General features: G+C 56.2%; 54 protein-coding genes, 5 tRNA genes and 1 riboswitch (1 of these 60 running past the window's edge). Of the genes, 36 read left to right on the top strand and 23 right to left on the bottom strand.

From position 1 onward, the window contains the following. Both MUN80_RS01355 and wrbA read right to left on the bottom strand, forming a co-directional pair. Positions 1-1393, bottom strand: partial view of a TonB-dependent receptor domain-containing protein gene (locus MUN80_RS01355; protein WP_244718615.1) — the 5' portion only. The gene continues 1193 nt to the left of window position 1, outside the view; the window shows 1393 of its 2586 coding nt (coding positions 1-1393); the start codon lies at positions 1391-1393; the stop codon falls past the left edge of the window. A 447-nt stretch (positions 1394-1840) separates the two neighbouring features. Then, the gene (wrbA, locus tag MUN80_RS01350) at positions 1841-2455 is read right to left on the bottom strand and encodes an NAD(P)H:quinone oxidoreductase (RefSeq protein WP_244718613.1); all 615 of its coding nucleotides are present in this window, start codon (positions 2453-2455) and stop codon (positions 1841-1843) included. A 350-nt stretch (positions 2456-2805) separates the two neighbouring features. Here wrbA and MUN80_RS01345 point away from each other — a divergent pair, with 350 nt between their 5' ends. The 4 genes from MUN80_RS01345 (at position 2806) to uvrB (ending at position 7675) form a co-directional block, all read left to right on the top strand. After that, positions 2806-3483 carry an RNA polymerase sigma factor gene (locus MUN80_RS01345; RefSeq protein ID WP_244718611.1) on the top strand — a complete coding sequence of 226 codons (678 nt, stop codon included), beginning with the start codon at positions 2806-2808 and terminating at the stop codon, positions 3481-3483. Further along, a complete protein-coding gene (locus MUN80_RS01340) occupies positions 3464-5080 on the top strand; it encodes a hypothetical protein (protein ID WP_244718608.1) in 1617 nt (538 codons plus the stop codon). The genes MUN80_RS01345 and MUN80_RS01340 overlap by 20 nt, the downstream gene beginning before the upstream one ends. A 39-nt stretch (positions 5081-5119) precedes the next feature. Then, complete coding sequence (locus tag MUN80_RS01335) at positions 5120-5512, top strand: DUF6970 domain-containing protein (protein WP_244718605.1); 393 nt, start codon at positions 5120-5122, stop codon at positions 5510-5512. A gap of 129 nt (positions 5513-5641) precedes the next feature. Next, positions 5642-7675, top strand: coding sequence for an excinuclease ABC subunit UvrB (gene uvrB, locus MUN80_RS01330; RefSeq protein ID WP_244718603.1), 2034 nt, complete (start codon positions 5642-5644; stop codon positions 7673-7675). Between the two features lie 147 nt (positions 7676-7822). Here uvrB and MUN80_RS01325 read toward each other — a convergent pair whose 3' ends face one another. The 3 genes from MUN80_RS01325 to MUN80_RS01315 form a co-directional block, all read right to left on the bottom strand. Further along, positions 7823-8368 carry an inorganic diphosphatase gene (locus MUN80_RS01325; RefSeq protein ID WP_244718600.1) on the bottom strand — a complete coding sequence of 182 codons (546 nt, stop codon included), beginning with the start codon at positions 8366-8368 and terminating at the stop codon, positions 7823-7825. 192 nt (positions 8369-8560) lie between these two features. Continuing rightward, on the bottom strand, positions 8561-9064 hold the full coding sequence (locus MUN80_RS01320; protein ID WP_244718597.1) for a cupin domain-containing protein: 504 nt from the start codon (positions 9062-9064) through the stop codon (positions 8561-8563). A 100-nt stretch (positions 9065-9164) separates the two neighbouring features. Then, positions 9165-10220, bottom strand: a complete 1056-nt coding sequence (locus tag MUN80_RS01315; RefSeq protein ID WP_244718594.1) for a LacI family DNA-binding transcriptional regulator — start codon at positions 10218-10220, stop codon at positions 9165-9167. Positions 10221-10450: 230 nt separating this feature from the next. Here MUN80_RS01315 and MUN80_RS01310 point away from each other — a divergent pair, with 230 nt between their 5' ends. Continuing rightward, a complete protein-coding gene (locus tag MUN80_RS01310) occupies positions 10451-11488 on the top strand; it encodes a LacI family DNA-binding transcriptional regulator (protein WP_262922032.1) in 1038 nt (345 codons plus the stop codon). Between the two features lie 39 nt (positions 11489-11527). Here MUN80_RS01310 and MUN80_RS01305 read toward each other — a convergent pair whose 3' ends face one another. Then, positions 11528-11965, bottom strand: coding sequence for a winged helix-turn-helix transcriptional regulator (locus MUN80_RS01305; RefSeq protein ID WP_244718588.1), 438 nt, complete (start codon positions 11963-11965; stop codon positions 11528-11530). 79 nt (positions 11966-12044) lie between these two features. Here MUN80_RS01305 and MUN80_RS01300 point away from each other — a divergent pair, with 79 nt between their 5' ends. The 4 genes from MUN80_RS01300 (at position 12045) to MUN80_RS01285 (ending at position 15520) form a co-directional block, all read left to right on the top strand. After that, positions 12045-12890 (top strand): SDR family oxidoreductase, encoded by an 846-nt coding sequence (locus MUN80_RS01300; RefSeq protein WP_244718585.1) that lies wholly within the window; start codon positions 12045-12047, stop codon positions 12888-12890. A gap of 210 nt (positions 12891-13100) precedes the next feature. After that, positions 13101-14222, top strand: a complete 1122-nt coding sequence (locus tag MUN80_RS01295; protein ID WP_244718582.1) for a WD40 repeat domain-containing protein — start codon at positions 13101-13103, stop codon at positions 14220-14222. Between the two features lie 76 nt (positions 14223-14298). Next, entirely contained in the window at positions 14299-14877 is a 579-nt protein-coding gene (locus MUN80_RS01290; RefSeq protein WP_244718580.1) for a hypothetical protein, read from the top strand. A 139-nt stretch (positions 14878-15016) separates the two neighbouring features. Continuing rightward, positions 15017-15520, top strand: coding sequence for a hypothetical protein (locus MUN80_RS01285; protein WP_244718577.1), 504 nt, complete (start codon positions 15017-15019; stop codon positions 15518-15520). 40 nt (positions 15521-15560) lie between these two features. Here MUN80_RS01285 and MUN80_RS01280 read toward each other — a convergent pair whose 3' ends face one another. From MUN80_RS01280 to MUN80_RS01260, 5 genes are all read right to left on the bottom strand, one after another. Beyond that, entirely contained in the window at positions 15561-16292 is a 732-nt protein-coding gene (locus MUN80_RS01280; RefSeq protein WP_244718574.1) for a hypothetical protein, read from the bottom strand. A gap of 12 nt (positions 16293-16304) precedes the next feature. Then, positions 16305-17099 (bottom strand): hypothetical protein, encoded by a 795-nt coding sequence (locus MUN80_RS01275; RefSeq protein WP_244718571.1) that lies wholly within the window; start codon positions 17097-17099, stop codon positions 16305-16307. A gap of 160 nt (positions 17100-17259) precedes the next feature. Next, a complete protein-coding gene (locus MUN80_RS01270) occupies positions 17260-17787 on the bottom strand; it encodes an SMI1/KNR4 family protein (RefSeq protein ID WP_244718569.1) in 528 nt (175 codons plus the stop codon). 120 nt (positions 17788-17907) lie between these two features. Beyond that, the gene (locus MUN80_RS01265; protein WP_244718566.1) at positions 17908-18693 is read right to left on the bottom strand and encodes a hypothetical protein; all 786 of its coding nucleotides are present in this window, start codon (positions 18691-18693) and stop codon (positions 17908-17910) included. Positions 18694-18722: 29 nt separating this feature from the next. Further along, positions 18723-19517, bottom strand: coding sequence for a hypothetical protein (locus tag MUN80_RS01260; protein WP_244718564.1), 795 nt, complete (start codon positions 19515-19517; stop codon positions 18723-18725). 610 nt (positions 19518-20127) lie between these two features. On the opposite strand from MUN80_RS01260, the gene MUN80_RS01255 reads away from it, so the two are divergent. The 4 genes from MUN80_RS01255 to MUN80_RS01240 all read left to right on the top strand — a co-directional run bounded on the left by MUN80_RS01255 (position 20128) and on the right by MUN80_RS01240 (position 23623). Continuing rightward, complete coding sequence (locus tag MUN80_RS01255) at positions 20128-20721, top strand: BLUF domain-containing protein (RefSeq protein WP_244718561.1); 594 nt, start codon at positions 20128-20130, stop codon at positions 20719-20721. Positions 20722-20761: 40 nt separating this feature from the next. Further along, on the top strand, positions 20762-21337 hold the full coding sequence (locus tag MUN80_RS01250; RefSeq protein WP_262922031.1) for a toprim domain-containing protein: 576 nt from the start codon (positions 20762-20764) through the stop codon (positions 21335-21337). A gap of 63 nt (positions 21338-21400) precedes the next feature. Continuing rightward, the gene (locus tag MUN80_RS01245; protein WP_244718558.1) at positions 21401-21997 is read left to right on the top strand and encodes a hypothetical protein; all 597 of its coding nucleotides are present in this window, start codon (positions 21401-21403) and stop codon (positions 21995-21997) included. Between the two features lie 279 nt (positions 21998-22276). Further along, positions 22277-23623 carry a hypothetical protein gene (locus MUN80_RS01240; RefSeq protein WP_244718555.1) on the top strand — a complete coding sequence of 449 codons (1347 nt, stop codon included), beginning with the start codon at positions 22277-22279 and terminating at the stop codon, positions 23621-23623. A 5-nt stretch (positions 23624-23628) separates the two neighbouring features. On the opposite strand, the gene MUN80_RS01235 is transcribed toward MUN80_RS01240, so the two are convergent. After that, complete coding sequence (locus MUN80_RS01235; protein ID WP_244718553.1) at positions 23629-26670, bottom strand: Eco57I restriction-modification methylase domain-containing protein; 3042 nt, start codon at positions 26668-26670, stop codon at positions 23629-23631. 491 nt (positions 26671-27161) lie between these two features. Beyond that, a tRNA-Gly gene (locus MUN80_RS01230) sits at positions 27162-27234 on the bottom strand. A 198-nt stretch (positions 27235-27432) separates the two neighbouring features. Here MUN80_RS01230 and MUN80_RS01225 point away from each other — a divergent pair. The 4 genes from MUN80_RS01225 to MUN80_RS01210 all read left to right on the top strand — a co-directional run bounded on the left by MUN80_RS01225 (position 27433) and on the right by MUN80_RS01210 (position 30069). Then, positions 27433-28065: an NAD(P)-dependent oxidoreductase gene (locus MUN80_RS01225; RefSeq protein WP_244718550.1), complete on the top strand. Its 633-nt coding sequence runs from the start codon at positions 27433-27435 to the stop codon at positions 28063-28065. Positions 28066-28091: 26 nt separating this feature from the next. After that, positions 28092-28331 (top strand): hypothetical protein, encoded by a 240-nt coding sequence (locus MUN80_RS01220; protein ID WP_244718547.1) that lies wholly within the window; start codon positions 28092-28094, stop codon positions 28329-28331. Positions 28332-28358: 27 nt separating this feature from the next. After that, positions 28359-28895 carry a GNAT family N-acetyltransferase gene (locus MUN80_RS01215; RefSeq protein ID WP_244718544.1) on the top strand — a complete coding sequence of 179 codons (537 nt, stop codon included), beginning with the start codon at positions 28359-28361 and terminating at the stop codon, positions 28893-28895. A 106-nt stretch (positions 28896-29001) separates the two neighbouring features. After that, positions 29002-30069 carry a hypothetical protein gene (locus tag MUN80_RS01210; protein WP_244718541.1) on the top strand — a complete coding sequence of 356 codons (1068 nt, stop codon included), beginning with the start codon at positions 29002-29004 and terminating at the stop codon, positions 30067-30069. Between the two features lie 4 nt (positions 30070-30073). On the opposite strand, the gene MUN80_RS01205 is transcribed toward MUN80_RS01210, so the two are convergent. Together MUN80_RS01205 and MUN80_RS01200 are read right to left on the bottom strand one after the other, a co-directional pair. Continuing rightward, complete coding sequence (locus MUN80_RS01205) at positions 30074-32368, bottom strand: B12-binding domain-containing radical SAM protein (RefSeq protein WP_244724818.1); 2295 nt, start codon at positions 32366-32368, stop codon at positions 30074-30076. 160 nt (positions 32369-32528) lie between these two features. Then, positions 32529-33101: a helix-turn-helix domain-containing protein gene (locus MUN80_RS01200; RefSeq protein ID WP_244718539.1), complete on the bottom strand. Its 573-nt coding sequence runs from the start codon at positions 33099-33101 to the stop codon at positions 32529-32531. Positions 33102-33696: 595 nt separating this feature from the next. On the opposite strand from MUN80_RS01200, the gene MUN80_RS01195 reads away from it, so the two are divergent. Next, positions 33697-33960, top strand: a complete 264-nt coding sequence (locus MUN80_RS01195) for a hypothetical protein (protein WP_244718536.1) — start codon at positions 33697-33699, stop codon at positions 33958-33960. A 97-nt stretch (positions 33961-34057) separates the two neighbouring features. On the opposite strand, the gene MUN80_RS01190 is transcribed toward MUN80_RS01195, so the two are convergent. Both MUN80_RS01190 and MUN80_RS01185 read right to left on the bottom strand, forming a co-directional pair. Further along, the gene (locus tag MUN80_RS01190; RefSeq protein ID WP_244718533.1) at positions 34058-35158 is read right to left on the bottom strand and encodes a YncE family protein; all 1101 of its coding nucleotides are present in this window, start codon (positions 35156-35158) and stop codon (positions 34058-34060) included. A 43-nt stretch (positions 35159-35201) separates the two neighbouring features. After that, positions 35202-37100: a TonB-dependent receptor gene (locus MUN80_RS01185; RefSeq protein ID WP_244718531.1), complete on the bottom strand. Its 1899-nt coding sequence runs from the start codon at positions 37098-37100 to the stop codon at positions 35202-35204. Between the two features lie 220 nt (positions 37101-37320). Then, positions 37321-37538, bottom strand: a riboswitch (cobalamin riboswitch). Between the two features lie 80 nt (positions 37539-37618). Here MUN80_RS01185 and MUN80_RS01180 point away from each other — a divergent pair. Further along, entirely contained in the window at positions 37619-38221 is a 603-nt protein-coding gene (locus MUN80_RS01180; protein ID WP_244718529.1) for a DNA-3-methyladenine glycosylase, read from the top strand. 213 nt (positions 38222-38434) lie between these two features. Here MUN80_RS01180 and MUN80_RS01175 read toward each other — a convergent pair whose 3' ends face one another. Both MUN80_RS01175 and MUN80_RS01170 read right to left on the bottom strand, forming a co-directional pair. Then, positions 38435-39628 carry a class I SAM-dependent methyltransferase gene (locus MUN80_RS01175; protein ID WP_244718527.1) on the bottom strand — a complete coding sequence of 398 codons (1194 nt, stop codon included), beginning with the start codon at positions 39626-39628 and terminating at the stop codon, positions 38435-38437. Positions 39629-39661: 33 nt separating this feature from the next. Further along, positions 39662-40267: a hypothetical protein gene (locus MUN80_RS01170; protein WP_244718525.1), complete on the bottom strand. Its 606-nt coding sequence runs from the start codon at positions 40265-40267 to the stop codon at positions 39662-39664. Between the two features lie 185 nt (positions 40268-40452). On the opposite strand from MUN80_RS01170, the gene MUN80_RS01165 reads away from it, so the two are divergent. Both MUN80_RS01165 and ahcY read left to right on the top strand, forming a co-directional pair. Continuing rightward, entirely contained in the window at positions 40453-41199 is a 747-nt protein-coding gene (locus MUN80_RS01165; protein WP_244718523.1) for a DUF4397 domain-containing protein, read from the top strand. A 125-nt stretch (positions 41200-41324) separates the two neighbouring features. Beyond that, positions 41325-42644: an adenosylhomocysteinase gene (gene ahcY / locus MUN80_RS01160; protein ID WP_244718521.1), complete on the top strand. Its 1320-nt coding sequence runs from the start codon at positions 41325-41327 to the stop codon at positions 42642-42644. A 73-nt stretch (positions 42645-42717) separates the two neighbouring features. Here ahcY and MUN80_RS01155 read toward each other — a convergent pair whose 3' ends face one another. Next, entirely contained in the window at positions 42718-43224 is a 507-nt protein-coding gene (locus MUN80_RS01155; protein ID WP_244718519.1) for a hypothetical protein, read from the bottom strand. Between the two features lie 118 nt (positions 43225-43342). On the opposite strand from MUN80_RS01155, the gene MUN80_RS01150 reads away from it, so the two are divergent. The 7 genes from MUN80_RS01150 (at position 43343) to nadD (ending at position 48665) form a co-directional block, all read left to right on the top strand. Beyond that, positions 43343-44116 (top strand): glycosyltransferase family 2 protein, encoded by a 774-nt coding sequence (locus MUN80_RS01150; protein WP_244718517.1) that lies wholly within the window; start codon positions 43343-43345, stop codon positions 44114-44116. Continuing rightward, the gene (locus MUN80_RS01145) at positions 44113-45153 is read left to right on the top strand and encodes a glycosyltransferase family 9 protein (protein WP_244718515.1); all 1041 of its coding nucleotides are present in this window, start codon (positions 44113-44115) and stop codon (positions 45151-45153) included. The genes MUN80_RS01150 and MUN80_RS01145 overlap by 4 nt, the downstream gene beginning before the upstream one ends. 24 nt (positions 45154-45177) lie before the next feature. Beyond that, positions 45178-46461, top strand: coding sequence for an O-antigen ligase family protein (locus MUN80_RS01140; RefSeq protein ID WP_244718512.1), 1284 nt, complete (start codon positions 45178-45180; stop codon positions 46459-46461). 78 nt (positions 46462-46539) lie between these two features. Then, a complete protein-coding gene (locus MUN80_RS01135) occupies positions 46540-47178 on the top strand; it encodes a sigma-70 family RNA polymerase sigma factor (protein ID WP_226181936.1) in 639 nt (212 codons plus the stop codon). Between the two features lie 21 nt (positions 47179-47199). Next, the gene (locus tag MUN80_RS01130; protein ID WP_244718509.1) at positions 47200-47490 is read left to right on the top strand and encodes a hypothetical protein; all 291 of its coding nucleotides are present in this window, start codon (positions 47200-47202) and stop codon (positions 47488-47490) included. Between the two features lie 9 nt (positions 47491-47499). After that, positions 47500-48084: a guanylate kinase gene (gene gmk, locus MUN80_RS01125; RefSeq protein ID WP_244718506.1), complete on the top strand. Its 585-nt coding sequence runs from the start codon at positions 47500-47502 to the stop codon at positions 48082-48084. After that, complete coding sequence (nadD, locus tag MUN80_RS01120) at positions 48081-48665, top strand: nicotinate (nicotinamide) nucleotide adenylyltransferase (protein ID WP_244718479.1); 585 nt, start codon at positions 48081-48083, stop codon at positions 48663-48665. Before gmk ends, nadD begins: the two co-directional genes overlap by 4 nt. A gap of 68 nt (positions 48666-48733) precedes the next feature. On the opposite strand, the gene frr is transcribed toward nadD, so the two are convergent. The 3 genes from frr to MUN80_RS01105 all read right to left on the bottom strand — a co-directional run bounded on the left by frr (position 48734) and on the right by MUN80_RS01105 (position 50793). Beyond that, a complete protein-coding gene (frr, locus tag MUN80_RS01115) occupies positions 48734-49297 on the bottom strand; it encodes a ribosome recycling factor (protein WP_244718477.1) in 564 nt (187 codons plus the stop codon). A gap of 98 nt (positions 49298-49395) precedes the next feature. Next, positions 49396-50181, bottom strand: coding sequence for a UMP kinase (gene pyrH, locus MUN80_RS01110; protein ID WP_244718475.1), 786 nt, complete (start codon positions 50179-50181; stop codon positions 49396-49398). 108 nt (positions 50182-50289) lie between these two features. After that, positions 50290-50793 carry an acyl-CoA carboxylase biotin carboxyl carrier protein subunit gene (locus MUN80_RS01105; RefSeq protein WP_244718472.1) on the bottom strand — a complete coding sequence of 168 codons (504 nt, stop codon included), beginning with the start codon at positions 50791-50793 and terminating at the stop codon, positions 50290-50292. Between the two features lie 347 nt (positions 50794-51140). On the opposite strand from MUN80_RS01105, the gene MUN80_RS01100 reads away from it, so the two are divergent. The 8 genes from MUN80_RS01100 to nusG all read left to right on the top strand — a co-directional run bounded on the left by MUN80_RS01100 (position 51141) and on the right by nusG (position 56438). Continuing rightward, a complete protein-coding gene (locus tag MUN80_RS01100) occupies positions 51141-53483 on the top strand; it encodes a M1 family aminopeptidase (protein ID WP_244718469.1) in 2343 nt (780 codons plus the stop codon). A 251-nt stretch (positions 53484-53734) separates the two neighbouring features. Then, positions 53735-53814: transfer RNA gene (locus MUN80_RS01095), tRNA-Tyr, on the top strand. A 71-nt stretch (positions 53815-53885) separates the two neighbouring features. Beyond that, positions 53886-53958 (top strand) — tRNA-Gly (locus MUN80_RS01090). 30 nt (positions 53959-53988) lie between these two features. Beyond that, positions 53989-54060, top strand: a tRNA-Thr gene (locus MUN80_RS01085). A 169-nt stretch (positions 54061-54229) separates the two neighbouring features. After that, positions 54230-55417: an elongation factor Tu gene (tuf, locus tag MUN80_RS01080; RefSeq protein WP_100337265.1), complete on the top strand. Its 1188-nt coding sequence runs from the start codon at positions 54230-54232 to the stop codon at positions 55415-55417. 127 nt (positions 55418-55544) lie between these two features. Next, positions 55545-55615, top strand: a tRNA-Trp gene (locus MUN80_RS01075). 52 nt (positions 55616-55667) lie between these two features. Next, positions 55668-55862: a preprotein translocase subunit SecE gene (gene secE, locus MUN80_RS01070; RefSeq protein WP_100337266.1), complete on the top strand. Its 195-nt coding sequence runs from the start codon at positions 55668-55670 to the stop codon at positions 55860-55862. Between the two features lie 15 nt (positions 55863-55877). Beyond that, on the top strand, positions 55878-56438 hold the full coding sequence (gene nusG / locus MUN80_RS01065; protein ID WP_100337267.1) for a transcription termination/antitermination protein NusG: 561 nt from the start codon (positions 55878-55880) through the stop codon (positions 56436-56438). The last annotated feature ends 85 nt before the right edge of the window (positions 56439-56523 follow it).

The following is a 56523-nucleotide window of genomic DNA, read 5'->3' as shown; positions in this document are numbered from 1 at the left end:
TGGTTTCCAGGTTGCGGGCCAGATTGTCGCTTTCCTCGCGGTACTGCAGCTCCCCCGACTCGTCGCGGCCGGCGTACTGGTCGAGGCCGTAGTTTTGCGTGTTGCGGTTGCGGGTGTGCTGGGCCAGCACGCTCCATTCGCGGCGCTTCTGCTCGAAGGTGCGGGTGTAAGAGCCACTCAAATCGTAGCTCTGGGTGCGGAATTGCCGGTCGGTGCTACGCGTAAACTGGTTGGCGGCCAGGGCCGGAAACAGCACGTTGTTGAATTGCTGGTAGTCGCCGGAGTTGCGGAACATGCTGCCCTGCAAGCCCAGCGTGAGGTTATGGTACTGCGCCGGGTCGTAGTCGAGGCCCAGCCGGCCGAAGCCGCCGCCGCCGAGCGTGTTGCCGTCGCCATCCTGCTGCAAAGCCAGCGTCTCGGTACCATCCGGGTTTTTCAACGAGCGGGTCAGGTCGTTGCGGTTGGGGCTGTAGAAGCCAAAGCCGCTTACCGAGCTGTTGATGCCCACCTTACCCTTACGGTAGTTGAGCGAGGCATTGCCGTTGGAGCTACGCGTGCCGGCGGCCAACCCTACGCTGCCGTTGGAGCCCTGCATGCTGTTTTTCTTCAGGATGATGTTGATAATACCCCCCGTGCCTTCGGCGTCGTACTTGGCCGAGGGCGTGGTAATCACCTCCACACTCTTGATCTGGTCAGCCGGAATCTGCTTCATGGCATCCGCTACCGACGAGGCCACGATGCCCGAGGGCTTGTTGTTGATGAGCACGCGCACGTTGCTGGTACCGCGCAGCTCCACGTTACCGTCGGGGTCCACGTTTACCAGCGGCACTTTGCGCAGCACGTCGGCCGCGGTGCCACCCGAGTTGGTAATGTCCTTTTCGGCGTTGTAGACAATCCGGTCGGGCTTGGTTTCCACCACGTCCCGCTCGCCGGTCACGGTTACTTCGCCCAGCTTCTGCGCGGCTGAGGTCAACTGCAGCGTATTCAGCTCGGTGGTGCCGTCGGTAATAGTCACGTCTTCAGTGCGGGTTACGTAGCCCACAAAGCTGATTTGCACCCGGTACTGTCCTGGGGCCAGACTCTTAAGGGCAAACCGGCCTTTGTCGTCGCACACGGTCCCATCAATGGGTTGGCTGCCAGTGGCGGGCAATAAGGCCACGGTGGCAAATTCCACCGGCTTCTTGGTGGTAGCGTCCAGCACGGTGCCCGTCAGACGGCCCGTACCGCGGGGCGCCGCCGGAACGGCCAGCGGCTTGGGGGCAGTAGTAGCCGGTGCGCCGGGCACTGGGGGCTGCGCGGGACGGGCAGCCGGAGTACCGGCCGGGGGAGTTGTTTGGGCCCAGGCCGGGGCTGTGAGCAAACTAGTGACCAGAATGGGTAGATAACGTTTCATATACTGCAAGAAGAAGAATGCCAGGAAAGCGGTGCTCGTAGGCCGCTTGTAAAAGGGTAGTCGTAAAGTTCAGCTTCGTCTCAGGGTCGGACTATGCCGCCAAAAGTTGCACCGTAGCCGCCGGTAACCATTCAGTCGACTGGCCTATGAATCGTCCGGAAGGACAACGCATTACAGATTCTAGAAAAAAGCTGCTGGCTTTCCTGCGGATCAGGGAAGGTGGTGCAAACCTAACTCTGGGTTAGTCAATCGTTTCAACTTTCATTACCAACTCCCTGAAAAGCGTGCTCAACTGTTGTTTTAGATCAATGAATCGTACTTCTGCCCCGGCAATAGAGTGGCCGCTGTGGGGCCGGTAGTGCATAAAAAAAGCAGCCACTCCGGAGAGTGGCTGCCGATGGTTGCAGGTCAGTGTGCAGAGAATTAAGCGTCTAATATAGTATTCCCTTAGGAACGAGCTAGTTTCTGCGCAATTTCCGAGGTGTGCCGACCCTGAAAACGGGCTCCTTCCAACTCGTTGGCGCTCGGCTGCCGCTCCCCCTGGCCGCCGGCCACCGTGCTGGCGCCGTAGGGCGTGCCGCCGGTTACTTCCTCGTGGCCCATCTGGCCCTGCCAGGCGTAGGGCAAACCCACAATCACAAAGCCGTGGTGCAGCAGCTCGGTATGGAAGGCCCGGATGGTCGTTTCCTGGCCACCGTGCTGAGTGGCCGTACTCACGAACACCGACCCGACTTTACCCACCAGTGCTCCTTTGGCCCACAAGCCGCCGGTGCTGTCCATGAAGGCTTGCATCTGGCCGCACAGGTTGCCGTAGCGCGTAGGCGTGCCAAAGACGATGTTGTCGTACTCGGTCAGCTCGGTAGGCGTGGCTACCGGAATGTGCTCGAAGGCTTTCTGGGCCTGGGTAGCGCCAATCTGGTCGAGCAGGGCCTGGGGCAGGGTTTCAGGCACGCGCTTTATAACCACTTCATTGCCGGCTACCTCGCGGGCGCCTTCAGCTATGGCTTCCGCCATTTTGTAGATGTGGCCATAGGTGGAATAAAACAGAACAAGGGTCTTCATGGGGTTGGGTTGTGGTAGAACGATGCAGGGGGCTACGGCGGAATTCGGTTGAGGTTGCCATAGTTGAGCTTTTCGCCGCAAAAAAAGACCGGTAACAGAAGTTGGTGACTATCTTTAGCTGAAAATTAAGCAGTTGGTTTACAGGTGTTTTTGATCAGTATTAGGTTTTTTATACGCAACGTGCAACCGCTGCACCCTGGTCTGGCTCATCCTACTACACGACACTAGGTAGTTTTTCCTTCCCGATTCTATCCGCTTCCTATGGTACTATTGGCTACTTACAATTTCCGGTCGCAGCAGTTGCTGCAGAAGCCGGCGCATAACGTGGGCCAGGTGGGCCGCTGCTGCTGATGGGTGCCTTGTCTTCCGCTCTGAGCTCGATGGGTGGGCTGCGGAGCCTGCTGCCCGATGGGCAATCTGCTTCCAAGCCAGCCGCGTCGGCTCCGGTGCGCCACCTTACCCCGCCTTCCGCCATGACCGAGGCCGAGATAATTGACGGGTGCCTGGCTGGCAGCCGGGCTATGCAGAAGCAACTCTACGACCGGTTTGCCGGCAAGATGATGGCCGTGTGCCTGCGCTATGCCCAAACCACGTTTGAGGCCGAGGATGTGCTGCAGGAAGGCTTTATAACCGTATTCAACAACCTGCGTAACTTCCGCCGCGAGTGCCCGCTGGAGTTCTGGATTCGCCGCATTATGGTGAATGCCGCCCTGCGCCAGCACCGCCGCAACGCCCCGCTGGTGGCCGTCAGCGAAGGAGAATATCCGGAAGAGTTGGCTGGGGAGGAATTTACGCTCTCCAACTACGCTTTCGAAGAAATGCTGGCCATGGTCCAGGAACTGGCGCCGCGCTACCGCATGGTGTTCAACCTGTTTGCCATCGAAGGCTACGGCCACAAGGAAATCGGGGAGCTGATGGGCATTTCCGAGGGCACCAGCAAATCACAGTACGCCCGGGCCCGGGCGATTTTGAAGACCAAATTAGAGCGCCTCGAAGCGCATCGTTCCAATGGTACCTACCGCAAATAACCATACGCCCACCCCGGAACCCACCGGCGACTTGGAGCAGCTGTTTCGGCAGAAGCTGGGCGAAGCTGAGGTAGCGCCCCGCATGAACCTGTGGGAACAAATTGACCACGAATTGCTGGTGCAGCAGAACGAAACCTTCCGTCGCCGCCTAGTGTGGCACCGGTGGGTAGCAGCGGCCTGTATTCTGCTGTTTCTGGGTGCCGGCAGCTGGCTGACTATGCGCCAGTCGGACCGGGCTACGCTGGCGGGCGCCGTAGCCTCCGCCCCGGCTGCTTCAGCCAAACAACATGCTGCAAATACGGCAGCTGATGCTCCGGCTGGCACTGCTAACCCCACGTCAGACCTGTATTTAGGAGAAGCTGCGGCAGCTAGCCTTGCCGCCATGATTGCTGGGCCCACGGAAGCGGACATGGCCTCGGGTGGCTCCTTGCAAACCCTGCAGCCTGGCGCCACCGCAACGGCTGCCCCTACGGCGCGTGGTGCTGACCGCAGCGCCAATGTTCTGCGGGGTTCTGGTGCTGTTTCGGGCGCTTACGGCTCGGCATCTTCGCTGTCCTACGACGGGGTTGCTACTACTACGGCCGGCTCATTCTATGACCGGATAGTGGCAGCGGCACGCCCAGTGGGGGCTGGCGGTGCAACCTGGCTGACGGCGTTGAATAGTCAAAAGGTTGCTTTGGCAGGCCTGACCGGTAACAGCCGTCCCGATACGCTGAAGCCAGCCCTGCCCAGTGCGCCTACTATGATGGCCGCCCAACTGCCCGCTGCTTTACAAGAAGAAACCAAACCGGAGGCTGCCGCCCGCCCCAAGCGTTGGCGTCTGATGGGGGGCTACGCCGCTTCGGCCTACAACCCGAACATGAGCTTTGCTGCTACGCCAGCCGCCGTGACCTATGCTAATAGTGTAAATGGTTCGGTAGCAGCGGCCCGTACTGCTAGTACGTATGAGCAGGCGGCCCATGAGTATCGGCAATACCTGCGGCCCGGCTTTGCCCAGCGTGTGGCCCTGACGGCGAGTTACGCCGCTTCGAAACACCTAACGGTAAGCGCCGGGCTGGCCGTAGCTGAGCAGCGTGCTACCTCCCAGACCTCCTACTACTTCCTCGACGGCAAAATGCCCGTTGTAGAAGCTCGCGCGGCCAGCCGGCCCTCGACGAATGACTTCCTGACGCCGCCTCAGCCGGTAAAGGTGCGCACGGCCCAGTATCGGTACCGTACGGCAGGTATTCCGGTGAGCGTACGCTACGGCTCGGCCAAGCCCGGCTGGTCACTTTATGCTAAAGTGGGAGCCGCCGTCAATGTGCTCTTCAACACGCGTTCTGAGCTGGAAGGCGTGCCCGAAGCCACCACTTCCTACACACTCAAGTCAGTTAACTCGCCCTACCGCAAAGTTCAGGGCTCGGTCAACACGGGCGGCGGGGTGCGCTACCAGCCCGGCGCAGCAAGCTGGAGCGTCGCCGTAGGGCCTACGGCCGAAGCCGGCCTCTCAACGCTCAATACCGATGCGGTGCGCAGCAACTATCAGGCTCGACCCTACGCTGTGGGCCTGGAGGCTAGCGTGGAGTTTGGTAGCAAGGCGGCTGTGGTAGTACGCTAACAAAAAACTGCTTTATCTCACCTCATTCTACCTTATGCAATGAAGTCTTTACTGTTTTTACTTAGTGTCTGGGGCTGCCTGGGTATGGTTCAGTGCCAGAAGGAAACCGTGGCACCCGAGTCCCAAGCCACTACTGATACGGCCGCAAGCTGCGTGGATGCCCGGGCCCAGCCACTAATTGATGCATTACTCCAGTCCCCCAAAGGCAACCCGGCCGGCGAAGTATGGCGCTACACCTGGGAGGGCCGGACTGTGTTCCTGGTAAAGCCAACCCATCCCGATGGCTACACGAAAGTGTATGACCTCAACGACAACCAGCTACGCTACGTCGGGGCACCCAGCGGCGGCATTAGCGGCAAGGGCGACGGGAAGTGTGCCAATTTCACTGCTCAGGCCACTGCCGGTTGCCAGCTTTGGCGCGACACCCGCTAAGAATCCGTAGCCTAGTTTTCCAGAAAAACCTGTTCAATTTATCTGAACAGGTTTTTTCGTTTCCGAAGAAACCTACCTTGCGGCAATGGAGTTATCCTAGGCTGTCTTAGCTGTCACCTTTCTGCCTGAATGGACTACCAACTAACCTCCGAATTCAAACCCACCGGCGACCAGCCCAAAGCCATTGCCCAGCTCGTCTCGGGTGTGGAAAGCGGGGAGCCAGCCCAGGTGCTGCTTGGCGCCACGGGTACCGGCAAAACCTTCACGGTGGCCAACGTAGTGGCCCAGACGGGCAAGCCCACGCTGGTGCTGTGCCACAACAAAACCCTGGCGGCCCAGCTCTACGGCGAGTTCAAGTCGTTTTTCCCGAACAACGCCGTTGAGTACTACATCAGCTACTACGACTACTACCAGCCCGAGGCCTATATTGCCAGCACCGACGTCTTTATTGAAAAGGACCTGGCCATTAACGAGGAAATCGAGAAGCTGCGGCTGCACTGCACCTCCACGCTGCTCAGCGGCCGGCGCGACGTCATCGTGGTGGCGTCGGTGTCGTGTATCTACGGCATCGGCAACCCCGAGGAGTTCAGCAAAAACGTTATTTACCTGGCTCCGGGCTTGAAATACTCGCGCAACAACCTGCTCTATCAGTTCGTGCAGATTCTGTACTCGCGCACCGAGGTGGAGTTTTCGCGCGGCACCTTCCGGGTGAAGGGCGACACGGTGGATGTGTTTCCGGCCTACGCCGACTATGCCTACCGCATCTACTTTTTCGGTGATGAAATCGAGGCCATCCAGAAGATTGACCCGGTAAGTGGCAAAAAGCTCAGCGACGAGCAAAGCGTGACCTTGTACCCGGCCAACCTTTTCGTGACTGGCAAAGACACGCTCAACCAGGCCATCAAGGAAATCCAGTTCGACATGGTGCAGCAGCACTCCTACTTCGAGAAGGAGGGGCGCGACTCGGAAGCCAAGCGCATCATGGAGCGCACGGAGTTTGACCTGGAAATGATTCGGGAGCTGGGTTACTGCTCGGGCATCGAGAACTATTCCCGCTACTTCGACGGCCGGGAGCCGGGTTCCCGGCCCTTCTGCCTGCTCGACTATTTCCCCGACGACTACCTGCTGGTTATCGACGAAAGCCACGCCACTATTCCGCAGGTGCGGGCCATGTGGGGCGGCGACCGGAGCCGCAAGACGGCCCTGGTAGAGTACGGCTTCCGGTTGCCCTCAGCCATGGACAACCGCCCGCTGACGTTCAACGAGTTTGAAAGCATGTACCGGCAGGCCATCTACGTGTCGGCTACCCCCTCGGACTACGAGCTGACTCAGGCCAACGGCGTGGTAGTAGAGCAGATTATCCGACCCACTGGCCTGCTCGACCCCGAAATCGACGTGCGGCCCAGCGTTAATCAGATTGACGATTTGCTGGATGAAGTCGACAACCGCGTGAAAATGGGCGACCGGGTGCTGGTGACCACGCTCACCAAACGCATGGCCGAGGAGCTGCAAAAATATATGGAGCGCCTGGGCATCAAGTCGCAGTACGTACACTCCGACGTGAAAAGCCTTGACCGGGTGGAAATCCTGCGGCAGCTGCGCCTGGGCGTTATTGATGTGCTTATCGGCGTCAACCTCTTGCGCGAAGGTCTGGACCTGCCCGAAGTAAGTTTGGTAGCTATTCTGGACGCCGATAAGGAAGGCTTCCTGCGCGACCAGCGCAGCCTGATCCAGACTATGGGCCGGGCCGCCCGAAACGACAAGGGCAAGGTGATTATGTACGCCGACCGGATGACGGGTTCCATGCAGCGCGCCATCGACGAGACGAACCGCCGTCGGGCCGTGCAGATGGCTTACAACGAAGAACACGGCATTACGCCGCGGACGGTGAAAAAGTCGCACGACGAAATCATGGGACAGACTTCGCTGTCGGACAAGCGCCGCATCGAGCCGGCCGCTTACGTGGGTCCGGAAACGGATACGATGACCCTGGCCGCCGAGCCGGTTATTGCCATGATGACTAAGCCCGACCTGGAAAAGCTCATCAAGCAAACCGAAAAGCAGATGGAAGCCGCCGCCAAGGACCTCGACTTCCTACAGGCCGCCAAGTTCCGCGACGAGCTGGCCCAATTGCGGCAGATGCTGAAAACCAAGCGGGACTAGCTGCCCTTGTAGCTTACCCACAACCGGCCCCGGTAGTCTCTTGTAGACTGCTGGGGCCGGTTTGTTATAGCATTATGGTGGAAAACGACTGAACTGTTACAGGGCTGCCTGTGTCCGCGGCCCTCCAGCGCACCTGTTTTCTCGACCTTACTGCTCCGACGATTTGCCGAATTCTTTCTGGGCTTTTTCCACCAGCGTATGGGCCCGCTTAGCCCCGGCCCGGCGCACGGGCTGAAATCCGCGTCCGGCCGCTTCATTGTACGACTTAAAGAAATGCTCGATTTCGTGCAGCAGCTGGGGCGTCAGATCGGTGATTTCCCGAATGTGCTGATGCTGGCGGCTGCTGGCCGATACGGCTAGCAGCCGGTCGTTGCGCTCGGTGTGGCCGTCTTCGGTCTGGTCGGCTTCGATGGCACCGATGAGGCGGGCTTCGAGCAAGCAGCCGGCAAACCCGGGAGCATCCATGAGCACCAGCACGTCGAGCGGGTCACCATCGGCGCCCAGGGTGGAGGGAACGAAGCCGAAGTCGTAGGGGAAGCTGCTGCCCTCGGGAAGTGTGCCCTTGAGTTTGAAAAGCTGCGTTTCCGGGTCGTAGGCAAACTTATTGCGGCTGCCCTTGGGCGTTTCGATAACCACGTGCAGGTGGCCCGAAGGCTGGTGCCAGGCGGGCAGGGAAAACAGGGAAGTATTCATCGGCGGCAGATTAGCAGGAGTGCTTAATACTGCCGCCAGTTTAGGAAGTTGTTAGAGCCGAGCTTACCTGAACAGCACCACCCGCACCGTACTGCTAAGGCCAACAAAGCCTGCTTTCGGACTCCGTTAAAGCCAAACCAGCCTTCGAACCGGAGTTCAAAGGCTGGTTGAAGGTGTCAAAAGCCGCTGCGCTTACCGGCCAAAGTCGTCTTGCACGCGCACAATGTCGTTTTCGTCGGAGGGCTGCTGGGCGTCGGTGTGCTGCCAGATTTCGGCTATCATGCCCCAGTCGTCGAGGCCTACCAGGCGGTGCCGCTCGCCCTGGCGCAGCGTGATGGTCTGGCCCGGGCTGTAGGTCTGCAACTCGCCCTCTTCGTCGGTGGGGCTGGTAATGACGCCCACCGTGCCGCGCACCACCTTCCAGATTTCGGCCCGGCGGTGGTGGTATTGCCAGGACAGCCGCTGGTGCGGGGCTACGAGCAGGATTTTAGGACTGAGCTTGCCCGAAATCCGCAGTTGATCCACGGGTAAACCCTCGAAGTAGGTATCGGCAAACTGCTGGGCCTGGTCTTCATCGAGCACGAAAAAACCGCCCCAGGGCCGCGTCTGGTCCTGCTGCGTGATACCAAAGCCCTGGGTGTGGAGTTGCTGCTGGGTTTGCTCGAAAAGCTGTTGCTTGGACAAGTCGGTACGCATAGGCGGAAAAGGAGGAGGGTGGAGGGGGAAGAGGTCAGGTCTGAAAAATACGAGCATCCGGGCGAACCTCCCAACTCAACGACGAAAGAAAAAAAGCCGGTTAGCGCGCCTCCATCGGCTCCTGGGAGCGGTGCAGCGACGAGTCGCGGATGATGAGCTCGGGCTTGAGGATCAGGTGGGGCGGCTCGTAAGCAGGGCCGCGCTTGAGCAGCTGCAGAAACAGGCGCACCGCCGTTTCGCCCATCTGCTCGGCCCGCTGGTCGACTACCGTCATCTGGGGCTGGGTCATGGTCGTAAATGGCTCGTTGCTGAAGCAAGCCAGGGCAATATCCTGGGGCACGCGCAGCTGCTTTTCGCGCAGCACCTCCAGCGCGCCCACCGACGGAATGGCGTAGGCGGCAAAAATTCCGTCGAGGGGCGGCTCCAGGGCCAGCAGGTGCTGCATGCCCAGGCGGCCGGCCTCGTGGGTCAGGGCCGGCAAAGAGTACACCCAGTCTTCCTCGAAGGACAGGCCGTGGTCGGCCAGAGCGGCCTTGTAGCCCAGAAACCGGTTACGGCTGGTGTTCAGGTGTTGCGGGCCAGCCAGGTGCACGATGCGGCGGCAGCCCTGCTCAATGAGGTGGCGCACCGATTGGTAAGCACCCTGAAAATCGTCGAGGATGACGGCCATGCTGCGTGGCAAGTCGGGTACCCGGTCGAAGAACACCAGGGGCGTACCCTGCTGCCGCACCTGCTCCAGGTGCTGGGTTTCCTGGTAAGTAGTAGCCGATACCGACATCAGAATGCCTTCCACCTGGGAGGCCAGGAGGGCTTCGATGTTGCGCTGCTCCCGCTTCAGGTCTTCGTTGCTTTGGCAGAGCAGCACGTTGAAGCCTTCCCGGGTAGCTACTTTCTCGATGCCGTTCATAACGGCCGGAAAGAAATAGCCCTTGATGTGGGGTACGATGACGCCCAGGGTTTTGCTGTGGCCCCGGCGCAGGGCGGCGGCTAGCTGGTTGGGGCGGTAGTTGAGCTCCTGGGCCGCCTGTCGCACCCGTTCCTTGGTCGTCTCGCTGATGTCGTGGTGGTTGGCCAGGGCCCGCGAAATGGTGGAGGCCGAAACGCCCAGATGCTGGGCCAGGTCCCGTAGAGAGGTCTGCTGTTTTTTGGTGGCCATGGGTTCTAACGGAAAAAAAGATGAAGGGATCCGGATAGTTCTTAGGGCCGGGCGGGTTGGCCTGGGCACCAAAATAGTCCCGCGACACCGTATTTACAGCATCTATTTTCGAGCGGCCCCGTTAAGACCCGCCCCGGCTACCCCGGCCGGGTTCCGGCCCCGAGTAGTTAATATGGTCGAGCTAAACAGGTTTGTTCTACTTTTGCGGCTACGTACCCAGAAAATGCCCCATGGACAGCAAGGTGAAAAAAAGGACATTGATCAACGATGTGGCCAGCCACTTGCAGGTTTCCATTGCTACCGTGTCTTTAGTGCTCAACGGCAAAGCCAAGCAAAGCCGTATCAGCGACGCCGTAGCCCAGCGGGTATTGGCCTACGTCGAGGAGGTGGGGTATAAGCCCAATCAGCTGGCCAAAAGCCTGCGCACAGGCAAAACTCACGTCATCGGGCTGGTTGTGGAAGATATTTCCAACTCTTTTTTTGCCACCGTGGCTTGGCTGATTGAGAAGCAGGCCTTCGAGCGGGGCTACCGCATCATTTACTGCAGCACCGACAATGACCCGGCCAAGACCAAGGAGCTGATTTCCATGTTCCGGGAGCGCCACGTCGACGGCTTCATCATCGTGCCCTCTGAAGGCATTGAAAAGGAAGTCAGCGCCATTCTGCGCGAGCAAACGCCGACCGTGCTCTTCGACCGTCACCTGCCGGATTTATCTACCAACTACGTCGTCGTCGATGGGGCCCAGGGAACCTACGCGGCCACCCAACATCTGCTGGAGCAGGGTTGCCGCCGCGTGGCCTTCGTCACCATCGACTCCACCCAGACCCAGATGGAGGAGCGGCTGCGTGGTTATACCCAGGCCCTGCAGGAACACAATCTGCCCGCCCAGGTAAAGCGCGTAGTCGTGACGAAGGAAACCGAGAAAGTCGTGGCCGACATCCACGACTTTATTCGGGATATGCCCGAGTGCGACGCTATAATCTTTGCCACCAACTACCTGACCATCTATGGTCTGGAGGCCATTGCCCAATTGCAGCGCCGGATTCCGGCCGATCTGGCCGTCATTTCCTACGATGACCACGACCTGTTTCGGCTCTATACCCCGGCCATTACCGCCATTGCCCAACCGGTGGAGAGCATAGCCAAAAACGTCATCGACATCCTGTTGGAAGAGCTCCAGCCGTCGGCCGAGCCAGCCATTGGGCTAAGCCAGCAGGTGCTGCCCACCCAGCTGATTATCCGCCAGTCATCCATTCGCCCGGCTTAGCTTAGTCAGTAATTGTTGGCCTGCGGGCAAACAAGCAGGCTACTGGAGGTCGGCTGGAACCGCCTGTGTCGCGGCTTCGGCTTTATTCCAGTGCTGCAAAACGTCGGGGAAACTCACTTCTATCCAATCGGCTAGGGCACGCACTTTCTGGGCTGCCTGCTGGCCCAGGGGCGTCAGGCTGTACTCTACGTGGGGCGGCACCACGTCGTAGGCCACACGTTTCACCAGCCCGTCGGCTTCCAGCCACTGCAGCGTTTGAGCCAGCATCCGTTCACTCACCCCATCAATCTGGCGCCGCAGCTCACTGAAACGGCGGGTTTCGCCATCTAGTACCATCAGGGCCAACACGCCCCAGCGGCTGGTAATGTGCTTGAGCACCGTGCGAGACGGGCAGCCCGCCGACAGCAAGTCGCCCCGCTGTAACTTATCGGTGAGGGTGAGGACGGGGGCGGCTGGTGGTTGACTAACTTTTTTCATACTTACCTTTCTGTGCGTACTTACTTTGCGTAAGTATACCACCTACTTTTGTTTCGTTCATTATTTAATCGACGAAACCATGAAAATTGCCATCACCGGTGCCACGGGTCAGCTGGGCCGTCTCATCATCGAAAAACTCCAAACTCAGGTAGGCGCCGACCAGATTGTGGCCCTGGTTCGTAATCCGGCCAAAGCCGCTGACCTGGGCGTGGAAGTTCGGGAAGCCGATTACAACCAACCCGCCACCCTCGACGCGGCCCTGGCCGGCATCGATACGCTCCTGCTGATTTCTTCGAGCGAAGTAGGGCAGCGCGTCACACAGCACCGCAACGTCATTGCGGCAGCCAAGCAGGCCGGTGTGAGCCGCGTGGTGTACACCAGCGTGTTGCACGCCGATACGTCGGCGCTTAGCCTGGCCCAAGAGCACCGGGCTACGGAAGCCGACCTGAAAGCCTCGGGCCTGACCTTCACGATTCTGCGCAATGGCTGGTACACGGAAAACTATACCGGCTCGGTGCATGGGGCCGTAGCTGGCGGGGCCTTTATTGGCAGTGCCCGGGAAGGCCGGATTTCTTCCGCCACCCGCGCCGATTTTGCCGATGCCGCCGTGGCCGTGCTGACTGGCCCTGGGCATGATAACAAAACCTACGAGCTGGCCGGCGACGAATCGTACACGCTGGCTGAGCTGGCCGCCGAGATTTCGAGTCAGACTGGCAAAGACATTCCCTACCGCGACTTGCCGGTAGGCGACTACGCTGCTGCCCTGACCAGCTTTGGCGTGCCCGAAGGCTTTGCCCACGGTATTGCTGGCTGGGATGCCAATGCTGCCGAAGGGGCCCTGTTCGACGACAGCCGCCAGCTTTCCCAGCTCATTGGCCGCCCCACGACGCCGCTGGCAACGGCGGTAGCGGCCGCGCTTCAGTAGGCGCCTCTGGCCCGGTTCCTACGGCCCCTCTACCAGCGCCCTGTTTGTGCGTCGGTGGAGGGGCCGTGGTGTGTGGATGCTTCAGAAGTTGGCACTGGCTATGCCAATATGGGCAGGGCGTTTACCGTGATTCTGTTAGATTTGGCTTGATTCCGCAGCAGTATCTGCCCCGCTCCATAGCTCCCTGCCTATACCTACCGCCTGCCGCGTATGATGCATCACCTCTGGAACCAGCAGACGAATACTACCTGCACCCTGACGGTGGCCGATACCCGGGTCGTAATGGAAACCGGGAAACCAGGTCGGAGCCGGCGCACGGAAAAGCAGTTTGCCACGGCCCCGGAGGCGGCTGCTTACGCGGAACGGCAGGAGTGGACCCGGCTCAAACAGGGTTTCGTGGGGCACAATCCCGCCGCTGCGCCCGGGCAGCCGCTGCTACACAGCTATATCGGGGGTGGCTATACGGGCAGCTTGGCCCTAGCCGACACGCCGGCGGGTAGGTTTGTTTACCAGCACGGCTGGTTTCGCGCCCCCGCCGACCAGCAGGATTTCCTGGTCCACCTCGACGATGCCGGGCAGCAGCAGGCCACTATTCCGCTCCCTGTTATTCTGGCCTGGGACATGCATTACCAACCTGCCTGGCACGCGCTGGTACTCAACCTCGACCATTCGATTGTAACCTATGACTTGGCCCGTAAGCAGTTTGAGCCGTTGAGTGCCCGCGGCCGGTCACCGAGCAGCTTCGTGGCTACGGCGGCGGGCCGCACAGCCTATGCGGCCAACCAGGAGTTGGTCGTGCTGGAGGCTGACCGGCGGCCTTTGTTTCGGCTGCCGTTTACCACGCAGCTAGACCGTGGCTCGGTGCTGTTTGCGGCGGCCCTGGCCCACAGCGGAGAGCTGCTGGCCCTGCACACCGAGCCGGGGAAAATCCAGGTCCGCAGTGCTACCGACGGAGCCTTACGCCACACGTTTACTGGCGACTTCGGCCGGGTGCGGCAACTGGCCTTCGCCGCCAACGACCAGCTGCTGTTGCTGCTTGAGGCCCATAGCAAAGCATTGCGCTGTTTCGACCTGCAAGGGGGCCGAGAGGTGGAGTCGCCGCTGCATGGGGGCGAGGAGTGGCCCAGCATTCTGGCCTGCTGCCTCAACGCCGACCAATCGTACCTGGCCCTGCTGCGAGGTACGTGGGTGGAGCTCTACGACGCAACCACTTGGCAGTGTCGGCAGCGGTTTCGCCTCGCGCACTGCGTCAAGTCTGCCAAGCTTCGCTTTATGCGCGGCGGCCTGGGAGTTCGTACCGACTACGGCTGCTTCAGTCTTTACCGCGTGTAAGTAGAACCGATTCGTACTAGCCCGCCTTTCGCGGCGGTTTTCAAGCAATAATCCACTTTAATTTATTACCTGCGCTGTGCTCTTATTTCTGCCCCGACCAACAAGCCGATTCTTAGGTATAGCTCTGACTCTGGCCGGCTGCACCGGCCAACCCGATACCAGTACTCCGCCTCCTGCGGCCCCGAAAGCTGCCGCCGCTGCGCCGTCCGGCCCGGCGCAGCCAGCCACCACTACGTATGCCGGAGAGTACCGCTGGGGAGCAGCGGCGGCCGAGGAGGCGGGCGGCATCCTGACGGTGTACCCCGAGTCGGATTCGACCGTGCTCTTCCAGCTTGATGCCAACGACGGGGCCCCGGCCTACCACCTGATCAATGTGCTGGGCCGGGCCACGCTGCGGGGCAAGACCGCCTATTATTCGGCCAAAGCACCGGAGGATGAGCACGGCTGCCGACTGCGCATTGCCTTCACGCCGGCCGGTGCCACAGTGGCCAGTGTGCCCGGTTACACCCAGGACTGTCTGTTTGGCGGCAATCTGACGGCCGATGGTACCTACCGGCGCGTTAGTCAGCGGGTACCGGCTTACGTCATCAGTGGCGAGGGCGACACGCTGTACTTCGCCCACCTTCCTCCCGACCAGCTGCAGTACAACCAATAACCGAGCGGCCGGCAAGTAGGGCAGAGCAGCGTCGAGGCTGAAACAGCATTGGGGCCAACCCTTGAATAAACTCCGGCCGGCCCAGAGGGAAAAGCCAGTAAATCGTAGCGGCCGGTGCTGGGTTGCTTCTTTGAGTAATATGTTCCGACGGATACTTTTTTTCACGCTCACCAGCTGGGTGCTGGCTGTGGCCGGCTATTACGTACTGCGGGTCCTGCTGCCGAACGGCCACGTGTTTGGGGCCTGGTACCTAATGCTGCTCTACCACGAAGCACATCCGCTGGCCTACATTACCCTGTGTTGCGCTTGCTTTGGCCCCCTGGCGGCATTAACGCTGAACTCCTGGGCGCGGCGCGGAGGGTGGGGCCGGGCGGGAATAGTCGCCCTGCTGGCGTTGGCGACCGTAGCCGTGGCCTCGCCGCTGGGTGGTATGCTCTGGTACTGGCACGACATGCGGGCCGGCTACTTTCCCCCCGACTGGCTGCCTACGCTGCTGCTACACGGCTGCCGCGACGGGCTGGCCCTGGGCTGGCTGATTGTCGCCTTGTCAATACCCTATAACGTGCTCGGGCTGCTGGTCTGCTACGGCTTGCTGGCGGCCGGGGCGCGGCGGTTTACGGGTGTTCAACCTTCCAGCCAGTAGGGCCAGGGCACGAATGGGGCAAAGTAGGAGCAGCCAGCAACTAATCGTCGTCGGCGGAGCGGTGGAGCTGGCGGAAGCTGAAGCGCAGGGTTGCCAGCCGGGTGGTGTCGGGCTGGTCGGCTACGTGCGGAATGCGCCGCTGCGGGCGGCTACTGGGGTAATCGGGATAAACTACCGAGGGCTGGGGAACCCGGGCGCGGTAGAGAAAAGCTCGTACGTACAACACCGAGTCACTGACTTTGGCCACGCTTACCGGCTGAAACGGGTAGTCCATGAGGTAGCTGTTGCGGTCATAGGCCACGCCCGTGTTGCGCCGGCGCCGGTACTCGGTTAGAATAAGGCGAACGGTGTAGGTCGAGAACAGTTTGAGCGGCGTGCCGTCTGCGCCCTCGGCCAGGGAGTCGGCTCTGTTAGGCTGCGGGGTAAGGTCCCAGAAGTAGCCGGTTTGGTTGTCGAAGCCCAGCTCGGTGTGCAGGTGCCGGAACGTGAGGGTGTCGAGGTGAGTGCGGCGCAGGGTCGAAGCGGACACGAAGCGCACTCGCACCAGCGCCAGGCTGCGGTAAGTGGTGTCGAGCTGAAAGGTGCTATCCTCGTAGGCCTCGTAGGGCGCGTAGTAGCTCTCCAGCGTATCCTGCCGGTCAGTGGGGCGGTAGCCCGTGGGCACTGCATCGAGCAAAGGGCCGGTGGGCAGGGGCTTTTCGGCTGGCTGGTCGTTGTGGCAGGCCGTTAGCAGCAGGCCAGTGGCCGACAGCAGAAGTGGGCAGATACGCATAAGGCAGCGGGCTTAGTGGGCCACAGGTAGCGTCAGCTCGGCATAGGTTACCGGCGCGTCTTCGGCAATGATGCCTTCTGCATCGGGGTGGCGCAGTTGCAGCACTACTTGGTTGGACGAGGACCAGCGGGCTTCGGCGGGTTCCCAGGTTGTCGGCTCCCGCTGCCAGAGCTGGTGTGGGCCGTCGGCTCCAATTTGCACCAGACCCAAGGCGTTGGCCTGGTCGCCGCCGCTCAGGCCGGGGCTGGTCAGCAGCACCAGCTTGCCATCGGGCGAGGCTACCGGGTCGCCGATGAGCTCCACGGAGCGCCCGGTGCGCTGGTCGACCAGCACTGTGCCCGATGCCTCCCAGTACCAGGCCCGTACCACCCATTGGTGCGCCGCGGGCAGGCTGCCCCAGTACTGGTAGCGTACTGCCTCTCCATTTTGCAACGTAAACTCCGCCTCGGGCGTCGAGGAAAGCTTGACGACCTTGCCCTGCGCGGGCTGAAGCAGCAAGTCAAGGCCCTGCCGGCGTACCTGGCCCTGCGTGGTTTCCAGGTGCTCGGCCGTAGAGTCGTTGAGCATTTCGGGTAGCTTGCTGGTGGGCAACTGGGCAAAGGTGGCAGTTGAAACCGGATGGAGCTGTACGAGCTGGCCCCCAGGCAGGTGCAGTGTGTCGGTGGGGCCAGCCTTAGCGGATGGGGGCGGCGTGCTTGGTGCCGGAGTTGGGACAGTCGGTGACGTAGCTTGCTCGGTGGCAGGCGTATCCGGGCGGCAGGCAGTAACGAGCAAAACCAGCGTGGCAAAGCGGAAAGAGGCAGTCATGGGTTGCTTAATAAGGAGGGTGGGCATGTGGCCTGTGGCAGCCGAGCCACCCCACACGGATAGTTATATTTTGGCCTTCTTCTAAGTGCCGGTTCGGTAGCTAGCAGCGCAACGCCGGGCAGCAGCCCTAGCTGACCAGCACGTGCAAATCACCTGAAGGCTATTGCTCGAAGGTGGATTCTTCGGCCAGGCCGCGAATGAACGTTTCGAAGTCGGGCGCCAGGTACGTAACCCGGTAGTCACTTTCCTGATCAACGTGGACCACGGCCGGCTCCCCCTCGGGCCCGCAGGCGCGGTAATCGAGCATAATCAGGTCGTGGCCGGCCGAAGGACAGTCGCAGACTACCACCCCGATGGCCGGGTAGCCCCATTCCTCCAGCATAAACTGGCTGCCCAGGCTGCCGCACAGCGCGTACGGCTTCTCGTAGCCGATGCCACTGATACTGGTAATGGCCACATGGTCGTCGGCCCAGCTGGTCGCCTCGGTGGTCGGGAAGCAGGTCTTGTGCGGAATGCCGCCGTTGCGGGTGCGCATCAGCGCCACGTAGAAAGCCGGCAGCCGGTAGCCCAGGTCGGTTTCTACCCGGACAATCAGCTCGTCGGTGGGTGGAGCCTCCGTATGTTTCTTGGTAGCATAGTCACTGTCTGCCCAGAAATTCCGGGCATCGAAATCGATCGGTAGCAGCATGGGTTGAAGTATAGAAGGGGTCCGGTAACTATGGGCCAACCGGGTAGGTAGGCAAACTTGGGTAGCAAGATAAAAAGGAGGCTGTCAGCCGCTTTGGGTAGCAACTCGCCAGCATCCTGTTCAGAGCACAAACTCCGCATCTACTACTCTTACCACGTGAGGGCCGCGGCGGGGATAGTGGGTGGGGTAGGAGCCCCGATGGCCGCGGTGCGCGTCGTAGTCCACCATAAGTAATTCCACGGCGTTGGCCAGCGCGTCTACGTTGGTGTAGCGCAGCGGCGCACCGCCCACGCCCTGCCGGCCGTTGCCGAAAAACAACATCAGGTTTACCTGGGTAGCTACTTCCTGGTCGAGGTAATGCAGCACATCCAGTCCAAATGCGGGGCATAGCGCGTCCAGCTCCTTGAGGAAGTCTTCCTGATGCCCAAGCAGCAGGTGGCAGTCGAGGCGCAGGGACGCGGTTTCGGCCTGGTGCTTTTTGGGCCCCGAGCTGACAGCCGCGAAGATGCCGCCGTAGCGGTAAGGCGGCGTGTCGTCGGCGGGCCGGTCCAGGCGTAGCAGGGGCACGTCAGCGGGGAGCGGCTCCGCAGTACGGGTAGCTTCGTGCTGGTGCAGAACAGTTTCTAATTGGGTGGCTACGAAAAAGGCGTAGTCGGGTAGGGCCCAGCCGCCCAGCGTGAGGCGTAGCAGGGAGCCGTGCGCCTGGGCCAGCAGCTCCATCTGCGGATACCGGGCGGCCACGGCTTGCACGGCGGTCAGCAGGCTAGCTGGGTTGGCTGCCCGTACAGTAGTCGTCAGCTCGGCCGGGCCCCCGGCCATGCCGCCGGTACCGGGCTGATACGTGAAAAAGTCGTAGTGGTAGAGGCCTTCGGGAAAGCCATAATACCAGTAAACACCCAGGAGCATAGAGTCGGAAATAAGCAGGCCAGTAGTGACTAGTCTTTCGGGTCCGGCACCGTTACCTCGACGTAGGTAGGCGGCGGGCCTTCTTCCTCCTGGCTGGGCGGGGTGCGTTCCTGTTCCAGTACCACCGTGCGGGGGCCGCTCCAACGGGCCCGGGTGGCTCCCCAGTGCAGAGTTTGGCGGGTCCAGAGTAGGCGTGGGGGCCCGTCGCCGAGCTGGAACAGCTGAATCCCGGTGGCGCTTTCGTCGCTGCCGTCGTTGGTCTGGTCGCTTTTCACCCCGATAAGGTAGCGCCCATCCGGCGACACGGTCGGCTCACCTACTACCTCGGTGCGCTGGCCGGTACGCTGGTCAATGAGCGTGGTTACCTGGCGGTTTTCCTCCTGTGTTGCCACTACCCACTGGTGGGCCGTAGGCAGCTCCGCCCAATACGAGTGTACGGCCCGCCCCGTAGGGTCATCCGGGCCTCCTGGGCCCGACAACACCGTGTGCAAGCGCACCTCGGGGCCCTGCTCCGGCCGGAAAATCAGGTCGTCGTTTTCCCGGCGCACCCGCCCGCTTTCGGCCGTTAGGGTGCTATCGAGGTAGCGGCCCAGCGGGTCCGGTAAGCGGGCAAAGTAGTCGGCTGTCACGGGCGTGACGTGGAGCACCGAGCCGTCGGCCGTGTGCAGCGTGTCCTGGGCAGTTGCCTGGTCGGCGTCGGCGGAGCGAAACGGGCCGGCGGGCAGGTTGTCGTGGTTGCGGGCCACCGGCGCGGAGGCCGGAGCGTCGGGGCGGCAGGCGGCTACGCTAAGGCTAAAGCCGGCCAGCCAAAATAGTTGCTTCATACAAGAAAACGAATTCCAATAGATAAAGACAAGCTTCTTCGCGCAGAGGGTAAGTTTGGCGTTTTAAGGGGCCCCAAAGGCCACTCAGCATTCTAATGTAGTATTTAGCCTTTGAGCAGGGTTAGCCCCGCTTTCTTGGCATACGTTTACCCGTTAGGTTAGTATGGGATTATGTAAGCGCTAAGAGAAGCCAAGCATGATGCGCAAGGCCGTACGCAGCCTTGGGGCCAGCCGCGCACCGGTCCAAGAAGGGTTTTCGACCAGTCGAGCCGGTAAATTTGCTCCCCTATTTCTCCTCCGCTGGGAAACAGCCGAACCAGCAATTCGGCCTCTAGTAGCGTCGCTTCTGCTTCGGGTGGAGAAAACATATAGGGATAAGAAGCAGAAGGTGCGTAATTCCGAAAGATACGGGGAAACAGATGTACGATTGACGGCCAGTTCTCCGCACAATCAGGCGCCAACTTAGGCTCTGCTCCTAAACAGCTCAGACGTGCAAAATCCTGACTAGGAAGGAAGTAGTTTTACCCCAACTACTGCGTGAAGAATACACATGGTTTACCCCCTGTATTTCCCTCAACTCAGCAGCGTATTACTAGCGTACAAGCCGGGAATGAAATATTCCGTCCTTTACACAGAAGCCCAGCGCCAGCGCGCCGTTGCGTGGGCCGTGGCCCTCACTGCTAATACTCCGTTGACTCCTCGCCGGTATGAGAAGCAGTTGCTGTACCAGTACCAGCGCGGCATGCTTACGCTACAGGAAGTCCTGCACCGATTGGATACGAGCATTTACCAAATCCTGTACCGTAGCCAAACCGTGCAGCCGCTGACACATGAGGGGCTACAAGAGATTCTGTACTACTCCCAGCAGTATAACGCCGAGCACCAGATTACCGGCTTGCTGCTGTACAGCGAGGGACGCTTCGTGCAAGTGCTGGAAGGGCCGGAAGCCGAGGTGCGAACCCTCTACGCGCGGATTCAGGCCGATACGCGCCACCGGCAGGTAGTTACCGTCGGGGAAGGACCAATGCCGGACCGCCGGTTTGGCGAGTGGACGATGGGGTTCGGACAGGTTGCCGCTTCAGATATTGCCCTGGTCCTAGAGGCCGAGCCCGATAGCCAGCCCGTGCCGGACGTAAATGAGCAGCATCTGCAAACCTTGCTACGCGCCTTCGGCATGGCCGCGTCAAGCATTGCCTATATATAAGCCTTAGTGTAGGGCTCAAAAACAAATAAGCCACCCAGACGTGCGTCTAAGGCTACTGGATGAGCGCGGGCAAGTTCGGGGTGGGCAAGTGGTGTTGTATGATGAAAGCGGGCACACGGTCAAAAGCCCCCAGCGTTGTACGACGTGGGTGCATACTGCCCTGGCTCACCGTTGTCATAAGAAAGGCCAAACCACACCGGACTGGTTGCCAAACTATAAACAACACGGACAGAAAAGTCCGTGTCTGTTTGGGTTGCCTCAACTTGATACAGCCCCCGCCGGGCAGCTCGTCGCTTTAGTAGAAAGCGCCAAAACGGCTATGCTTTGCGCTCCCTACTGGCCTGAGTTTATTTGGCTGGCAACCATGGGACAGTCTTATCTGACTGCTGAGCGCCTGGCTCCGGTGAAGGGTCGCCGGTTAACATTGTTTCCTGACGCGGGCAGTCTCGATAATTGGCAGCAACGGGCCGAAAAGTTACGAGCACAGGGTTTTGATGTGAAAGTATCAGCCGAACTAGAAAAGTTGGTTAACCCTGATGAGAAAAAAGCCTGTCTTGACCTTGCGGATATTTTGCTGGCTGAATGGCCGGGCTACCCCCCTAGCTGGGATACCTGATAATGTTAGTTACACAGGCCGCAGTGAATGTTCCCTACTTATTTCGGTTTCCTAAAATCCACTATGCCTCGCCTCCGAACTTATCCACCTACAACCGACTTCACTCAGAAGATTCACCTAGCCGACTTGCGCCGCTGGGGCTACCTACAGCCGGGTAATTATGCTTTTACCCTGACATTTTACAACCCCTATACAGGCGCAGAAAATGCTAAGATTGCTTGTGAATTATCTGTGTATGAGGCAGCGGGCTGGTTACGGTTATGCTACTCTGCTTATGGAATCCCCTATAATTATGTAATAGAGCTTGAGGCTGTTGCGTCTAACTTAGGACGGGGGGCTTATTTTCTTTTTAAATGCCCACTATCAGGGCGGCGAGCAAAGACACTGTACAGCTGCTGTGGCTCCCCCTACTTTGCTCACCGAGTTGCACTGGGGGTGAAATACGAAACGCAATACGTTGCAGGGCCTTTTGGTGCAGTTGTACCTTTCTACAAAAGAAGCATTAGCTTACAAAAAGCTTTTAAAAAGCCTTACCGAAAAGAATGGTATGCTGGTAAGCTGACTCGCTGGTACCTAGCCGCACTCAGGACGTTAGATAGAAATGAAGAATCAGCTCCTGGCTTGCTGGCTGCTATTCGTTCCCGTGTGACTGCCAATTGAAACACCCTGATTCCTCGATCAAGTGATGGAGACTTTTATCGTTATTATAAGTAGGACCTAATATAGTGTTGTAATACTCATTACCGAATGAAAACTAATGCGAGATATAAGCATATAAAAAAATCTATATAAAATATTGTAATATATCAATAAAATTTTGTTATAATCTATTGTTGTTAATTTGGTTAGCGAATTAAGCGCATATTGCTAGCTAAACTTTCAACTGAACAAGCCTCTATGTTATATAAATGTGCCGTTTGCTTTGAGTCCTATTTGCAAATGCCTAAAAACTCAATGTGCGAAAGTTGTGGTGCTCTGGTTGAAGTTGCCGTAACAGATCCAGGATCTAGTGATATAACAGCAGCTTGGCAAGCACAATCGAAACGACTTAAAGAAGTTCAGATAAGAGGAGGTAGTTTAGAAAAAGAGATAAAGGAGATATTAGGTTGGGATTCAGGCAGAGTAGTTTACCATTCACACCATGGTTATGATGTGCAGATGGATAGCATATATCCCAGTAAAGAAGCACCTGAAGTAATCGTATCAGTTACATATACTGATCCAGATACAAAAGGGCACAGTAACGAGAATAAGCTGCAACTAAAAGTAGGAGAGCTTGCACTTATCAAGTACGCATATCCTCAATGCAGAGTAGTACTTGTGATAGGAGGTAGTAAGGATTCTTGGCTACCGTATGTACTAGAAGCATTCAAATACTTTTTTGATGATATCATTTTTGTTTGGGAACCATCAGGAGTATTTGAGCTGAATATTCTCAAGATCAATCCAGACTCAGTTGCCCTGAAACATAAAAGCTTTTGGGAGCAATTATCATTAGAGTGGCATGCAATCGAGCTTAAGGGTGAAGATTTCAATCCTCCAACCGGTCTCTTAAGATATAAAATTGCTGATAAGATTAAGGGGCAAAATCCACCAGTAGATCACCCTGATTTAGTAAACAGTAGAATTGCAGCCCTATGCCTTAATCGTTCAAAGAGAAAAGGAGGGGCAGAGTGGAATAACTTTAGGAAAAGAAATTGGAATGCTTTAGAACAATCAAGAAGTTATTTTAATCCTTTAGAGTCTTTAGTTGAAATATCGTTGACCGATGCTAAGCTGAGTTTTGAAGGGGGAATAGCTCATGATATTTCGGTTCCATCCTTTTTACACCAATTAGGTATGGAAAACACACTTATGTCGGAAGATTTTGTTCTGTTTTCAGAAAAATTTAAATGTCCTGTCTACATCCAATGTAAAGCATCTGGGGGAGGGCGTGATCAACACGGTAAAAACATTCAGAACCGAGCGAAAGAGCAGGTCTCTAGGGGTATACTATACCGTTCCACTTTAGTGGGAAGTGTTTTTACTTTAAATCCTAAATATTATATATGGATTTCTGTTTTAGATGGAAACTGGGGTGTTACAAAAAGAACTCCTAGGAAATACATACATATGCTCCAGTTTGCCGGATATGACCATTTCTTTGGGTCTGAGGAACTGGTGGATTCCGATTATGAGCCATTACCATCCGATACTAACCCATTGACTCGTTTCTTGATTGATGAACTTGATTGTAGAAAAAAAGAAGAGACAGACTTAAGTATTGCCCTAAGCCTGTCTCTGTAAAAAAATTATTTTTTAAAAATTACGATTGATTCACGCACGGCAATCTTTCCATATTTTTTCATCTGTTGAGGACTATTGCCTTTTAAGCGAGTTATGAAGATGTCTTCAATTATGAAGCCATGCTTTTCTGCAAGTAAAGCGAGTATATGATCAATTGGTACTACTATTCCGCCCCAGCGAGTATTCCCTACAACAAAGGCCGCTTTTCCACCTTTTCTCAATACTCTCATGACTTCGGCTAATGAGTCGTCTAAGTCCTGAAAGTATCCGCATATCATGTGCGGGATCTTAGGATTGTTTCCTTCTTCAAGACTAATACTCGAAATGATTTTATCTACTTCTGGTATATGGGTGGCAAGCTTAAAATTTAACTCGCTGTCAGTGTGTGATCTAAACGATGATTTAACTAGCTTGGTGTATTCTTTTTTGTCTTTAATTATTCCTAAGATATCTAGTTCTGCTTTTTGCTGAGCTATATAATTGTTTCTATTAAGGTACGGTGGGCTAGTAATCACGAAGTCGACTGAGGAATCTTCGAGGCTAGTATGCAATGCTGATTCATTAAGTATAGTGGCAATTCCTGCTGGGTTGCCGCCAGTAGAAAAAACATCGTTTGCGATTTCAACGAGTTTGTTGCTAAATACAGTGTAAATATTAGCACTATCCTTGATGACTGATATGTTGAGCTTTTGTAGTCCAACGCTATTTACGTTATCTAAGAAACGATAATGGGAGCCATGCTTTCTTATCTTACTAACATCCTCCATTATAGATAATAGCCCAATGGCAAAAAACTCTTTCAGCTCCTCATCATTCTCATCTTTAATCATGCTGGAGATAATATTCAGCTGCTTAAGTATCTCTGGGGCATAAGCTTTTTGGAAATAATCTTCAAAAATTCTATCATAAACTTCATTTTCTGCAGTATTGCTAATAGTAGTTTCAATATTTTTAATCGAAAGTTTGAGTTTCTCTGAATTCCATTTACGGGATTTCGCCTTTGCAACCAAACACATAAGAGGTGATATTTCAACCCCTATAGAGTTGATGCCGTTATATGCACATGTTGTAACAGTCGTGCCACATCCATTGAAAGGATCTAGGATTATTGATTCTTGACCTGCTTTAAAGTGTTTTAATAAGTTGTTAACAAGGTTTGAAGAGAAGCCTTGTGTGTATTTATACCAGTTGTGAATAGGTTCCTTTTTATTGGGGCTAAAAGTAACTTCTTTGCGAAGATCATCACGCCGTACATGGTACTTGTTAAATCTTTCTAATTTTACAGGTTCATATTTGTTATTCTCGACTGTCTTCTCAGATTTGGGTTTGGATTTAAGATGAATTTTTGCTAGGTAATCATTTATATAGTCGACATGCTTCTGTTCCAATCCAAATGATTTAGACACTATATCATTGACTCTATTCTTGGATTTTATACTATTTAAATCGGTATCTTTAGCTATAGATGATAATATCTCATCACTTAATGCTGGATATTTAAGCGCTTCTAAGTGATGCTTCATTAATCGAAACCACCCACTATGCAGTTGCGTGCCTACATGTCGCATAACGAACTCCATAATTGGAGTAGCCATAATTGCAGCCCAAGCCCTAATTACCTCAGGCTTGAGGTTTGAGACATCGATAGCGTAGCCACTTGAAAATACATATTGTCCTTCGAGGTCAACTGAGAAAACCGCATTGGGCATCATTTCTCTCACCAGTATTTTCTTTTTTGATACAATATCAAGGCTTTGGCTTCTCCCGAATTCGTACCAATTAGAGTTTCCCTGTAATGAGCGCAATGATAGCTTTTCCTTGTTTCTCAATAAATAATCAAAAGCTTTGGGGAAATAGAATGATAACTCTTTTTCTGTGAATGCTACTATTTTACCTTCCTGCTCTTTATAAGGATATAATATATAGTTGCCAACATGCGTTACTTCTAGCCCCTTTATATCTTCGCCGCCAATAAATGGTCGGAGAATATTGTGTTCAAATTCTTGTGTCTGATTCTCGCCAATTACATAGACATCATTAGCGCTAGTTCTAATGCCTTGCTGAATGCCTTGAAAAATGTCGTTAATACCTGGATTTGTTTTCTTGCAGCATATTTTTATTATTTCATCCTCTATTGGAGAACAAAAATTCCACGGATGTTCAGCAAGCTTTTCACTTAGAATGGTTTCTTCGACAAAAGCAGGGATTTTACGGGCAGAATGATCAATGTCATCGATGTACCTTCTTAACGTAAACCGTTTACTAGGCTTGCCTTTCATGAATGTTAGAATACAAGTGTAGGTGGTGAATCCTTCAAATACTTGTATGTCATGAAAATCTTCAATTTTAATTATGTTGCATTGTGTAGACAGTAGTTTGGTTACTTCTTTTCCATAGGCGGAGCTCATAAACTTGTTAGATAGTATAATTGATGCTACTCCTCCATCATTTAATGAGTTGATTATCTTTTCTATATAAACAATTGACAAATCGAATGCCCCGCTTTTAGCAGTAATATAGTTTTCGCTTAAAGATTTTTTATACTTTTTATTTAATACTGATGAATTAACATAAGGTGGGTTTCCTACAATGAGATCATATTTTTCTTGTTCATCAAACAATGTGTTATTGTAAAATAGAGTGTCCTTTACTTCTAGTTGGATATTGTCAACTAAACCAGTAAATATTTCTTTGGCAAAAGCTATAGCATTTGGGTCAACATCTTTACCAATCACTTTAGTGGACCAGCCTAATGCTCTAGTTTGATTATAAAGTTCTGCTATAAAAATTCCTGTACCACAACTTAGATCGCTTGCTTTCTGCGGTTCTGGACGATTATTATTAAACTTCTTCCACTGAGTTATCGCGATACTAACAATATGTTTTGTTAGCCAAAATGGAGTATATACAATTCCATTTAGCTTTCTGTATTCTTCTTGCAACCCGGAATAGTATTCAGCGCCTGACCTTTCTATCAGTTCAGAATCTATACTATTGCTTGGACGTGTAGTGTGTGAGGAGTACGAGGTGTTAGCAGTTGTATTCATGAGGTGCATGATCAGCTAGATTAAGATTTCAATTAGACAAATATAGTGGCACGTTCGTGTTAACACGAACGTGCCACTATATTTATTTGCTTATGACCGATGCCAAACCTCTATGATACTGGTGAGCAAGCATTTAGTAAATGCCTAACAAGGTTAGTAAGGCGGGCCTCTCTATTCTCCTTAAAGTTGTTAGCATAATTGAGGCCCTTATAACGAGTAATTGAATAATCAAATACTATTACCGGAATGCTGGCATTGTCAGAACGATGATTATCATTTTGTAACTTCGATATACTTAGTGATATAGAGATGGCAGCGAGTCAATATTCGCTTTAGGCTTTGTCAACGCCTAGCTCATTCTTGCTGATGATAGCAACCGTATTAGCTAAAGGATATTGTTTCTATCCATTGTGACGGGTTGTGTAATTCACTGTGTAATTCAAAAGCAAATCAGCCACCCAGACTTACATCTAAGTGGCTGATTCACAATGAGCGAGAAACGAGGTTCGAACTCGCGACCCTCAGCTTGGGAAGCTGATGCTCTACCAACTGAGCTACTCTCGCTTAGGGGTTGGTACGGGCAAAAGTACGCAGCATTTGGCAAACTAGAAACAGCCGAGGCCCACTACTTTGCCAGAATTGCGGAGCGAGCCGCCTAGCTCAACTGCCGGAAGGTGTACCCAAGGCAGGAGCTTGCGTATGAGGACTGAATCGAGCTCCGGCTTACCGGGCCAACCGTTCTTCTGCCTAATCTTCCGCTCTATGAAAATCCTCATTTTCGGTGCTTCCGGCGCTACTGGCCGCCAATTGGTGCAGCAGGCCCTCGACCAGCAGTTCAGCGTCACGGCCTTTGTGCGCGACCCGGCCAAGCTCGCTCTGCAGCACCCGAACCTGCGGGTGGTACAGGGGGATGTACTGAAGCCCGAAACAGTGGAGGCTGCCATACCCGGACAAGAGGCTGTGCTGCTGGCCTTGGGCGTGAAGAAAAACCAGTCGGGCGACACGACCCTGTCGGATGGCACTCAGCACATCATTGAGTGCATGCGCAAATACGGGGTGCCGCGGCTGATCTGCGAATCGTCGTTGGGCGTGGGCAGCAGCAAAAACGAAGTCGGCTTTCTGTTCGGGAAAGTAGTGGCCCCGCTGTTTCTGAAGCACATTATGGCCGACAAGGAACGGCAGGAGGCCCTGATTCAGCACAGCGGCCTGGACTGGACCATCGTGCGGCCCGCGGGACTCACCAATGGCAAGGCCACCGGCGGCTATAAAGTGGCGCTGAGTTTTGCCAAGGCCAAAATCAAGGGCCGGGTGTCGCGGGCCGATGTTGCGCAGTTTATGCTCAAGCAGCTCGCCACCGATGCCTTTACCGGCCGGGCCGTGGGAATTTCGTATTAAGTTTGACCTCTTAACCTCCTTTTGTCATGGCCTATCCTCCTGCGGGGCGTAATTCGGCAACGGGCTCCTTGTATCTACTAGCCGGGGTATTGCTGCTCGTAGCCTTGGCTTTGCGCTCCCCAGACTTGTACCGGGCTTGGCAAACCGGCACCTTGACCACGGAGCGCACCGGCCTGACGCTGGTATTTCTGGTCGGGGCGCTGTTTATGCTGCGCATGGGCTGGCGACTGCGCCGCAACAACCGGCAAAACGACGTTATTGATTAGCGCCGCCGTTTTCTCTCTTTTGCTTCTATGTCTTCTCCGCTTCGAATTACCGTTGCCAAACGCACCCCGGCCGTAGCCGCCCAGCTGGCGGACTTGGGCCGGCAAACCTTCCACGACACCTTTGCTGCCGATAACACCGCCGAGGATATGATGGCTTTCCTGGCTGCTACCTTCAGCGAGGAAAAGCAGCTGGCCGAGCTCAACGACCCGCAAACGACCTTTCTGATGGCCCACATGCAGCAGGAGCCGGTGGCTTACGCCAAGCTGCGGCTGGGTTCCGAGCTAGGGCTGGAGGAAGGCAAGGACGCAACGGGCCGCCTGGAAATTGAGCGGCTGTACGTACGCCAGGACTGGATTGGCACCGGCCTGGGCGCAGCCCTGATGCGGCGGGCCATTGAGGAAGCCCGGCAGCACAAGTGCCGCACGGTGGTACTGGGCGTGTGGGAGCGGAATCAGTCGGCTATTGAGTTTTACTGCCGCTTCGGCTTTAAGGAAATCGGCAAGCATGAGTTTCGGGTGGGGCAGGATATTCAGACGGACCTGATTTTGCGCAAGGGGCTGTAAGCCTTCCACATTCCGGCCGCTTACTACCTTTGCGCCCCGGTAACCTCCCGTTTACGCTGTGCCACTACTTCCGCTTCCTTCTTTTCCGGCTTGCTCTGCCGGGGTCTTGCTGCCCGTAGTGGCGCTGGGCCTGCTGTTGGGCGGCTGCTCTTCCGGAGGTGGCGGACAGGCTACCACGCTGCCGCTACCGACGGGCCATTACGAAGGACCTATCAGCTACCAGGGCACCGATTTGCGCGTGGCGCTGGATTTGCGGGAAGCGGCACCCGGCCAGCTGGAGGCTGATATGAGCTTTCCGGAGCTGCCGGGCCTGAGCTTTGCTGCTACCAATCTGCGCTACAAGGAGCCCCAGCTGATGTTTGAGCAGCCTGGGCAAACCAGCAAAGTCGCCATCAACGCTATCCGGGAGGGCGACTTTCTGCGGGGTATTTTCACCCTGGACAGCATCAAGACGGAGTTTGTGTGGGTGCGTCGGGGCCAGGCGGCGGCGCGGGCCTACCAGGAAAAGGCTTTCCCGGCGCCCACCAACGGCTCTGCCCAGCAACTCACCCTGCTCATTCCCGTCGACACTATAACCCGGCACCCAGCCGTAGCTCTGCTGGCCGATGAGGCCTCGGCTGCCGCGGCCGCGGCCCGCGCCGACCTGCTGGCTCGCCAGGGCTTTCTGGCGGTGGTAGTGCCCACAGCCAAGGTACCCGAGGGCGACTCTACCAGCATCCGAAGCGTGGCGGCCACCTTTCAGGCCCTTCGTAAGCACCCAGCCATCGATTCAACCCAGGTGGGGCTGTGGCTGCGCGGACCAGGGGCGGCCGAATTGGTCTTGGTTACCGGTCTGCTGGAGCCCGCGGCCAGCTTTGTCATTCTGGAAAATGTAGCCGTGTCTTCCGCCGATGAGGCCAAGCCATTTCAGCAAGTGAGCCGGCAAAAGATTCCGGTGCTGGCCCTCTACGCTGCGGCCGATACCAGCCTGAATGTCCAAGACAGTGCCCGGCGGTTACGCACGGCCGTTGGCACTCGGCAGGGCTCCGCCGTCCGCACGTTTGCCCAGGCCAATGCCGACTTTATCGTGCCCGGCCGCCTGGGCTCGGATGGCAAGTGGATCTGGCCCCAGCCCGCCGTCGGCTTCACCGACGGGCTAACCCTATGGTTGCGCCAGCGTGGGCCTGCGCAGTAACTGGCTACAGAATCAATAAGCCTTTTTCACGCAGCAGTTGCCAAGCATAGGAGGCCAAGAAGGCTTCGAAGCTCATGCCGGCTACGCTGGCCGGGAAGCTGGCCGCAGCTTCTTTTACCAGGAGCTTAGTATCGTAATCCGTGGCTAGGCTGGTGAGCAGCTTATGCAGCCACGGACCCAGCTCGGCATTGGTTTTTACCTCGAAGTCCTCCGCTTGCTCATAGAACGTCAGCACGGCGCGTTGGCCTTTTTTGGCGTCGGTGTAGCGCAGCTCGGGCGCATTGCCCAGCCAGAACAAGCGTTGGTTCTGCTTGGCGAAATCGGGCTTGCCGGAATCCTGCAGGGCTTGCTGAATCAGCTGGCGGGGCACTTTCGGGTGGGGCGTCTTGAAGTCGAACCAGAAACTCAGGGGCTCATTCAGAGCCACACCATGCATGTAGTTGTAGAGTGCCTTCGCTAGGCCCGGGCCGAATTTCTCGTGGTCGGTGCCGGTGGGGTCGTCGTGCCACAGGTCGTTCCAGGCGAAGTCGCCGGGCTCGGGCCCGATGGGCACCACTTGGTACTTAGCCGGATTTTTTCCCACGGGGGAGTGGGCCGTCATGGCGAAGCGGTGCCAGTAGCCGCTTTGCACGATACCTGCCCCAAACAGCTGCCGGACCACTTCCAGCGCGTCCACGGTTTCCTGGGCAGTCTGGGTTGGGAAACCGTACATCAGGTAAGCATGTACCATGATACCGGCCTGGGTAAAGCCGTCGGTAACCCGCGCTACTTGGGCAATAGTGACGCCTTTTTCCATCAGGGCCAAGAGCCGGTCCGAAGCCACTTCCAGCCCGCCGCTCACGGCAATGCAGCCCGAAGCGGCCAGCAGGCGGCACAAGTCGGGGGTGAAGGTTTTCTCGAAGCGGATGTTGCCCCACCACGTAATATTCACCTGCCGCTTGAGGAGCTCCACAGCCAGGTCGCGCAGGGCCAGGGGCGGGGCGGCCTCATCCACGAAGTGAAAGCCGGTCTGGCCAGTTTGCGCTACAATCTGCTCAATCCGGTCCACGAGCAGGGTGGCCGGGGCGGTTTCGTAGCGGGAAATGTAGTCCAGGGTTACGTCGCAGAAGGAGCAGCGCTTCCAGTAGCAGCCGTGGGCAATGGTGAGCTTGTTCCAGCGCCCGTCGCTCCAGAGCCGGTGCATGGGGTTGAGCACCTCAATGACCGATAGGTATTCGCTCAGCGGCAAGTCGCTGTAGTCAGGCGTGCCGACTTCGGTGTGCGGAACGTCGGGGTACGGGTGGTTGATATACTCCACGACGCCTGCCTCGTTGCGCAGGAATGTGCGCTGCAGGGTTTTAGTTGGCAGTTGTTGGTTGTCCCTTGTTAGGTCGTTCTGGTGGGCTGGGTTACGCTCTGCTTGCCCGGCGTATGCGGGTTCTTCAACCTGACAACTAACAACGGACAACTGCCAGCTAATATACTCCAGCAGGCGCAGCCAGGGGCCTTCGCCGTCGTCCAGAGTCAGGAAGTCGATGTAGTCGAAGAAGCGGGGCTCTTTAATCTGGCGCAGCTCGGTGTTGGGGTAGCCGCCGCCCATCAGGGTTTTGGCCTGGGGGCGCAATTCCTTTACCCGACCGGCCAGCCGCAAAGCCCCGTACAGGTTGCCGGGAAACGGCACCGAAAAGCCTACCACGTCGGGCTCAACGCGGACCACCAGCTCGTCCATGAGCTCCAGCAACATCCGGTCCAGCAGGTTGGGCGCGGTTTGCAAGGCCTCATGCATGGCGTCGAACGAGGTGGCCGACATGCCCAGGCGCTCGGCGTAGCGCGAAAAGCCGAACTGCGGCCCGACGGTTTCCTTAATCAGGTCTCCGAGGTCTTCGAGGTAGAGCGTAGCCAGGTGGCGGGCCTGGTCGTTGAGGCCCAGGGTGCCGAAAGCCGCTTCCAGGTCGGCAATGTTGTCGAAGCGGGCAGCTTCGGGCAGAAAGCGGCTGTGGCAGATGCGCGAAGCCAGGGTCGTGTCTTTGTTCTGCAAAAACCGGATGACCGGCCCAATAGTCGCCAAATAGCTGCGCTGCAGCCGCACCATGCGCCGGGCATTGTCGCTGAGCTCAAAGCTGCCGGCCTCGATTTCGGCAAACACCCGCCGCAGTCCTTCCGCCGAAAACAGCTTCAGCACCAGCTCCAACCCCAGGTCGGCCTGGGTTACCTGGTAGCCCCGGCCGCCGAGAAACCCCTTGATGTAGGGCGTGGCCGGATAGGGCGTGTTCAGCTGCGTAAGCGGCGGAGTAATGAGCAGGATTCGGGGCGAGGCAATAGACACGGCGGCACGACAAAGACAACCACAAAGATACGCCCGAACAGCGTAGCGCCGGCCGTTGGTTCAGGCCCGGGGAGTTATTCAACCTACCAAATGCAGTTGGGGCACCCAAGAACCAGTCCTCGGGCGCCCCAACGGTAGAAAAGCCGGTTGCTGCTTACGCCAACTGGTCCAGGGAAAGACGCTTGGGCATCAGGTCCCGGCGGAATTCACTGACCGAACGGCCTGTAACCTGGCGAAACTGGTTGCTCAGGTGCTGGCCGCTGCTATAGCGCATCTGGTCGGCAATTTCGCTTAGCGTCATTTCGCCGTAGCTCAGCATTTCCTTAACCCGCTCGATTTTGAGGCGAATCAGGTATTTCTCAATCGTCAGATTAGCCGTGCGCGAAAACACCTTGCTCAGGTGCGAGTAAGTGGCCGCAAACCGCTCGGTCAGGAAGGCCGAAGTCGTCAGGGGCATGCGGGCCGTGCGCAGGTGTTCCAGGTATTCAGTCAGCGCCCCCTTGATTTGCTCGGTGAGCTGGTCGGCGCGGCCCATGAGCACCTCAAAGCCAGCTTCGTGCAGAATCGGGGCCAGCACGGCCGGGTCGGCGGGCGTGCTGTGGTCGAGCTGGGCCTGGCCGAGAGTCACCTCAGTCGGGCGGTAGCCGGCCTGTTCGAGAAGGTGGCGCACTGCGTCGATGCAGCGAGGGCACACCATGTTCTTAATGTGGAGGAGCGTCGTTTTCACGGATGTTTTGGAGTGTTCTGCCGCGGCACGGGCCGCGTGGGTTTCCGATTATTTACTGCAACCGAAGCCGAAGCCGGCCGGGTGCGCCGCACGGGAGCCGCGGGCTCATCCGACCATTCTTTACCAAACCAACGAGTAGCCGCCCAATTCACGAAAGGCACAACGCCCAGGAACGTAACGGCTAAGAGCCAGAATAATACGAAAAAAGCACCAAACAGTCGACCAAAGAAATGATCTGATACCCCGAAAAGGTAGGTTATCAGCAGCAAGGCCAAGAAAAAACTTATGCCCGCCAGTACGCCGGCGCGGCGCAGCAAGGCAGGGGAGAAGGCAGGTAGGGCGGCGAAACGATTCATAAGCTAAGCGTGGCAACAAATATATCGGGAAAGCGGTTTCGACGCATTTCAAGGCACGCTCGGTTTGCCTGCTGGCTTTGGCGGGGTAAGCTGGACTGGGTCCGCCGAGCGGCTTGGTTAATATCGTTGCTAGGCTATGTGGGAGCGTTTGTTGGCGGGCCTGCGTCCTTACGCAAAAACCACGGCGGCGGTCAGCCGTAGGTAGTACTTCAGCTCTCCATTCTTTTCAGCCCAACCCCATGAAAACCTTTCTGCTCCGTCCCCTCACGCTGGCCTTCTGCCTGGCCGCGGCTTCTCTTACGGCCTGTAACACCGGCACCGACTCGGGTGACACCAACGTAGAGCGGGGCGCCGACAAAACCAAGGACCCCGCTCCCGGCGAAAGAAGTTCGTCCAACACCAACGGCTTGGCGGGTGATACCACGAAAGTCGTGACCGGGAAAGATCAGTACGACCACGCTGGCGAAGCCAAAGACCGCAACAACGACGGCCTGGAAGACTAACAAATGTATCGGCATTCATAGAAAAAGCCCTTTTGCTCCGTCGCAAAAGGGCTTTTCCATTCACAAGGAATAAAGCACTAAGGATAAGTCACACGGATTAATAGAAGATAAAGCCGTTGGGACCGATGTTGACCTCAAACGAGTCGATGGCCGTGGCCGAACCCGTACCCTGGTAGCGGATAAACTTGCCGGACGTGGTGTAGGAAGGCGTAACGGCCGCGTAGATGGTGTTGTCCTTGGGGTCAATGTCGAGGCCGCTGAAGCTGCGCCGGATCAGTGGGGTAGCCGGCAGCGTGACGTCCGAGGTGCTCATGCGGTAGATAGCGCCCTTGTAGCGGTAGTAAAGCTGGGTGCCCGTGCCGTCGATGCGCAGGCCGCCGGGGTTGTTGCTGGCAAAAGCCAGGCTCGACTGCACCGTGTTGGTCGTCGGGTTAATCTTGGTCAGGCTGCCGGGCGTAGACGACAGCACGGGGTAAGGCGGGTTGGAATCGTACACGGTAAAGCCCGCGCCGAGCACCCAGATGGCATTTGTCTTGTCGACCACGAGGCTGCTAGGACCGTCGGGTACCGTGATGGTGCTTTCCACGGCATCAGTAGCTGGGTTGATAACGCTCAGGTTGTTTTCCCCGGAGTTGGCCACGTACACCTTGCCGTTCACGGCCACGATCTGCTCGGGCTGCTTGCCAACAGCAATGGTCTTGAGCACCGTGTTCGTATTCAAATCCAGCACCGATACCCGGCCCGGGCTGCCGTACTTCACCCACTCGGTGATATAGGCTTTGTTGGTGCCGGCCGCCACGGCATAGCGGGGCTGCTCCAGATTGTTGATGGTGGCAATGGTCTTAAACGTGGTCAGGTTCACCACTTCCATCTTCTTGCTGTTGTTGGCCACGATGTAGCCCTGATTGCCCACCACCAGCATCGACTGTACAACGTCGCCCAGCTCGCGCTGGTTTACGGTCTGGAAAATGCTCTTATCAACTACCGTCTTGGTGCCCTTGCTGAAGTAGGAAACGGCCCCGTTGGGGGTTTGAAACTTGCCCTCGTTCAGCACAAAGACGTTGTTGCCGTCCTTGCTGATGTTGTACAAGGGCCCGGCCTCTTCCGGATCGTCGGAGCAGCTGGCCAACACCAGCGCCAGACCACCGACGAGGGCAAAGCGGGAAAACAGGGTAGAAAAGGGTTGTGCAGAAAGCATGAATACGGGAAAGTGAAAAAGTGAAGAGTATCAGTTTGAAGAGCTAGTGCCAGTTCACGCGCAAACTCACGCTGCCCGAGCGTAGCGGCATGGCGCGGTACTCGTAGCTCTGGTACACTAGGTTGGTCAGGTTGAAGCCCTGCACCAGCACCGTAGCCGACCATGCTGGCGTGACTCGCACCGTGTGGCCCACCGTGGCATTGAGTAGGGTATAGCCCGGCAGCTTGTTGCTGCCCGTGGCGTCGATAAAGCGGGTACCGGTATAGGTCAGAACCGTAGAAAGTACCCAGCGCCGCCAGCTGTGGTCGGTGCTGAATGCTGCCGCGTGCAGGGGTACGTAGGCCAGCTGCTGGTTTACCGGGTCAGGGTCGTCGTTGTAGCCGCGCACTTTCCTCGATTGGGTGTAGGCGTATTCTACCCCGGCCCGCAGCTGGTAGCGCAGGTGAGTCCAGCGCAAATGTGTCCCAGCCTCTACTCCCTGGGCCCGCACCTGACGCAGATTTTTGGGTGTGTAGCGGCCCAGGCGGTCGGGCAGCCACTGCACCCAGTTATCCACGAGCTGATGGTAGCCGGTCAGTTCACTCTGTAGGGCCAAGCCTTCCTGGGGTTTCCACTCGTGGGTCAGTCCGCCCTCGTAGCCCAGCCCCGATTCGGGTGCCAGGTTTGGGTCGCCGGTGGGCCAGAACCGCTCGTTGAGCGTGGGAGCCCGATAACTGCGCGAGGCGTTGGCCTTCACGGACAGCATCTGGGTGGTGGTTTGCCAGAATTGCCACTTCGCGCCCAGAGTCGGAGTGAGGGGAGCCCGTCGGCCCGGCAGCAAGGCTTGGCGCAAGTTGGCCGTCAGATGCAGCGTGGGCCGCGGGTCGTAGCGCAGCAGGACAAAGCCGGCGTAGCGGTTTTCGTCAATGGACTGCTGGTAGCCATCTACCCGCCCGCTGAAGTGCTGGGCTTCTGCGCCCACGCGCAGACTCGCGTTGGGCCGAAACGTAAAGGTGTGGTCCGCCTGCGCCTGGGTGGTCTGCACCCGGGAATTGCTGGTCACGTCGTCGGAGCGGTAGTTGAGCACGTCTTCAAACCATGCCACCCGCACCCCCGTCTCGTGACGCGCCGCTACGTGGTGGTAGCCGGCCAGCAGGCGGCGGCTTTGGTCGCGCTGCCGGGCGTGGGTGTTGGCCGAGCCCATTGAGGGCTGAATCTGCCGGTCAGCATCGGTCAGCCAGGCGGCGGCCTGCCACTCACTGTGCTGTCCGGTGCGCAGCTGCACATCCTGGGCCAGACTCCACTGGCGGAAGGCGGAATTTTCCTGGCGGTGCCGTACCATGCCGCTGGCTTCGCGCACCTCAAACGGAAAGTCGTTCTGGGCCGAGCGTTGGGAGGCACTGGTGCGCACCGCTACGCGGGCATTGCTGAAGCCCCCTTCCAGGCTGTTGGCCTGCAAGCCAAAGCTGCCCAGCTCCGTTTGGACCGACGCCCGCGGACCGGTATTCCACCGGGCCGGTGAAGAAAGTAGCACGGTGCCGCCAATGGCGCTGCTGCCATACAAGGCGCTGGCCGGGCCGTGCTGTACCTGTACCTGGGTAGCACCGCTGTTGGGCAGCAAGGCAAAATCTGACTCGCCCAAGGATGGCAGGCTGATATTGAGCCCGTTCCAGAGCACAGCGGTGTGACGGGCCGAGGTACCCCGAATCGAAATAGAGGACAGCTGCCCCGGTCCGTAGTTCTTAATATAAAGGGGCGTGCGGGCCGACAATACATCGGCCACGGTGCCGCTGCGGTACTGGGCCAGGGCTACCGAGTCAAGGGTGAGCGTGCGGCTACCGACGGCATAGCGGCTGGGCAGCCCGGCCTGAATCCGGACCGTGGGCAGCTGCTGTACCTGCTGAATCTGCCGTACCGAGTCGGCGGGCAGCTGCTGGGCACGCCCTGCCGTTGGCTTAGCCAAGCCGGCTGCCAAAGCAAGTAACGAAGGTGGCCCGAACCACCGGAAACGGTAAAAACCAATCATCCGAACCAAATTTCCGGTTTAGGAAAATTCGGTTCAAAACTTCTTGCCGGCCTGTTTCCGCGAGGAAAAGCCAACCAGAAGCCGAGGCTGAAAACAGGGAAATCAACGGCCGAGGCCGCCACTGTCATCATTCTCCGCCTTTCACCCGAAAGCGCTGAACACTGTATTTGTATAGGCAGGTCTCCTGGCTTGCTCCCGGTAGGCCGCCTTCCCATTTCTCAGGCCGTAAAACAGCCTTCGGTGAAACAGTGGCGAGGATGGGCCTACCAATACTCGAAGCGTACAGTTGCGGGGACAGCTCCGGAGTTGAACCGGATTCCCTTTTCAGCCGCGCCCCCCAATCGGGGTTTGGCCACCTATAACGGGGCAAAGATAAGGCGTTTTTCGTATGCCGCGGGCAAACGTTCGGCTCTGGCAGCCGTTTGGCTTTCAAACGCTTTTTCTCCCGCCTGTTTATGCCCAAGCTTCCCCTTGCCTTTTACCAGCGCCCCGACGTAGTCCAGATTGCCCGCGACTTACTCGGAAAATATCTTTTCAGCAACATTGACGGCGTGCTTACCGGCGGCCGGATCGTCGAAACGGAGGCCTATGCCCATATCAACGACCAGGCCTGCCATTCTCATTTGGGCCGTTACACGGCCCGCACTAAGGTAATGTACGAGGCCGGCGGCGTGGCCTACACGTACCTGATTTACGGCCGCTATGTACTCTTCAACATCATTACCAACGCAACTGGCAAGGCCGATGCCGTCCTCATCCGGGGCCTAGAGCCTACCGAAGGCATTCCCGAAATGCTGTTGCGCCGCGGCCTCACGAAGTCGGCCCGCAACCTGACCGGGGGGCCCGGCCTGCTCACTCAGGCCCTGGGCATCACCACCAAGCACTACGGCACCGACCTGACTGGCGACCTGATCTGGATGGAAGACCATCAAGAGCCCGTCAGCGAGGACCTAATCGTCGCCAGCCCCCGCGTCGGCATCGACTACGCCGGCCTCGATGCCGCCTTGCCCTGGCGCTTCCGCCTCAAAGGCAGCCCCTGGACCAGTCCGGCTAAATAAGGTACTCAGGCGCTAATGTGGAGGATATGAGAACTGAAGCTCTATGTCCTTGCGAAGCCAAAGGCTGAAGCAATCCGTCCTCTGCGGAGCGTCCTGAAGTGAAAAGCCCTTTACTCCAGATGGAGTAAAGGGCTTTTTGGTAAAAGAGCGTTTGTAGCTAGTCGAAGACGGATTGCTTCGTGCCTTGCAAGGACACGAGTGTGCATTAGCCCACTAAACCGTCAGCTTCTCACACACCAGCACGACCAGCTTACCCTGCAGGTCCGTGGTGGCAAACATGTATAAGTTGCCGCCTTCCCGAATGCCGGTGCGCTGGCGGAAATCAGCTACGGTGTCGGGGAAGTTGCGGGTCGTGACGTGGGCCCGGGCTTCGGGTCCTAGATGGGCCCGCAACACGTCCCGGTCGTAGCGCTCGGTCGCCACGATGCGGAAAATCCGGCCGGGGAAGTCGGAGCGCAGCGTGTCGGAAGTGTAGAGGTGGCTGTGCTGGCCCAGTTTGAGTAGCTCGAAGGCAGTGCCCACGCTTTTGAAGCCGCCGGCCTTGAGTACCGCTACGTTGGGCTCGTACAGATACCCTTGGGCTTCGGCATAGCGGGCAATAGCGCGGGTTTCGCGGGCCTTGTTGAGCCGGAACTCCTGCTGCTGACCATTGCGCAGCAGATTTACCGTGTAGCGCTCCGGATCCACGGCTGGCTCGGGGCCCAGCTCGTACAGGACTTCCTTGCACTCGTTATCCACGGCCACAACCCACAGGCGGCGCACTTGCTTGAGCTCCAGCAAGGCCTGCTCGATGTCCAGCATTGGTGAGGTCTTGAGCAGCACCCGGTTGCCTTTGTGCAGCAGCAAGGGCAAAATCCGTAGGACGTCGGGCTCACAGTCCTGCAGGCGGTAAATCTTCTTGTCGGCCGGATTGCGCCGGGCCGGATCCAGATAAATCCAGTCGAACGTGTCGGGCGTGCTTTTCAGAAAGCTCAGCGCGTCGTTGGCGTGGCAGGTAATGTTGGTAATGCCCAGTTGAGCCAGATTATACTCCACCACAGCTACCAGATTCGGGTCCCGCTCCACATAGTGCACCTCCGGAATCTGGGCGGCAAAGTGGGAGGCATCAACCCCAAAGCCGCCGGTGAGGTCCACCAGCCGCTGGCCGCTGACCAGACTGGCTTTGAAGGCCGCCGAACGGGCCGAGGATGCCTGCTCTACCGACAGAGCCGGCGGAAAAATCAAATCCGGGTTATCGGCCCAGGCCGGCAGCTTGGTACGGGCTTTCTGGCGGGCCTGGATTTGGCGCACCAGTTCCGGTACGGGCAGGCCTGGGTAGCGACGGGCCTGGAGGGCCAGCGTGGCAGGATCATCATGCAAATGGTCGGCAACGTACTGCCGGGCCGCTGCAGGAAGCGGATAGTTCATGAAGGGCAATTACGGGAAAACAGCGCGAACGGCTTACCGCACGTTCCAGCGCAAAGCTAGCAGCGGATGGCCGCTAGGTGCTGCTGCTAAACCAACAGCCGACGGGGCCAGCCGGTTCAGTATGCCCGTATGGGCCGTCGAAAGCCCCGCGTTGTGCGCATCTACCGCCCGCTGAAAATGCTCGTTGGTGTGGCGGGTAATAATAATATTGGACAGCAGGCTTACCGCTGCCACCCCAATAGCTACCTTCTGGGGGTTCTTAAAATACTGCTGGTCACCATCGCCAGACAGTACTTGCTGACTATACAAAGCCACCGCGCCCACAAAGGTGAGCCGCTCTCCCAGATACATCCACTTGTTCAGCCGGTAGCTGTTCAGGCTGGCCAGCGCTTCCTCGTTGCCCTTCAGATAGGGGCGCAGGCGCTGTCCAAAAAAGCCGGCATTTTGGTAGTCCTCTTCTCGCGTGCCTTGGCCGGCCACGAAAAAGAAGTTTCGCTGCGGACCGTTCAGACCCCGGGCCTGATCTTCCGGGCTGAGCCGGATAACGGGAGGGGCAGTAGCAGGCGCCTGCTGGGCAAATCCGGTCAGCGAAGACAAAGAGAGGCCTAGCACAATAGTGGTGCGACGAAGAAGCGACATGGAGGGTTGCAAAGGTAGAATAGGCGTGAATGCAAATATAGCGCTCTGTACAATAGACTACTAGGCCGTTGGTCGAGGAAAAAATCCTATTCGTCTAGAAAAGTTTATTGCCCCCATCCAACAAAAGGCATTGGTCTTACGTTCTGTCGGCAGTTGAATTTGCACCTACCTTCCTTTCTCTGCTTATGAAAACCTCATTAAACATCCTGCAGCGCCGTTTTATTTGGGCGGTTATCCCTGCTGCATTGGCTTTTACTGGCTGCGGCGATGACGAAGATTCTGCAACTCCCGCTCCCGAGCAAGGCCGCGTCGTAGTGGTAAATGGTGCTGCCGGCATCAACGTACCCGTGAAGGTACTGGCCGGCGACGCCGAAAAAGCCTCGCTAGCGTACGGTCAAAACAGCTCTTACACCAACCTCAATACCGGGGACCAGATTTTCAAGGTAAACGTGGCTTCCTCGGGGCAGAACGTAGTGACGCAGCCTTCGTACAAAATTGAGAATAATAAGAGCTATTCTTACTTCTTGTATACGCCCAGCGCTACCGTCAACGGTGCCGGGCTAATAGCTCCCGACGACCTGACGGCCCCAGCGGCCAACAAAGCCAAGATTCGTCTGGTAAACCTGGCCTTGGCCACCACTGGTCCGTTGCGCCTGAGCCAGCAGCTGGCCGTGGGCTACTCGGATATTATCCCGGATGTAGCCTTCCCCGGTGTTTCCAACTTTATTGAAATCAACCCTGGACCACTGAACCTGGCTGTATCGGCCGGTAACCCCAGCTTGCCCGTGTACCAGGTAGGTGACGGCAGCGGCACTGGCACGGGTACCAAAACTTACGAAGCTGGTAAAATCTACACGGTCGTAGTACGCGGCGACGCCAACAACCTCGACCCCGAGCGCAAGCCCCGCGCCGTGCTCATGCAAAATAACTAGGTTAGGGTTATACCCGACCTCGAAACGGAAAGCTCGGACCTCTCAGGTCCGGGCTTTTTTGCGGTTTATAACCCCGCGAACAAAAACCGTATCTTTGTGGTTGAATCGCAAATATCTTCTGCATCATGGTTGAAACCACGACGAAAACGTACGTTCCGTACAAAGTAAAGGACATGTCGCTGGCCGAATGGGGCCGCAAAGAAATCCGGTTGGCTGAGGCTGAAATGCCGGGTTTGATGTCCTTGCGGGAAGAGTTCGGTGCATCCCAGCCCCTGAAAGGTGCGCGCATCGCCGGCTGCCTGCACATGACTATCCAAACGGCGGTTCTGATTGAAACGCTTATCGCCCTGGGTGCCGACGTCACCTGGTCGTCCTGCAATATCTTCTCGACCCAAGACCACGCCGCCGCTGCTATTGCCGCCGCTGGTATTCCGGTATACGCCTGGAAAGGCATGAACGAGGAAGAGTTTAACTGGTGCATCGAGCAGACGCTGTACTTCGGCGAAGAGCGCGAGCCCCTGAACATGATTCTGGACGACGGCGGTGACCTGACCAACATGGTCCTGGACCGCTTCCCCGAACTGGCCGCTGGCATCAAAGGCATTTCCGAAGAAACCACGACCGGCGTGCTGCGCCTGCTGGACCGCGTTAAAAACGGTACGCTGCCCATGCCCGCCTTCAACATCAACGACTCAGTTACCAAGTCGAAGTTTGATAACAAGTACGGCTGCAAAGAGTCGGCCGTGGACGCTATCCGCCGCGCTACCGACGTAATGATGGCCGGCAAAATTGCCGTGGTGGCCGGTTACGGCGACGTCGGGAAAGGTACTGCCGCTTCGCTGCGTGGTGCCGGTGCCCGCGTTATTGTAACCGAAATTGACCCCATCTGCGCCCTGCAGGCCGCCATGGACGGTTACGCAGTGAAGCGTATGGAGAATGCTATTAAGGAAGCGGACATCGTAGTGACAGCTACCGGCAACTGCGACATCATCACCGAGCAGCACTTCCGCGCCCTGAAGGACAAAGCTATTGTCTGCAACATCGGCCACTTCGACGATGAGATTGACATGGCTTGGTTGAACTCGAACTACGGCCACACCAAGGACACGGTGAAGCCCCAGGTTGACCTCTACAACATCGACGGCAAGGAAGTAATTATCCTGGCTGAAGGCCGCCTCGTAAACCTGGGCTGCGCTACGGGTCACCCTTCGTTCGTGATGTCGAACTCGTTTACCAACCAGACGCTGGCGCAGCTGGAGCTGTGGCAGAACTCGGCCGCTTACGAGAACAAGGTGTACACCCTGCCCAAGCACCTCGACGAGAAAGTAGCCCGTCTGCACTTGGCCAAAATTGGGGTGGAGCTGGATGAGCTGAAGCCCAAGCAGGCCAGCTACATCGGCGTAGAAGTACAAGGCCCGTTCAAGTCGGACCTGTACCGCTACTAGGCCTTCTGCGTACAACGCACTAACCAAAACCTCAACTGGCAATTGCTAGTTGGGGTTTTCTTTTGCCCGCTTCTTACTGACTGAGCTTAGACATAGTTCCGGTTAGCACGAGAGGCGGACTGATATAAATGGTATTGCCGAGTAGTCGCCAATCATGCACCATGGTTAGCTGGTAGCGTAGCTGATTGCCATGCTGCGTCAGACTTCCTGCTGATGGCTGCCACCGGTGGCCAAGCGTAAGACCAGCAATGGCTGCATACAATCCCCGGGGCCGAATTACGGAATCCTGCTTATAGTATTCCGCGACAAGAGAAAGTGTGTTGCTTTCCAGACTTATTTCTTTCACAGCACTACCGTTGCCTACAGGTGCATCAGGTGATGCGCCAGAAAGGAGATTTGGCGCCGACGAGGCTTGTGAGTTGAGAGACATACTGCTGTAGATAGCAGCTAGACCAAAAAAGAAAAGAAGGGCAGTTCCCAGACTAAAGTGCTGTCTTATCAGATTGGTAGCTTGAAGAAATAAGTAGAGCAGAACCAAATAAGCTGTTAGATTCAGAAAGGACCACAGAATATAGATCATAGAACAACGGTTAAGATTCTTAAGAATGCAAAGTAACAAATAGCATTCATCAGATGATAAGATGAGTTTAAATGTGAGGTTAGCTAGGGGAGTTTGGAACACGTATTTTTGCTACCCCATGTTGATTTCTCTTTCCGTCGTCATCATCACCTTCAACGAAGAAGCGAATATCGGCCGCTGCCTGGAAGCGCTGCAGGATGTGGCCGACGACGTGGTGGTAGTCGACTCCTTTTCTACTGACCGCACGCTGGAAATCTGTCGGCAGCATGGGGCCCGGGTTATTCAGCATGCTTTCGAGGGCTACGTCGAGCAGAAAAACTACGCCACTGCCCAGGCCCGCCACGACTATGTGTTGCAGCTCGATGCCGATGAGGTCCTCACCGACGAGCTACGGGCTTCCATTCAGGTCGTAAAGGCCAACTGGCAGCACGCGGGCTACACCCTAGCCCGCCTCACCAACTATTGCGGAAGCTGGGTGCGGCACGGTGGCTGGTACCCCGACCGGAAGCTGCGCCTCTACGACCGGCGCCTGGGGCAGTGGGTAGGCCTGCTGCTGCACGAGCGGTTTGAGGTAGCCGCCGGGCAGACGGTAGGCCTGCTGGCCGGCGACGCGCTGCACTATTCCTACCATTCCGTGGAGCAGCATGTAAGTCAGCTCAACCGGTTCACCAGCATTTCGGCCGCCGAGCTGGCCCTACGTGGTAAAACCCGGGTTACGCTGTTTCATCTGCTGCTCAAACCCGTCTGGAAGTTTGTGCACGGCTACTTTTTCCGGCTAGGTTTTCTCGACGGATTTGCCGGGCTGTGCATCGCCACGATTTCCGCCTGGGGAGTCTTTCTCAAATTTGCCAAGCTGCGTACCAAACCGGCTTCCGCCACTCAGCCCGTATGAGAACCTTCCTCATCAGCCGCACCGATGCCATTGGCGACGTAGTCCTGACGCTGCCCGTGTGTGGTTTGCTCAAGCAACACATGCCTGGCTGCCAGGTAGTGCTTATTGGTCGCACCTACACCCAGGCTGTGGCCGAAGCCTGCCCCTGGGTCGATGCTTTTCTGAACTATGACGAATTGCTCAAGCATAGCGAAGCTGAGCAAGTAGCCGCCCTGCGCTCCTATAAAGCCGAGGCCATTGTACACGTATATCCCAACAAGGTGCTGGCCCGGCTGGCGCAAAAAGCGGGAATTCCCGTGCGCATTGGTACTCGCAACCGCTGGATTCACTGGCTTACCTGCAACCGCCTGGTAGCGCTGAGCCGCCGCAACTCGGTACTACACGAAGCGCAACTGAACGTGAAGCTGTTGCAGCCGCTGGGCTTGGCGCAGGAAGGTGCGCTAGACGAGCTGGTGCCTTTGGTCCGGCTGCAGGCTACCGAGCCGTTGCCCACCGCCGTGCACCAGCTGCTGGCTGCTCGGCGTGCCGGACAACTTAACGTCATTTTGCATCCTCGCTCCCGCGGTAGCGCCCGGGAATGGGGCCTCGACCATTTTGGCACGCTGGCCAAGCTGCTGCATGAGGCCGGTCACCGGGTATTCGTTACCGGGACAGTAGCGGAAGGGGAAGAGTTGGCCACTTGGCTTGAGGAACACGCTGCTTATCTAGCCGGCAACCTGACCGGGCAATTGTCCCTGGCGCAGTTGCTCAGCTGTATTGCCGCTGCCGATGGGTTGGTAGCTGCCAGTACGGGTCCACTGCATTTGGCTGCTGCCCTGGGCCGGCACGCCTTAGGCCTGTACCCACCCATGCGGCCCACCCACCCCGGAAGATGGGCCCCGCTCGGAGCACATGCCGAGTACCTGGTCTTCGACCGGCCCGACTGCTCTGACTGCCGCCAGCAGCCTGCGGCGTGTACCTGCATCAAAGCCCTTGCGCCCTTGCAGGTGGCCCACCTAGTCCTGAGCTGGGCCCCGCTGCCCTCTGGTTTATCCTAACGTTATTGCGCCTTTCTTCTGTATATGACATTTTCCTCCCCGGGAAATACGGTGCGTAGCGCTTACTACGATGGTCGACTTTCCCAATATTTGCTGCTGGTAGCTTGCTTGGCTGGGGTAGTGGGCTTGTTTGTCGCCCGGGCCCTGGTATCCCTGAGTCCCGTGGCCGCCGTGGTAGCAGCGCTTCTGAATCCTGCTATTCGGCAGGAAGTGCCACGGTGGCTACGCAATGGAGCCGCTATTCGGCTGGCCTTGCTGTATGTACTGCTCCTGTCTAGTGGTTTCTACACCTCGGCCTGGGACGTGTGGCGGCACGAGGTGTTTCGCCAGTTGCCGCTGCTGGGCGTCCCGCTGGCTTTTTCCTTGGCCGTTCCTCTCAGTCCCCGTCAGCGCTACGCCGTGGGCAGTTTCTTCACCATCGGTATTTCACTCATTGGCCTTGCTACGCTGTGGAAATACCTGCTCAACCCCACAGAAGCCAACTACCTTATCGAAACAGGCCAGAACATAGCTTCCGTTACCCGTATTTTCCATATCCACTTCAGCATCATGCTGGTATTGGCCGTGTACTTTGGCTTTTTGCTCCAACGCGAAGCGCAGGCTCCAGCCATTCTGCGCTGGGTACTCCGCGGGGCAGTACTGGCCTGCGCAGTTGTCTTGCACGTGTTGGCATACCGCACCGGCCTGTTGGCCTTCTATGCCATGCTGCTCGTCGATGTCGTGCTAGTGGTCATCAACCGCCAGGTACTGGCTGGACTGGCACTGCTGGTTTGCCTGCTGGCAGTGCCTTATCTGGCTTATACTAACCTGCCTTCGATTCAGCGGCGGGTAGGCGGTTCTCTCCACGATGTAAACCAGTTTCTGGAAGGCCACGATATCAACAGCTCCTCCCTGTCACAGCGCTTGGCTGCCTGGCAAACTGCGCAGGCCGTGGCGGCGCGTAGCCCCTGGCTGGGGGTAGGCCCAGCCGATGCTTTCGATGCCATGATGCAGGAGTACTCCTGGCGGGATTATGGACTACGCGCCGAACATCGGGCCATGATTCATAATCAGTACTTACACTACTTGGTGGCCAGCGGGCTAGTCGGACTATTTCTTTGGTTGCTGGTTCTTCTTACACCTCTGCTGCAACCCGCAATGCGGCAGAACCCGTACGTAGTGCATTTCCTCGTGATACTAGGGGCGGCCATGCTGGTCGATTCCCTGTTGGAAGTCCAGATTGGCTTCAACCTTTTCGTATTTCTTTACGGCTTTCTCGTAGTAAGCACGGAAAGGGAGGTTCGAATGGTCCAACAAAACCCTTCTTGAGCGGATTAGTATAATCTGTACATTTGTTTACACGGCTGCTATTTTTTAATCTAGCGTAGCCGCAATCTTTTAGCGCCCATGAGCGATTCTCCCGAACGGGTTCCGAAGTTGAGCAAAGAGGAAAAAGACCGCCGTTTTCAGGCGGAATTGATGCCTGTGCTCGATTCGCTGTACAACTTTGCCTTCCGCCTCACCCTCGACGAGGACGATGCCAACGACCTCGTCCAGGAGACTTATTTGAAGGCCTACCGCTTCTTTGAGTACTTCGAGCAGGGAACCAACGCCAAAGCGTGGCTGTTTCGCATCCTGAAAAATTCGTTCATCAACGACTTCCGGAAAAAGAGTAAGCAGCCCGCTAAAGTTGACTACAGCGAAATAGAGGGCTACTACAATACCGAAGACGTGGAGGCCGAAGGCGACGCGGGTAGCACGTCGTCAGATATGCGGCAGCAGGCCGTGCGCGACCTTATCGGTGATGAAGTCGCCAGCGCTCTGAATTCTCTGCCCGTTGACTTTCGCACCGTCATTATCCTCTGCGACCTGGAAGGGTTTACTTATGAGGAAATGGCGAAAGTTTTGGATATTCCGATCGGGACTGTCCGCTCCCGCCTGCATCGGGCGCGCAATTTTTTGAAGGAGAAATTAGAAAAATACGCAAAATCAATGGGCTACGGTAACGATATCGACGGCTCTGATGTTGAGGACGAAAACGAATAAACTTTAATACCGGGCTCGGTTATGGAAAACACTGCTACTACATCAACCAATCAGCAAGCTGCTTCTCAAGTGGAAGGGGCCGATTGTGAACGCGTGAATACAATTCTCGACCAAATCATCGTAGGCCACGAGCCTAGCGTGGAAGATGAGGAATACTTTGTCAACCATGCCGAAGATTGCTCCCCTTGCTTTGATAGCATCGGCAAGCAGCAGATTTTCATCGACTTCCTGTCCCAGCACGTAGGGCGGAAAGGCGTGCCAACTTCGCTTTCGCAAACAATTTTAGCGCGCGTTCAAGCAGAAATGGCCTAATTTTACCCCATGCAGGGTAAAATCATCGCTTTTTCGGCTCCGTCCGGTGCCGGTAAGACTACTATCGTCCACCGGCTTATGGAACAAATTCCGGAGCTGAGCTTTTCCATTTCGGCCTGTACGCGCGATAAGCGCGGCCGCACCGAAGCCAATGGCAAAGACTATTACTTCATTTCTGTCCAGGAATTCCAGGAGAAGATTCGTCACGACGAGTTTGTAGAGTGGGAAGAAGTGTACGAGGGTGCCTTCTATGGTACTCTTAAATCCGAGATTGAGCGTATCTGGGAGAGCGGCAAGCACGCTATTCTAGACGTAGACGTGAAAGGCGGCTTAAGCATCAAGGAGTTTTACAAAGACCGTGCCTTGGCCATTTTTGTAAAGCCCCCGTCCCTGGAAGTACTGGAGCAGCGTCTGCGCACCCGTGCCACCGACTCGGCTTCTAGTATTTCAGCCCGCCTTTACAAAGCCAATTTCGAGCTCACCTTCGAAGACCGTTTTGATGTCACGGTGGTTAATGATGACCTAGACCATGCCACTGAGCAGGCTGCCAAGCTGGTGCACGACTTTATTACTGCCGAACCCGCTATTGTGTGAAGCCAACACCTAAAATAGGGTTGCTCTTCGGCTCCTTTAATCCTATCCATACCGGTCACCTGATTCTGGCCCACTTCATGGCCACGCATACCGATCTGGATGCAGTGTGGCTGGTTGTGTCGCCCCAGAGTCCGTTCAAGGTAGGACAGGAGATGCTGGGAGAACAGGAGCGGTTTGATATGGTAAGCTTAGCCATTCAGCACAACGACCGGCTTCGGGCCTTGGACATCGAATTCGATATGCCTAAGCCCAGCTACACGATTGATACGCTGGACGAGCTGCACCGCCGCTATCCCGACCACAGTTTCGTACTGCTTATGGGCGAAGACAACCTGCCGGGCTTGCCCCGGTGGAAGCAGTCAGACCGGATTTTGGCGGAATACGCCGTGTACGTTTATCCCCGGCCCGGCGTAGATGCCACCGACGTAAATGCCCATCCCGGCGTCCAGGTAGTGGAGGCTCCGCTTCTGGACATATCAGCCACCTTTATTCGCGACTGTGTGCACACTGGTAAGTCAATTCGGTACTTGGTACCTGAAGCAGTAGAAACTCAAATCCTGGCAAAAGGCTTCTGGCGTTAGAAAAGTCATACAACCAAAAAGCCCCGGCAGGTAACTGTCGGGGCTTTTTTATTCAAGGAATGGGCTAATCAGATGGTCATGATTTCCGCTTCCTTCTTACTCAGCAGATCATCTACTTTGCTGATATAGGAGTCGGTGGCTTTCTGCACTTTGGCTTCAGCGTCCTTGATAGAGTCTTCGGCGGCTCCGTCTTTCAGCAGCTTGCGCAAGGCGTCATTCACATCCTTACGGATACCGCGGATACGTACTTTGCCTGATTCAGCTTCGGTCTTGGCCTGCTTCACTAGGTCGCGGCGACGCTCTTCGGTCATGGGCGGAATGTTCAGGCGCACGCCCTCGGCATCCGACTGGGGGTTCAGGCCCAGGTCACTGTTTTTGATGGCTTTGGCTACCTCGGCAATAATATTCTTCTCCCAGGGCTTGATGAAGATGGTACGGGCATCGGGAGTAGAGATATTCGCTACTTGGCTAACCGGCGTAGGAGTGCCATAGTAGTCCACCCGCAGGCCGTCCAGCATGGCGGGCGACGCTTTACCGGCCCGGATGCGGCTCATCTCGAGGCTGGTGTGCTGCAGCGACTTGCCCATCGACTCTTCGGCTTCGCTGAGGTAAAACTGAATTTCTTCGTCCACTTTTGAAAGGTTAAGTGTTGAATGTTGAAGGTTAAATAACAGGAATGCTGGCAACTGAACGAAGACTTGCTCCTTCAACCTCCAGCATTCAAAATATCTTAGGCCTGCTTGGTAGGAGTAGGTAGGGAAGGCTGCAGGGTGCTGTGCTTGCCATCGGGCTTTGGCGCGTTCGAGCCGTTCATCGAAACCCGGGTGCCTACCGTTTCGCCTTCAATCAGGCGTTGCAGGTTGCCGGGCTTGTTCATGTCGAATACGATGATGGGCAGGTTGTTTTCCTTGCAGAGGGTGAAGGCCGTCATGTCCATCACGTTGAGGTTTTTTTCCATTACCTCATCAAAGGTGATTTCCGGGTAGCGCGTGGCCGTAGGGTCTTTCTCTGGGTCAGCTGTATAAATGCCGTCTACGCGGGTGCCTTTCAGCACCACATCGGCCTCAATTTCGATGGCCCGCAATGACGCGGCCGAGTCGGTAGTGAAATAGGGGGACCCAATGCCGGCACCGAAGATGACTACCCGGCCTTTTTCGAGGTGACGCAGGGCGCGGCGGCGGATGTAGGGCTCACACACACGCTGAATGGTAACTCCGGAGAGCAGGCGCGTATTGACGTCGAGTTTTTCCAGGGCGCTTTGCAGAGCCATCGAGTTGATGACCGTCGCCAGCATGCCCATATAGTCGCCCTGTACCCGGTCGAGGCCAAAGGCTTCGGCTTGCACGCCCCGGAAGATGTTGCCCCCGCCAATGACGACGGCTACCTGCGTACCGGTTGCCGCGGCCGTCTTGATTTCCTCGGCGTATTGCATCAGGCGGACCGCATCAATGCCATATTGCTGCTGACCCATCAGGGCCTCACCGCTCAGTTTTAGCAGAATTCGGTTGTACTTCAAAGGGTGGAGGGTTAAGCGTGAATATGTTACTCGTTTGCAAAGCAGCCCACCAGGGCAGAGGCCAGACCTCCCACCGGTATACTGGCAAACGAGGAACAGGTTAAAAACTTAGCTGAATTGAATGAGCACCTGGCCTTTCGTCACGTTGTCGCGCAGCCCGACTTTGATGCTGCCTACCGTTCCGTCGCCGGGAGCTTTGAGGATGTTTTCCATTTTCATGGCTTCGAGCACCAATAGCGGGTCGCCTTTCTGTACCTGCTGACCGGCCTCAACCCGGATGGCGACAATCAGGCCAGGCATGGGCGCCTTGAGCTCGTTTACCTTGCTGGCCGCTGCATTGCTCATTCCAAGCTTATCGAGCAGCAAATCGAACCGGTCTTTGGCCTGCAGCTCGATGAGCTGACCGTTGAGCTTGAGCACGAAAGTTTTGGCCGTATAGTCAGTGCTGATAACCTCAGCCGAATACGAGCGACCCTCGTGCAGCAGATGGTAGCGGCCATTTCCCAGTGAAACCAAGTCCCAACTAAACGGCTCACCGTTAACGAGTGTGGAGCCGTTGGGACGATAATCAACATCCCAGGTCTGATTGGAACCGGTGCTTACCTGTAGCATAGAGAGGGGGCAGATGGGCGGAAAAGGGCTTAAAGATAGGCCAAATCTGAAATATTTTCGGAACTTTAGCCCACTTACCCCTATTGCCTCACTGCATGAAATATTCGGTCCTCGGCATTCTTGGCCTGGTCCTTACGTGCCATCTGACAGCTCCGGCGCAGACTGCTAAATCGGTAAAGCCTTCTTCGGAAAAGAGTGCCGTACGTAAGAAAGCTGCGCCTGCTGCCGAACTACCAGCTACGGAATCCGCTACGAGTACTGTCATCGTACCCTCATGGCTGCCCCCTACCAATCCGGTGCAGCCGGCCGCTACAATCGTAACCGACTTGCTGGATACCAAGCTTGACGTGCGTTTCGATTGGGCTAAACAGTGGTTGCTCGGTACGGCCTCCCTCACGCTACGTCCGCACTTCTACCCCCAGAGCCAAGTGGTGCTCGACGCCAAAGGCTTCGACATCAAAAGCGTACGGCTGCTGGCTGGGGGAAAAGAGAAAAATCTGAACTATACCTACGATAAGCGTAAGCTTACAATTACGCTCGACCGGCAGTACGCCCGCACTGAGCCCTATCAGATTCGCATCAGCTATACCGCTAAACCCAATGAGCTGGAGCAGGGGGGAAGCGCGGCCATTACCGGCAATAAAGGTCTGTATTTTATCAACCCGCTCGGTACGGAGAAAAATAAGCCCAAGCAGATCTGGACCCAGGGCGAGACGGAAGCCAACTCCTGCTGGTTTCCGACGATTGATAAGCCCAATCAGCGCATGACCCAGGAAATTGCCATGACCGTGGACGCGCAATACAAGACGCTGTCGAACGGCCTGCTGATTTCCTCCAAGAAAAATGCTGACGGCACCCGCACCGACGTATGGAAGCAGAGCCTGCCAGCGGCGCCCTACCTAACCATGATGGCCGTCGGCGACTTTGCCGTTGTCAATGACTCCTGGCGCGGTAAAGCCGTGGATTATTACGTTGAACCTGCGTTTCAGAGCACGGCCAAAACCATTTTTGGCAATACGCCGGCCATGCTGGACTTCTTCTCCAAGAAGTTGGGCGTGGATTTTCCCTGGGAAAAGTATGCTCAAGTGTCTATCCGTGACTTTGTGTCGGGGGCCATGGAGAATACCTCCGCTACAACCATTCGCCAGGAATGGACCCAGCTGACGTCCCGGGAACTGCTGGACAAAACCTACATTACTGAAGGTACCATTGCCCACGAGTTGTTTCACCAGTGGTTTGGCGACTACGTAACGGCCGAAAGCTGGAGCAACCTGCCTTTGAACGAAGCCTTTGCTGATTATTCTGAGCTGCTTTGGGCCGAAAACAAGTACGGTGCCGATGCTGCCGAGCTGGTGCAGCAGGAAAAACTGAACCAATACCTAAGTGAAGCCGAAAGCAAACGGGAGCCTCTGATCCGCTACCGCTATGCCGAACGGGAAGACATGTTCGATCGACATTCCTATGACAAGGGGGGGCGGGTGCTGCACATGCTGCGCAAATACGTGGGCGACGAGGCCTTTTATGCTTCGCTCAACCGGTATCTGACCAGCAATAAGTTTTCGGCTTCCGAGATAGCTAAGCTGCGTATTGCCTTCGAAGAAACCACCGGAGAAGACCTAATGTGGTTTTTCGACCAATGGTTTATGCAGCGTGGCCATCCGGAGTTGCGCGTCACCCATACGTACAATAACGGTCAGGTGACCATGCGGGTCCAGCAAATCCAGGACTCGACCTTTACGCCCATTTACCGCCTGCCCGTCACGGTTACCACCTGGATTAATAAGCAGGCTACCGATACGCGCATCGTTGTTACCAAAGCGGACCAGACGTTTCAATGGGCCGCTCCCCAGCGCCCTAATCTGGTCAAGTTTGACTCGGAAGGGCAACTGCTTGCCAAAATTCAGGAGGAGCGTAATCAGGATGAACTGATGTTCCAGTACTATAATGCCCGCAACTACTTGCAGAAATACGAGGCCATTGATGGCCTACGCAGTAAAGTAGGAGACTTGGCGGTAAGTGGTCTGTTGCGCAATGCTCTGAATGATAATTTTTGGGCCGTGCGTAACGCCGCCCTAGAAGCCTTGCGCAAGTACAAAGGACCTGAAGGCAATGCGGTGCGTAAAGACATTAAGCGCGTAGCTGCCGGCGATGTAAAAAGCCAAGTTCGGGCTACGGCTTTGGCTACGCTCTCGACCTTTCCCAACGAAGACTTCGGCGACGTCTATAGCGTAGCGCTCAACGATAGTTCTTACTTGGTGGCTAGCGCCGCTATAAATGCCCTTACCAAAGCACCTACTGTCGGAACCCGGGAGCGGATCAATTCCATGCAGGAAACTAGCAGTACTATGGTGCTCAGCGCTCTGGCCAACTACTATTCGCTTAACGGCAATCTGGACCATTACCCCTGGTTCCTGCGTCGCCTCAACGATGTGCCCGAAGATGACCTATACAACTACCTGCAGAACTTCGGCACCCTGATGACCCGGATTCCCCCAATTGAGCGCGAGAAGGGTATTCAAAAGCTCGAAATGCTGGCTCGTACCCATCGCAACTATGCCGTGAAGCTGGGCGCATACCGCGCTTTGAACACGCTTGTAGCTAGTACGCCCAGTTTAAAACCTGTGCTGCAGGATATCAAAGCCAAGGAGAAAGACAGCCAGTTGAAGGCATTCTACAGCTTGCTCCAATAAATTTTAAGAAAAATTCACACTGATTTTCGGGGCAGTAATGGCACTCGTTAGTGCTCCGAAATCAGTGGCTTAGCTTCTAAAACAACGAAAAATCAGGACTGCTATCAGAAAAATATTGCAACGATTTTTTTCGATAGACTTGATTTGCATCAGAAAGTGCCTAATTTTGCAACTCCTTTAGCAACCACCCCACTTCAAGGGCTGGTTTTAAAGGAGAAACATTCAGCGCAAATGGTGCTGAAAAACTAACTGGGGGTATCGCATAGCGGCAATTGCGGGTGACTGTAACTCACCTCCTTCGGGTTCATAGGTTCGAGTCCTGTTACCCCCACAGTAAGTAAAGTTTGGAATAGAGATTTGGTAAGCTGAACTTGCCGAATCTCTATTTTGAAGCTCACAAACGCGGGAGTAGCTCAGTTGGTAGAGCGGCAGCCTTCCAAGCTGCAGGTCGCGGGTTCGAACCTCGTCTCCCGCTCACAAGCAAATCCCGAGTATAACAGAATAAGCCGTTTTAGCTCAGTGGTAGAGCACTTCCTTGGTAAGGAAGAGGTCATGGGTTCAAATCCCATAAATGGCTCACATTACATTACAAATACCGACGGAGCAGCGCGACTGCACTGTTTGGATCTGTCAAACAGGTAAAGCGACGTGCAGGCCCTAGGTGGAGCTGCGTTTCGCTTTCTTGTAGTATAGCTCAGTCGCGTTTTACTCTCATCCCCTCAAAATCTCCTCTTAATCTCTTTACAATGGCCAAAGAAAATTTTGATCGTTCCAAGCCGCACGTGAACATCGGTACGATCGGGCACGTCGACCACGGCAAAACCACCCTGACTGCTGCTATCACCACGGTACTGGCGAACAAAGGTTTGGCTGCTAAGCGTGACTTCTCTTCGATCGACAATGCTCCCGAAGAAAAAGAGCGTGGTATCACCATCAACACCGCTCACGTAGAGTACGCTACCGAAAACCGTCACTACGCTCACGTTGACTGCCCCGGTCACGCTGACTATGTGAAGAACATGGTAACGGGTGCTGCCCAGATGGACGGCGCTATCCTCGTAGTAGCTGCTACCGACGGTCCGATGCCCCAGACGCGTGAGCACATCCTGCTGGCTCGCCAGGTAGGTGTACCTCAGCTTGTAGTGTTCATGAACAAAGTGGACATGGTGGATGACCCCGAGCTGCTCGAGCTGGTGGAAATGGAAATCCGCGAACTGCTTTCGTTCTATGACTTCGACGGTGACAACATTCCTGTTATCCAGGGTTCGGCTCTGGGCGGCCTGAATGGCGATGCCAACTGGGTTCCTAAGATCGAAGAACTGATGGACGCTGTTGACTCGTTCATTCCGATTCCTGCTCGTCTGACCGACCTGCCCTTCCTGATGCCCGTAGAGGACGTATTCTCTATCACGGGTCGTGGTACGGTAGCTACCGGCCGTATCGAGCGTGGTATCATCAACTCGGGTGAGCAAGTTGACATCCTCGGCATGGGTGCTGAAGGCCTGAAGTCGACCGTAACCGGTGTTGAGATGTTCCGCAAGATCCTCGACCGTGGCGAAGCTGGTGACAACGTAGGTCTGCTGCTCCGTGGCATTGAAAAAGAAGCCATCCGTCGTGGTATGGTTATCTGCAAGCCCGGCTCGGTAACTCCTCACCAGAAGTTCAAAGCTGAGGTGTACGTACTGTCGAAAGAGGAAGGTGGCCGTCACACGCCCTTCTTCAACAACTACCGTCCCCAGTTCTACCTGCGTACCACCGACGTTACCGGTATCATCACCCTCCCAGAAGGTGTTGAAATGGTAATGCCTGGTGACAACATCACCATCCAAGTTGAGCTGATCAACAAGGTGGCAATGGAGAAAGGTCTGCGTTTCGCTATCCGCGAAGGTGGCCGTACGGTAGGTGCCGGTCAGGTAACTGAAATCCTCGACTAGTTTCTGCTGGATATCCAGTAAATCAATACAATCCGCCTCTGATTTTTTCAGGGGCGGATTTGTTTTGTATAAAGAGTTCAGTACATTTGCAGTCCCAATCCGGCTTTACTGAGAAAGGGACGCATACACGGGCGTAGTTCAAGGGTAGAATAGAGGTCTCCAAAACCTTTGATGGGAGTTCGAATCTCTCCGCCCGTGCAAGATTGGTTACGGAGAAGTAACCGCAGTAGTTAAAGCCAAAATCGGCACCATGAGCAAGCTGACGAAATATTTCCGCGATACCACGGAGGAGATGCGTTACAAGGTAACGTGGTCTTCTTTTGAGGAACTGCAGAAGAGTGCCGGTCTGGTGCTCATCGGTTCGCTCGTGTTTGCCGCCGTTGTAGGCATTATGGACGTTGTGTTCAATAAAAGCCTCGAAGCGTTTTACAACTCATTCCGTTAATCGAATTCAGTAGAGATGGGAGAGTTGAAGTGGTACGTGGTTCGCTCGGTTAGCGGACAGGAGAAGAAAGCCAAGCAATACTTGGAAACCGAGATTGGCCGCCACGGTCTATCGGATCTGGTTCCTCAAGTATTAATTCCGGCTGAGAAGGTTTACGAGATGCGCAACGGCAAGAAGCGCGTTCGAGAGCGGAACTTCTTCCCCGGTTACATCTTGATCCACGCCGATCTGACCCACGGCGAAGTTGACCACATTATTACCAGCACTCCTGGGGTAATTGGTTTCCTGAGCGACAAAGAAGGCAAGAGCACCAACACTAAGCCAATTCCGCTGCGCCTGTCCGAAGTAAATCGGATTCTGGGCATCGTTGACGAAGCAGAAGAAGAAACGGCCAGCCTTGAGACGCCTTTTGTAGTAGGAGAGCTGGTGAAAGTAGTCGATGGAGCCTTCAGCGGCTTCTCGGGCAACGTTTCGGAAGTATTCGAAGAGCGGAAGAAGCTCAACGTAATTGTGAAAATATTTGGCCGTAGCACGCCCATGGAGTTGAGCTACACCCAGGTCGAGAAAGAATCATAAGTCAGATAGTACCAGACGAGAGCGTAGAAGTAGGGGACTCCTCCTGTTTCTACGCTCTCTGATCTAACTTCTGCAAAGAACGTCG

This window comes from Hymenobacter cellulosivorans (assembly GCF_022919135.1).
GTDB lineage: Bacteria > Bacteroidota > Bacteroidia > Cytophagales > Hymenobacteraceae > Hymenobacter > Hymenobacter cellulosivorans.
The sequence above is the reverse complement of the archived record's forward strand: the minus strand, read 5'-3'. Positions and strand labels throughout refer to the sequence as shown.

Coding starts and splice junctions, on each gene's coding strand:
- nusG (WP_100337267.1), top strand. CDS start 55,878: ATGGGAGAGTTGAAGTGGTACGTGGTTCGCTCGGTTAGCGGACAGGAG.
- MUN80_RS01255 (WP_244718561.1), top strand. CDS start 20,128: ATGAAATATTCCGTCCTTTACACAGAAGCCCAGCGCCAGCGCGCCGTT.
- MUN80_RS01220 (WP_244718547.1), top strand. CDS start 28,092: ATGGCCTATCCTCCTGCGGGGCGTAATTCGGCAACGGGCTCCTTGTAT.
- MUN80_RS01180 (WP_244718529.1), top strand. CDS start 37,619: ATGCCCAAGCTTCCCCTTGCCTTTTACCAGCGCCCCGACGTAGTCCAG.
- MUN80_RS01265 (WP_244718566.1), bottom strand. CDS start 18,693: ATGCTCCTGGGTGTTTACTGGTATTATGGCTTTCCCGAAGGCCTCTAC.
- MUN80_RS01275 (WP_244718571.1), bottom strand. CDS start 17,099: ATGACTGCCTCTTTCCGCTTTGCCACGCTGGTTTTGCTCGTTACTGCC.
- MUN80_RS01345 (WP_244718611.1), top strand. CDS start 2,806: ATGGGTGCCTTGTCTTCCGCTCTGAGCTCGATGGGTGGGCTGCGGAGC.
- ahcY (WP_244718521.1), top strand. CDS start 41,325: ATGGTTGAAACCACGACGAAAACGTACGTTCCGTACAAAGTAAAGGAC.
- MUN80_RS01170 (WP_244718525.1), bottom strand. CDS start 40,267: ATGTCGCTTCTTCGTCGCACCACTATTGTGCTAGGCCTCTCTTTGTCT.
- MUN80_RS01195 (WP_244718536.1), top strand. CDS start 33,697: ATGAAAACCTTTCTGCTCCGTCCCCTCACGCTGGCCTTCTGCCTGGCC.
- MUN80_RS01105 (WP_244718472.1), bottom strand. CDS start 50,793: ATGCTACAGGTAAGCACCGGTTCCAATCAGACCTGGGATGTTGATTAT.
- MUN80_RS01295 (WP_244718582.1), top strand. CDS start 13,101: ATGATGCATCACCTCTGGAACCAGCAGACGAATACTACCTGCACCCTG.
- MUN80_RS01225 (WP_244718550.1), top strand. CDS start 27,433: ATGAAAATCCTCATTTTCGGTGCTTCCGGCGCTACTGGCCGCCAATTG.
- MUN80_RS01245 (WP_244718558.1), top strand. CDS start 21,401: ATGCCTCGCCTCCGAACTTATCCACCTACAACCGACTTCACTCAGAAG.
- MUN80_RS01315 (WP_244718594.1), bottom strand. CDS start 10,220: ATGGCCACCAAAAAACAGCAGACCTCTCTACGGGACCTGGCCCAGCAT.
- MUN80_RS01270 (WP_244718569.1), bottom strand. CDS start 17,787: ATGCTGCTACCGATCGATTTCGATGCCCGGAATTTCTGGGCAGACAGT.
- MUN80_RS01305 (WP_244718588.1), bottom strand. CDS start 11,965: ATGAAAAAAGTTAGTCAACCACCAGCCGCCCCCGTCCTCACCCTCACC.
- MUN80_RS01300 (WP_244718585.1), top strand. CDS start 12,045: ATGAAAATTGCCATCACCGGTGCCACGGGTCAGCTGGGCCGTCTCATC.
- MUN80_RS01135 (WP_226181936.1), top strand. CDS start 46,540: ATGAGCGATTCTCCCGAACGGGTTCCGAAGTTGAGCAAAGAGGAAAAA.
- MUN80_RS01215 (WP_244718544.1), top strand. CDS start 28,359: ATGTCTTCTCCGCTTCGAATTACCGTTGCCAAACGCACCCCGGCCGTA.
- MUN80_RS01150 (WP_244718517.1), top strand. CDS start 43,343: ATGTTGATTTCTCTTTCCGTCGTCATCATCACCTTCAACGAAGAAGCG.
- MUN80_RS01260 (WP_244718564.1), bottom strand. CDS start 19,517: ATGAAGCAACTATTTTGGCTGGCCGGCTTTAGCCTTAGCGTAGCCGCC.
- MUN80_RS01175 (WP_244718527.1), bottom strand. CDS start 39,628: ATGAACTATCCGCTTCCTGCAGCGGCCCGGCAGTACGTTGCCGACCAT.
- MUN80_RS01320 (WP_244718597.1), bottom strand. CDS start 9,064: ATGCGTACCGACTTGTCCAAGCAACAGCTTTTCGAGCAAACCCAGCAG.
- MUN80_RS01190 (WP_244718533.1), bottom strand. CDS start 35,158: ATGCTTTCTGCACAACCCTTTTCTACCCTGTTTTCCCGCTTTGCCCTC.
- MUN80_RS01240 (WP_244718555.1), top strand. CDS start 22,277: ATGCCTAAAAACTCAATGTGCGAAAGTTGTGGTGCTCTGGTTGAAGTT.
- MUN80_RS01155 (WP_244718519.1), bottom strand. CDS start 43,224: ATGATCTATATTCTGTGGTCCTTTCTGAATCTAACAGCTTATTTGGTT.
- MUN80_RS01145 (WP_244718515.1), top strand. CDS start 44,113: ATGAGAACCTTCCTCATCAGCCGCACCGATGCCATTGGCGACGTAGTC.
- tuf (WP_100337265.1), top strand. CDS start 54,230: ATGGCCAAAGAAAATTTTGATCGTTCCAAGCCGCACGTGAACATCGGT.
- MUN80_RS01285 (WP_244718577.1), top strand. CDS start 15,017: ATGTTCCGACGGATACTTTTTTTCACGCTCACCAGCTGGGTGCTGGCT.
- MUN80_RS01130 (WP_244718509.1), top strand. CDS start 47,200: ATGGAAAACACTGCTACTACATCAACCAATCAGCAAGCTGCTTCTCAA.
- MUN80_RS01340 (WP_244718608.1), top strand. CDS start 3,464: ATGGTACCTACCGCAAATAACCATACGCCCACCCCGGAACCCACCGGC.
- uvrB (WP_244718603.1), top strand. CDS start 5,642: ATGGACTACCAACTAACCTCCGAATTCAAACCCACCGGCGACCAGCCC.
- secE (WP_100337266.1), top strand. CDS start 55,668: ATGAGCAAGCTGACGAAATATTTCCGCGATACCACGGAGGAGATGCGT.
- MUN80_RS01280 (WP_244718574.1), bottom strand. CDS start 16,292: ATGCGTATCTGCCCACTTCTGCTGTCGGCCACTGGCCTGCTGCTAACG.
- MUN80_RS01310 (WP_262922032.1), top strand. CDS start 10,451: ATGGACAGCAAGGTGAAAAAAAGGACATTGATCAACGATGTGGCCAGC.
- MUN80_RS01165 (WP_244718523.1), top strand. CDS start 40,453: ATGAAAACCTCATTAAACATCCTGCAGCGCCGTTTTATTTGGGCGGTT.
- MUN80_RS01335 (WP_244718605.1), top strand. CDS start 5,120: ATGAAGTCTTTACTGTTTTTACTTAGTGTCTGGGGCTGCCTGGGTATG.
- MUN80_RS01235 (WP_244718553.1), bottom strand. CDS start 26,670: ATGAATACAACTGCTAACACCTCGTACTCCTCACACACTACACGTCCA.
- wrbA (WP_244718613.1), bottom strand. CDS start 2,455: ATGAAGACCCTTGTTCTGTTTTATTCCACCTATGGCCACATCTACAAA.
- MUN80_RS01325 (WP_244718600.1), bottom strand. CDS start 8,368: ATGAATACTTCCCTGTTTTCCCTGCCCGCCTGGCACCAGCCTTCGGGC.
- MUN80_RS01140 (WP_244718512.1), top strand. CDS start 45,178: ATGACATTTTCCTCCCCGGGAAATACGGTGCGTAGCGCTTACTACGAT.
- gmk (WP_244718506.1), top strand. CDS start 47,500: ATGCAGGGTAAAATCATCGCTTTTTCGGCTCCGTCCGGTGCCGGTAAG.